A 56,359-nucleotide genomic window follows, 5' to 3' on the forward strand; every position below is an offset into this window, starting at 1 on the left:
TTCGGTGTGGCGCTGCTGTACGGCTTCAGCGCCGGTCTGGGCGACCGTCAGGCGGGCGTCGACTTCGCCACCCTCAACGCCGCCGTGGCCAACTCGACGGCCAGCCCGGTGCTGCTCTTCGCCGGTATGGCGCTGGTCGCCATCGGCCTGCTGTTCAAGGCCGCCGCCGCGCCGTTCCACGTCTGGACGCCCGACGTCTACCAGGGTGCCCCGACTCCGGTGACCGGTTTCATGGCGGCCTGCACGAAGGTCGCCGCGTTCGGTGCCCTGCTGCGGGTGTTCCACGTCGCCTTCGAGGGCGCACGCTGGGACTTCACTCCGGTGCTCGGCACGGTGGCGGTGCTCACCATGCTGGTCGGCGCGGTGCTCGCGGTCACCCAGACCGACATCAAGCGCCTGCTGGCGTACTCCTCCATCGCCAACGCCGGTTATCTGCTGGTCGGCGTGCTGGCTCCGGGCCGGGAGGGGCTGTCCGGCACGATGTTCTATCTGGTGGCGTACGGCTTCACCGTGCTGGCCGCGTTCGCCGTGGTGACCCTGGTCCGGGACGCCGACGGCGAGGCCACGCACCTGTCCCGTTGGGCCGGGCTGGGCCGCCGCTCGCCGGGGTACGCCTCGGTCTTCACCTTCATCCTGCTCGCCTTCGCGGGTATCCCGCTCACCAGCGGCTTCACCAGCAAGTTCGCCGTCTTCGCCCCGGCGCTCGACGGCGGTCAGGTGTGGCTGGTGATCGCCGGTGTGCTGACCAGCATGGTGCTCGCCTTCCCGTACCTGCGGGTCGTGGTGATGATGTGGCTCTCCGAGCCGGGTGACGCGACCCCGACCGTCACGGTGCCGGGGGCGATGACCTCGGCGGCGCTGGTGATCGGCGTACTCGCGACCCTGGTCCTCGGCGTCGCGCCGGGTGCGCTGCTCGACCTGACCACCGGCGCCGCGGACTTCATCCGGTAGCGGCGTCACCTTCCGTTTCGGGGGCCGGTCCACGGGTGTGGGCCGGCCCCCGCCGCGCCTCCCCGGTCCGCTGCAGGTAGAGCCCGTGTGGCATGGTGGAGGAGTGGTGATTAGGGGTGGCGAGCGTTCAGGTGTCACCGGCTCCGGTGGCCGCCGGAGCCGGCACGCGGGCCAGTTCGGCCCGCTCGGTCTGCATCTCGCCGACCCACACACCGAGGCGTCCGTGCTGGGCCTGCTGGAGACGATCGAGGTCGAGCTGCGGGCCAGTGTGGCCAGCGCCGATCCGTTCGTGACCGAGGCCGCCCGACACCTGGTGGAAGCGGGCGGAAAGCGTTTCCGGCCGCTTCTGGTGGCGCTGGGCGCACAGTTCGGCGAGCCCGCCCGGCCGGAGGTCGTCTCGGCCGCCGTGGTGGTGGAGTTGACCCACCTGGCCACGCTCTACCACGACGACGTGATGGACGAGGCCGCGGTGCGCCGGGGTGCGCCGAGCGCCAACTCCCGCTGGACGAACTCGGTCGCCATCCTGGTCGGTGACTACCTCTTCGCGCGGGCCGCGGACGTCGCCGCCGAGCTGGGTCCCGAGGCGGTACGCCTCCAGGCGCGTACCTTCGCCCGCCTGGTGCACGGCCAGATCGCCGAGACGGTGGGCCCCCGGGCCGACGCCGACCCGGTGCAGCACTACCTGGACGTGATCGCCGAGAAGACCGGTTCGCTGATCGCCACCAGCGCCCACTTCGGCGCGCTGTTCAGCGGCACCGGCCCGGAGCACGTGTCGGCGCTGGCCGGGTACGGCGAGACGATCGGTGTCGCGTTCCAGCTCTCCGACGACCTGTTGGACATCGCCAGCGAGTCGGAGGAGTCCGGCAAGACGCCCGGCACCGACCTGCGGGAGGGTGTGCCGACCCTGCCGGTGCTCTACGCCCTCGCCTCGGACGATTCGGACGCCGCCTCGGTCCGGCTGCGGGAGATCCTGGCGACCGGCCCGCTGACCGACGACGCCCTGCACACCGAGGCGCTCGGACTGCTCCGGGAGAGCCCCGCGCTCAAGCGGGCCCGGGAGACGGTCCGCAGCTACGCCGAGGACGCGCGGGCCCGGCTCGCGCCGCTGCCGGACGTGCCGGCGCGTCGCGCCCTCGAATCGCTCTGCGACCACATCGCCGACCGCACGAGCTGACCAGCACTCCCTGTTGTCCTCCGGGCGTGCGGTCAGGATGACGCGGGCCGGGCGGACAGCATCCGGGTGGCGGTGAGCATGAGTACGGCCGCGGTGAGCATGGCGGCGGCTGCGGTGAGCCACATCGCCGGGTAACCGGCGGCGGCGGCGAGCGGCCCGAGGGCCAGTGGGCCGACGCAGCCGCCCGCGTACACCCCGGTCTGGGTGATGGAGGTGGCGGCGGCCGGTGCCTGGGGGTGCAGCCGGACCACGGCGAAGTTCATCAGTCCCGGCCAGGACCAGCCCAGGCCGAAGCCGAGCAGGACACCGACCACCAGTGCCCCGGAGCCGGCCACCGCGAGCAGGCCCAGCCCCAGCGCGCCGACCGCCAGCAGGCCGGCGATCACGGTGACGTGTCCGCCGGTCCGCCGGTCGGCCAGCCAGCCGATGCCGATCCGCGCGGCGACGCAGACCGCGCTGCCGAGGGTCAGCATGAGTCCGGCGAGGGCGGGACCGTGTCCCCGGTCCACGGAGGCGTCCACCAGGAAGGTGCCCAGCGCGTTCGCCGCGCCGGCCGCGAGCGTCGCGGCCACGCCGATCACGACCAGCCCGACGGTCGCACTCCCGGCCGGCCGGTCCGACCGCTGGACTGGTTGCGGCCCGTGTGACGGTACGAGCGGCAGGGTGGCCAGCGCGGCACCGGCGGCCGCCACGAACGCCCAGCGCCAGCCGACGGTGAGCGCGAGCGTGGGGACCGCCGCGCCGGCCAGCAGGGTGGAGACCGGGATGGCCGCCTGCTTGACCCCGAACGACAGACCCTGTCGCCGGGTGGGTACGTGCCGGGCCAGCAGCAGGTTGCTGGAGAGTTGGCCCAGCGCGTTCGCGGTACCGGCGACGGCCAGCAGGACGAGCAGCATCGGGTACGAGCGGGCCAGCACCGCCACGGCGAGCAGTGAGCCGGCGGAGATCAGGATGCCGACCCGGGCGACCACGCCACCGCCCCAGCGTTCCACGAGTGCGCCGGAGGGAACCGAGGCGAGTGCGCCGACGCCGAAGTAGACGGCCACGGCGATGCCCAGCCCGGCCGGGTTGAAGCCCAACTCCTCGCGCATCTGCACGGCGAGGCCGCCGACCAGGAAGACCGGCAGGACACAGGCGATGGTGACGGCCACGGCGGTGGTGGCGGCCCGGACGGGGCGGGTGGCGGTCTCCGGGGCGCGGGACGGGGCGGTGTGGGTCATGGTGGGGCCAACCTACGCCTGCCGCATTCTGGCAACGGAAAGTGCGGTCAGTGTCACATCGGGTATCCGACGAACGGTGATCCTCCACCCGATCAGGCGTTTCGCGGCGGGCTCCTTTTTCATATGGTGTAAGTCCCCGGTGGCGGAGGTGGTTGTGCGTGACCCCCTGGCGGAACCTTCGGATCTGATCCGAAGCGTCTCCCGCGCACTTCGAGTGCTCGAGTCGGTCGGCCGTGCCCCGCGTGGGCTGACGGTGAAGCAGATCGCCCGGCGATGCGAGCTGACCGTGGCCACGACGTACCACCTGGTCCGCACACTGGCGTACGAGGGTTACGTGATCCGCCGGGAGGACGGCACGTACATCGTGGGGCTGGAGGTGGCCGACCGCTACCGCGAGCTGGTCGCCGCGTTCCGGGGCTCGCCCGCCGTGGGGGAGAACCTGCGTCGCGCGGCCATCGAGACCGGGTGGAGCCACTATCTCGGCCGCTTCGTGGGCGGCCAGGTCGCCATCACCGCCGTCGCGGAGGGGAACCGTTCGCCGTACCTGGAGGATCTCGTTCCCGGGTTCGACGAGGGGGCGCACGCGACCGCGCTGGGCAAGGCGCTGCTCGCCACGCTCACCGCCGAACAGCGGCACCGCTACCTGCGGGAGTACGGCATGCGGCCGTTCACCAGCGCGACCCTGACCACACCGGAGGCGTTCGAGGCCGACCTGGCGGCCGGCGAGCGGCGCGGGATGCAGCTCGAACTGGGCCAGTTCCGGCAGGGGGTGGCCTGCGCGGCCGTCCTGGTCACCCCCGACAAGGACATGGAACGACGGACGGTGCTGGCCTGCGCGCTGCCGGCCAGCGAGATGATGACCTCCGCCCGGGTGGTCCGCACGAAGCTGATCGCCACCGCCCGCGCGATCGCCGACTGCCTGGCCGCCGAGAACTGACCGGAGCCGACCGAGCCGCCGAGGGCTGACCCGCGAGGGTTGCCCGGCGCGAGACGGCCCCCTTCCTGGTGGGAAGAGGGCCGTCGGGAAGCGGCCGGCACGGAGCCGGGGCGGGGTCAGCTACCGACCGGTCCGCCGTCCAGCCGCCAGGTCACCACCACGCCCGGTTTGGCGTAGTCGCCGTCCGGCCAGGTGGAGGCCGGGTTGTCGACGGAGGCGCCGGTGACCTCGCCCGGGTGCTGGACGGCGACGAAGAGCGAGCGGTTGTCGCCGGTGATGAACGGCCCGCAGGTCTCCGCACCGCGCGGCACGGTGAGGAACTGCTTGAGGTGGCCCCGCTCCGGCCCGTCGGTCGGGGTGGCGAAGAGGCCGTCGTTGCTGCCCAGGGCGTTGCCGTCGGTGGAGATCCAGAGGTTGCCGGTGACGTCGAAGGCCACGTTGTCCGGGCAGGAGATCGGCGACACCTTGGTCTTGTCGTACCCGGAGAAGTAGGTCGACGGGTCCGCCGGGTCGCCGCAGACGATCGGCAGCGACCAGGTGAAGGTCTCGGCGGTGTTGTCGCCCCGGTGCTCGACCAGCTCCAGGATCTGCCCGTGCCTGTTGTTGCTGCGCGGGTTGGCCTCGTCCGGCCCGGGGTTGCTGCCGACACCCCGGTTGGTGTTGTTGGTCAACGCCACGTAGACCTTGCCGGTGAGCAGGCTCGGCTCGACGTCCTCCGGGCGGTCCATCTTGGTGGCGCCGACCTTGTCACCGGCGAAGCGGGTGAAGGTGAGCACCTCGGCGGCGGTCATCCCGTCCACGAAGGAACGGTTGCCGCTGACCAGCTTGATCCAACGGCCCCTGCCGTCGAAGGCGCCGTCCGAGGGCAGCCGGCCGGACCCGTCGATCTCGTCGGCGCTGGTCTGGTCGAGCCGGGCGACATAGAGCGTGCCGGACTCCAGCAGCGTCAGGTTGTGCTTGCGGGCGACCCAGGAGTCGCCCCTGATGAACTTGCGGTCCGAGACGAACTTGTACAGGTAGTCGAAGCGCTCGTCGTCGCCCATGTACGCGACCACGTGTCCGCTGCGGGCCACGATCACGTTCGCGCCCTCGTGCTTGAATCGGCCCAGCGCGGTGTGCTTGCGGGGGCGGCTGGCCGGGTCGTACGGGTCGATCTCCACGATCCAGCCGTGTCGGTTCGCCTCGTTCGGGTGCTTGGCCAGGTCGAACCGGTCGGCGGCGCGGTCCCATTTGCGGTTGCCGCTGGGGTAGCGGGTGGTGGTGTTGATGCCGTACCGGGCCAGTCGGGGCTTGTCGGCCGCCGGGGCGGCGTCACCGCCGACGAAGTACTGGTTGAAGTTCTCCTCACCGGAGAGCACGGTGCCCCACGGGGTCACCCCTCCGGCGCAGTTGTTCAACGTGCCGACCACCGTACGTCCCCTGGGGTCGGCGGCGGTCTTCACGAAGGCCGACCCGGCGGCCGGGCCGGTCAGCTCGAAGGTGCTGCTCAACGCGTCGACCCGCCGGTTGTACGGGCGGCGGCCCGAGGTGACCGCGCGCCACTGCCCGGTGCCGGCGACCCGCTCGATCTCCACCACCGACATGCCGTGCGCGGCCATCGACACCTTCACCTGCTCGGCGGTGAGCGCGTCGAGGCTGGTGAAGCCGGGGAACATCAGGTCCTCGTTGGTGTACTCGTGGTTGACCACGAGCAGGGCCCGCCGTCCGCCCTTGTCCAGCGGCAGCACACCGACGAAGTCGTTGTTGTAGCCGAACTGGCGGGCCTGCGCGGCGGCCGTCTGCCGGCGCAGGTCGAAGGCGGGCGCGCCGGGCAGCACCGGGTCACCCCAGCGGATCACCACCGCGTGGTCGTAGCCGTTCGGCACCACGAAGCTGTCCAGCGTGTTCGGCGGGATCGGCGAGAAGGTCAGCGCTCCGCTGCCGACGCCCCGGCCGCCCGGGGCGAAGGTGGTGGCCTCGGGCACCACCGGGGAGCCGGGTGCCGCAGCGGCGGCAGCGCCGCCGGCCAGTGCCCCGGCGCCACCGCCGAAGCCGAGCACCAGCGCACCGACCGCCCCGGCGCGGACCAGGCCCCGGCGGGAGACCTCGGCGTCGACCAGGTCGCCGAGGTAGGCGTTGTCGGAGGTGTTGGGCACCGGGTGGTCGCAGGCGTTGCCGCAGCGGTAGAGACAGGTCATGGCGTCGCGGCTGCCGTGGCGGGGAGTGCCCAGCAGCGGGAGCAGCCGGGGACGGTCGCTCATGGGAGGAGCCTCCTGAGGGTCACGCGCCGGTGCAGCTCACCGACGGGTACCCGCCGGACGCTAGGAGGGCGTGGTGAGCGGTGGTCGGCCTCGATGTGAACCGGCGATGAACTCCCCGTCGGGAATCCCAGGTCGCGCACACGGTGAACTGTTCGGCGTGACCGCACGTATCCCTGGTCGTAACGCCGCGCCCGCTCGGTCGAGAGCGAGGAGAGGACCATCAGCGACCACGACGCCCACCTGCTGCGCGCCCTGCACGACGAGCATGCCGAGGCGCTGTACGCGCACGCGTTGCGGCTGGTCAACGGCGACCGGCAGCGCGCCGAGGACCTGGTGCAGGAGACGCTGCTGCGGGCCTGGCGGCATCCGGAGTCGCTCGACCCCCGGCGCGGTTCGGTCCGCGCCTGGCTGTTCACCACCGCGCGCAACCTCGCCATCGACGCCTGGCGGCGCCGGTCGACCCGGGTCGGCGAGGTCTACACCGACGAACTGCCCGAGCCCAGCGAGGTCGTGGACGAGACGGAACGCGCCGTCGAGGCGTGGACCGTGGCGGAGGCGCTGAACCGGCTCAGCCCGTCCCACCGGGACGTCCTCGTCGAGTGCTTCTACCAGGGCCGTTCGGTGTCCGAGGCGGCCTCCCGGCTCGGCGTGCCGCCGGGCACCGTGAAGTCCCGTACCCACTACGCGCTGCGCTCACTACGGTTGGTGCTGGCGGAGATGGGGGTGACCGGATGAGCCGTTGCGACCACGCCTTCGACGATGGCGCGTACGTCCTGGGCGCCCTCTCACCCGCCGACCGGGCCGCGTACGAACGTCACCTCGTCGGCTGCCACGACTGCCAGCAGTCGGTCTCGGAGATCGCCGTGCTGCCCGGCCTGCTCGGTCGGCTGGACCCGTCGAGCCTGGAGCAGTTCCTCCCGCCGCCGGAGAACCCCCGGGTGCCCGAGCTGCTCAACGCCGCGCGGGACCGTCGGCGCCGGGAGCGGCAGGCCAACCGGCTTCGGTACGCGGTGACCGGTCTCGCGGCGGCGGCCTTCGCCCTGCTGGTCGGCTTCGGTGTGGCGACGATGCTGCCGACCGAGCAACCGGGCTCGCCGCCGCTGGCACAGGTGCGCCTGGTCGCGATGGAGCCGGTGAGCGGCACGGTGCCGGTGCACGCCGAGATCGGCCTGCGGCACACCGACTGGGGCACCGAGGTCACCATGCACTGCGGGTACGACGAGCACACCGGATACGGCAAGGCGCACGCCTTCCGGCTGGTGGCGTACGGGCCGGACGGTGCGGAGGAGCAGATCGGCTCGTGGCGTGCCGCGCCCGGCGACGATCTGCGGATCACCGGCGCGACCCGGTTCACCAACGCCGAACTGGTCCGGCTGGAACTCATCCGCGCCGACGGCACCCCCGTGCTGGCCTACGACGTCCGCTGAACCGCCGGTCGGCGTGCCGCGGACCGGTCGGCGTGGGAGTGGACCGGTCAGCGTGGGGCGGGCACGGCCGCCGCCGCCCCGATCTCGCTCTCCTGGCGGGAACGGCGGGTGCGTCGGGCGTGCCGGACCGCGTCGGCGGTGAAGACGATCAGCGCGAGCCAGACCAGCCCGAAGCCGACCAGGCGCGCGGGTGGCATCGGCTCGTGGAAGATCAGCACACCGCAGGCCAGTTGGAGGATCGGCGCCACGTACTGGAGCATGCCCAGCGCGGTCAGCGGCAGCCGGTTCGCGGCACCCGCGAAGAGGAGCAGCGGGATGGCGGTCAACGCGCCGGCCAGCACCAGCAGCAGCGCGTGCCCGACCGAGACCCGGCCGAAGGTGGCGTCGCCGGTGGTCGCGAGCCAGCCGAGGAACACCAGCGCCGGCACGGCCAGCACGGCGGACTCGACGAAGAGGCCCTCCGCCGGGGGCAGCCCCAGCCGCTTCTTCACCAGGCTGTATCCGCCGAACGTGAAGGCCAGCGTCAGGGCGAGGTACGGCAGCCGGCCGTAGTCGACGGTGAGCACCGCCACCGCCAGCGCACCGACCCCGAGCGCGGCCCACTGCGCCGGGCGCAGCCGCTCCCGCAGCACCAGCACACCGAGCAGGACCACCACCAGCGGGTTGATGAAGTAACCGAGGGCGGTCTCCACCACCCGGTCGGAGTTCACGCCGTAGATGTAGGTGAACCAATTCACCGCGATCAGGGTGGCGGCGGCACCGACCCCGGCCAGGGCGCGCGGCCGACGCAGCAGGGCCCGCAGGAACCCGATGTTGCGCATCACGGCGAGCAGTAGGGCGACGAACACCACCGACCAGATGACCCGGTGGGCCAGGATCTCCAGCGGACCGGTCGGGCGTAGCAGCTTGAAGTACAGCGGGAAGAACCCCCACAGCAGGTACGCGACCAGGCCGTAGAGGTATCCGAGGCGGAGCGGTGTCACGTGTTCACCGTAAGGGGCGGATCGCCCTGTGGATCCTTGCTGGTGAGCGGCGTCACCGTCGACTCACGCCGGTCGAACTCCATCCACCGGTCGGCGCGTACGACGGTGAAGCCGAGCTTCGCGTACACCCCGTGCGCGTCGTTGGTGGCGAGCAGGATCCGGCGTACGCCGATCTCGGCGAGATGGTCGCGGACGGCACCGGCCAACCAGGTGCCCAACCCGTGGCCGCGTTCGGCCCGGTCCACGTAGACGTCGCAGAGGTAGGCGAAGGTGGCCCGATCCGTGATCACCCGCGCGACGGCGACCTGTCGGCGGTCCGTCGGGCGGTACACGCCGAACCCGAGCGAACCGGCGAACGCCGCACCCACCGTCGCGCGGTCCCGCCCGAGCGCCCAGTACGCGTCGGTGGAGAGCCAGGTGTGCACCAGGTCCAGGTCGAGCAGGTCGGGCGAGGTGCTGATCGTGTAGCCGTCGTGGCGGGTCCGGGTGAACACCCTCGGGACCCTAGTCGGCCCGGCAGTTCGGTGCGGCCCACTTACCCGCCGTGGGTCGGGCGGTCACCGTCGGTGTCGAGGGTGACCGCCCGGCGGACGGTCGGTCGGGGCGGTCGACGAGGTCGAGTCGCCCCCGGGTCAGTCGCGGTCGAGGATGGCGCCGAGGATCCAGGTGACGATGCCGACGAAGAGGGCACCCAGCACCGCGGCGGGCCAGAAGCCGTCCACGTCGAAGGGCAGCCCCACCTGGTCGGCGATCCAGCCGGTGAGCAGGAACAGCAGACCGTTGACCACAAGTGCGATCAGACCGAGGGTGAGCAGGTAGAAGCCGCACCCGACGGTCTTGATGATCGGCTGGAGCACCCCGTTCACCACGCCGAAGATGACCGCGACGAGGACCAGCGTCAACACCGTCTCACCGAACGAGTCGGTGCTCAGGGAGATGCCGGGGATGACCACAGTGGCCAGCCAGAAGGCCACCGCCGTGGCGCCGACCCGGATCAGTAGACCTTTCAGAAAATCCATGGCGGGCATGGTGTCACGGCCGGCGTACCGGCGAAACCCACGTGATCAACTGCGCCCATGTCGGACGGCTGCCCCGATGAGCTGCGCTTCGATCGGCGTGACGGTCAACAGCGCCCAACGCAGGGCTCGCCGGTTGACCACCGCCACCATGTCGGGCCGAGCGCGCGCCAACCACTGCGCGGCGTCGCCGAGGCCCAACGCGCCACCCGCGACCGCCGAACCGGCCCGACTCAGCGGCGACAGCACCGCCAGGTCGGCGCGGGCCAGCGCGTCCGCGTCGGCCGAGGTCAGCTCGTCGCGGACCAGCATGATGGTCTGCCAGGGCGCGCCCGGACGCGGGCCCGGTGGCGGTGGCGGCGCGTCCCGCACCACGAGCACCGGGGACAGCGGGGTCGCGGGCGGACCCTCCGTCGGACCGTCCGGTGGCACCAGCGGGATCACCCGACCGGGTACGCCGACGCCGCGCACGAAGGGCTCCCAGGCGTGTGGCCGGGTGGTCTGGACCACCACCCGGGCGCCGAGCGCCATCGCCCGCACGGCCACCAACTGGGCGGTGGGCACCCCGCCGACGAGCATCACCCGGGTGCTCTCCGGCCGGAACAACCGGACCGTGACGGGTCCACCGTGCCGGTTGGTGCCGAGCATCAACCCGGCCGAACCGTACGACAGGGTCGGCTCCCCGTCGTCCGCGGCGGACGGTGTCGAGGGGCCCCGGCGACGGCTCAGCGGTCGCACCGCACCCGACCGAAGCGGCAGCGCCAGCGGAAGCGTGCCGGCGAAGCCGCACAGGTGGGTGCCGTCGTTGCGGACGAGCACCCCACCGGCGGCCCGCACGATCTGCTCCAGCGCGCGGCCGGCGGTGGACAGCTCGGCGGGCGTCGCCGCGCTCAGGCGGACCGTCAGCTCGCTCCGGCCCGGAGTCTCGGTGTCGGCCAGCAGCGACACCGTGGTGGCGGTCACCGGCAGTGCGGAGAGTCGGGGCACCAACCGGCGCAACGGCTCGGTCGACCAGCGTCGGAGCGTGAAGGTGCACTGCACCAGTCCACCGCACCGGACACCCTGCCAGGTCTCCCGCAACGGGCGTCCGTCGTGGTGCGCGAGGTCGGCGAGTATGCGCAGGGTCGCCTGCGGGCCGAGCGGACGAACGGTCAGTGGCCGCAGCCGCCGCACCATCCGGCGTACGGTACCGGCGAGCGCCCGTTGCAACGCCTCCTCGGGCCAGCCCGGCACGCGCACCACCCGGACGGCCAGCACCACGCGTTCCCCGCCGGCCAGTCGCCCGTCGGTGAGCTGCCGATACGAGGTGGACACCGGCCCGCCACCGGCCGCGACCGCCGGTGCCGCCGTGATGGTGAGCAGGAACTGCACGCGTACCGGTGGCAGGTCGGCCGTGCGGGTCGGCAGCAGCGCGGCGGGCGGGGGCAGCGCGCGGACGCCCGCACCGAGCAGGTCGGTGGCGTCGCCGACGTCCAACAGGGCCACCAGGCCACCCGGGTCGTCGACGGCGGCGGCCGGGGATCCGGCCAGCTCGACGGGGCGGACGACCGCGTCCGGGTCGACCAGGTCGAGCAGTGTCGTCGCGTGGTGGACCCGGCGACGGCGGATCAGATACCCGGACCCCAGCCGCAGCCACTCGTGCAACCACCGTCGACGTACCCGGACCCAGGCACCGGCCAGCAGCGCTCCGGCCGGCAGGGCGGCGGTCGCCGTCGGCAGCGCGCCCAGACCCGATGCGGCGACGAGCATCGCCACGGCCACCTGCGTGGTGACGATCTGGCCCACGCTCGGCCGGTACGCGCTCGGTCTCCACTGTGGTCGGTCCCGCCCGTCGCCGGTCAAGGGGTGGGCATCGGCGGCGCGGTGGGCGAGGGCGCCGGTGTCCGGCGCTGCGGCCCGTCGGTCGATCACACCCCGCGACGTCATCGAGGCCCATCGTAGTAGCCCGCCCGGCTGCCGCGTTGTCCACAGGGGAGCATGGCGGGGTAGCAGAAATGCGATGGTGTCGCTACTCTCAGCGACGAGTTCTCGTTGGTCCGTCCCGCGTCGCGCTCGCCCTCCGGCGGCGCGGGTGGTGTCGTCCATGGGCCAGCCACGATCGAGAGACGAGGTGACGTCGGGGTGTCCTCCCAGACCCAGGCAGAGGCCGCGGTGATGCAACAGACCGCGGCGAAGTTCGAGCAGACGGACCAGTCGTTGCAGTCGATGCTCAGTGGACTGCTGGCCCAGCTGGCGATTCTCCAGCAGGCCTGGCGCGGGGCGGGCGGCCGGTCGTTCGAGCAGGTGAAGCAGCAGTGGGCGCAGGATCAGGCGAACCTGCAGCGGGCCCTCCGGGAGACCGCAGGCGCGATCCGCACCGCAGGTGCGAAGTACGACGCATCGGACACCGAGGCGGCCGGCCGGGTGTCCGCCACCAACCGCGGCGGCATCCAGCTGCCGCTCTGAGGCCCGTTCATCAGGGCGACGGTCGAGCCGGGGCGGAGCCCGGGCGGCGATCCGGCACCACGCCGGCCGGCCGGTCCCTGTGCGACGGGCCTCGGGCCACGACCCAGGGGGAAGACTTCGGATGGAGAACGGTGTGCTGGTCGTCAACTTCGCCGCGCTGCAACAGGCAAGCGCGGACATCCAGCGGGCCCTGAACACGCTCGAATCGCAGCTCGGCCAACTGGAGCAGGATGCCGCTCCGCTGGTGTCGAGCTGGTCCGGCGAGGCGCAGCAGGCGTACGAGCAGCGGCAGGCCCGGTGGCGCAACGCCTCACAGGACCTCCAGATGATGCTGCGCGACATCAAGGTGGCGGTGGACGAGTCCGCGACCGACTATCTCGACACCGAGAAGCGCAACGCCGGCCTGTTCCAGTGACCGGAGGTGGGGTCGACCGCCGGGTGCGGTCGTCGGTCGGCCCCACCGTGACCGGCGATCGTTGAACGACTGCTCCGGTCAGCGTGGCTCGGCCGGACGCCACCGTCGCCGGACACCCTGCGGCACGAGGACGGCGGCCAGCACGACGACGGTCACCGCCAGCAGCCCGGCGGCGGTGAACAGGGCCGCCCGCTCCCGCACCGCAGCCCGCCGGGACTCCTGTGCCGCACGTGCCGGGTCCGGCCGCTCCGCGTCCAGCCCGCCCGCCGGTCGCGCGCGCGGCGTCGTGCCGACCTCCTCGGTGACCGCCCGGTACGGATTGAGCACCCCCACGCCGTACCCCCTGCCGGGAGCCGGGTCGGCGGTCGCGAGGATCCGGCGGGTCACCTCCGTAGCACTCAGGTCGGGGCGGTACTGGCGCACCAGCGCGGCGGTCGCGGCCACGAAGGGCGCGGCGTAACTGGTCCCCTCGGCCCGCTGGTGGCCGCGTCCGGGCGCGGCGATCAGCACGTCGGTGCCGGGGGCCACCAGGTCGACGTAGGGGCCGGTCTGGGAGAACCCGGCCCGTGTCCCGTCGGCACCGATCGCGCCGACCCCGATCACCGGCTCGTAGGCGGCGGGGTAGGGGCGCGGATCGCCCTCGCCGTGCAGGTTGCCGGCGGCGGCCACCACGACCACGTCCCGGGCCGCCGCGTAGGCGACCGCGGCACGGACCGGCGGCCGGTCGGCGTAGAGCACCACGGACAGGTTGATCACGTCGGCACCGTTGTCGACCGCCCAGCGGATCGCCGTGGCGAACTCCTCCGCAGCGACCGTGCGTCCCGCACCCTGACCGTCCACGACCTGCTGTTCGCTGACCCGGACCGGCAGGATCTTGGCGTTCGGCGCCAGACCGTGGAAGGCGACGCCGTCATGCGGTGCGGCGGCGATGACGCTTGCCACGCCGGTGCCGTGCCCGACGCAGTCCCGGGTGCCGTCGCCGCCGGGGTCGAGCAGGTCGAGACCGTCGAGCACCCGACCGGCGAGCTGCGGATGACGGCGGTCCACGCCCGAGTCGACCACCGCGACGGTCACCCCGGACCCGTCGGCCAGCGCTGACAGCCGTGCCGGGGCGTACCGGTCCTGCGGCCAGGGTGCCGCGGCGACCGGACGGGCCGGTGTCGGCGGCGCGGCGCAGCCCGGCGCGACCGCAGCCGCCGGGAGTTCGGCCGGTACGGGCCGCGTCGCCACGGCGGGCGTCGATGTCACCGGCCCGGCCAGCAGGGCGGCGGCCACGCCGGCCAGGAGCGGGCGCGGGACGTACCAAGACATCGGCCGCCTCCGTATCGTGTCGACACCGGAACGGGATGTTAGCGCCACCCGGCGAACCGGGCGGACCGGCGGCGGCCTGGCATTGTGATCTTGTGGACACCTTGTAGGTTGTAAGCGATACCTATGGCTGTGCCCGGGAGGAGGGGTGGCCGTGACCGACTGGGCGCCGGCCACCGAGGCCGAGGCGGCGATGCGGGACGCGCTGCGCGGCAACGACCAGCAGTCGTACTTCCGCATCCTGTCCCGGGTCGAGCTGCTGTTGCCGATCTCCGCCCAGCCCGTCCCGGGCCAGGTGCCAGCGGGTTGGGGCACCTGGACGACCGGTGGCCGCACCCACGTGTTGGCGTTCACCTCCGCCGAGGCGATGCGGTCCTGCCTCGGTGACCACGCCGGGCCCAGCCGACGCTCCGGGTACGCCGAGCTGGCCGCCGGCTGGCCCAACCACGAGTGGTGGCTGGCCGTCAATCCCGGCCTGCCGATCGAGGGCTACCTGCCCGCCTGGTACGTCTCCCAGTTGTCCCGGGGCGACGTCCGGCTGCCCGGGCGCACGGTCGGTGCACGGGCCCGGTTGGAACGGGTGGAGGCGCTGAACCGCTCGCGCGACGCCCGCGCCCAGAACACTCCGCCCGCCCCGGCGGTCACCCCACGGTCGTCCGGAATCGGCCCGGTACGCCCGGCCCCGCCCTCGCCGCAACCGGTGGCCCCGGCGGCCTTCCAGTTGCCCGAGTCGCCGGTGGCGGCGCCCGGCACGGTGGCCGGTCCGCACCAGCGGCCCGGTGGAGCCCCGCCGGGTCGATCCGACCTCGGGCGGAGCGCCCCCGCCCCGGACCGCGCCGCCGGTCAGGAAACCCTCGGCAGTCGACTGAGCGCGGTCGGTGGTGGACGGGTGGAAGAACCGGTCGGTCCGCCACCGGGTCGACCGGTGCCGGCGCAAGGCGAGGAGCCGACGGTGGCCGGTCCCGGCTGGCCGGGCACCCCGGGCCGAGCCGGCCCGCCGACCAACGGCCGTACCGCCGACACCGGCCAGGCGCCCCGCAAGTCCTTCTTCGAGCCGGCGAACTCCCGTACCAGCCAGCGCGCCGACCGGCTGACCGACCGGGCGACCCCGCCGTCCCGGCTGGCGGCCCGTGGTGCGCAGCCGTTCCCCCGACGCGGCACGGCCGGTGATCCGTCCGCCGAGGGGCAGACCCGCGCCTTCGACTTCGGCGGTGCCGAGTCGGGCGTCCGCCCCGAGCCCGGTGGCGAGCCGACCCAACAGGTGCCGTCGCCCGGTGGTGCGCCGCAGGAGCCGACCCGCCCACTGCGGGTGCCCCCGCCGAACGGCTGGACGGCACCGGGTGGTCACGCCGACAGCGGTGACCCCACCGAGGCCCTGCCCCCGCGTGCCCCCGCCGAGCCCACGGAGGAACTGTCGGCTGCGGAACCGGTCTCCGGCCCGCCCGCGCCCCGCCGTGGCTTCACCCCGATCGTGATCGAGGGCACCATCATCGAGGCCCGCGACCTCAGCTCGATCGACGACGTCCCGCCCCGGCCGTACGAGCCCGCCACTGCCCCGAGCGCCGAGCCGACACTGCGCGTTCCGCCGGTCGAGGCCGAGCCGACGGTACGGGTCCCGACGCCGACGGCGGAGCCGACCGCGCAGGTTCCGTTGGTGGAGGCCGAGCCGACCACATGGGTGCCCACGGTCGGGGCCGAGCCGACCGTTCGGGTGCCGTCCGACGAACCCACCGCCCGGGTTCCGTCGACCGAGCCGGAGACGACGGCGTGGGTGCCGACGGTGGAACCCGAGACGACGGCGTGGGTGCCGACAGTCGGGGCCGAGCCCACCGTCGAGGTGCCGTCTGCGGGGGCGGAGCCGACGGTGCGGGTTCCGATGCCGACGGCGGAGCCGACCGCGCAGGTTCCGTTGGTGGAGGCCGAGCCGACCACGTGGGTGCCCACGGTCGAGGCCGAGCCGACCGCGCCGGTCCCGTCGACCGAGCCGGAGACGACGGCGTGGGTGCCGACGGTGGAGCCCGAGACGACGGCGTGGGTGCCCACGGTGGCGGATCCGACCGGATGGATCCCCACGATGGCATCCGAGCCGACCGCCGACGTGCCGTCGGTCCAGGCCGAGCCGACCGCTGAGGTTCCGCCAATCGGGTCCGAGGCGACGGCCGAGGTGCCGTCGGTCGGGGCCGAGCCGACTGCTGACGTCCCGTTGGTCGGGCCCGAGCAGCAGACCGTCCTGCTCCGGGGGACGACGCCGGAGTCGGCGATCGCCACCGAGGTGATCACGCCGCCGGTGTCGCCCACGTCCCCGCAAGCCGGGGCGGACGTGTCTGGCGACGGGGCCGAGCCGACGGTGCAGACCATCCCGGCCGCCGTACCGGACACGGCATCCGCTGCCGCGCCACCGGCCGCCGGTGCCGACTTCACGCCGGCCAACGACGTCGAGGTGAACCTGCTGGAGGCGGCGGAGGCCGGCAGCACCGACACGTTCCTGTCCACGCTGCTGCTGGCCCGGGTCCTCATGCCGGTGGCGGCCGACTCCGTCGCGGGCACCCGACCGGGCGAACCCGGCTTCGTCTGGCCCACCGTGCAACTGGACGGCCAGACCTTCGTGGTGGCGTACACCTCGCCACAGCGGCTGGCCGATCACACCGATCCGGCCGCCGCCGAGACGCTCCAGGTCCGCTTCGTGCAACTGATCCGCTGCTGGCCGGACACGTCATGGTCGTTCGCGGTCAATCCCGGTACGCCGGTCGGGGCCAAGCTGCCCGGTGAACAGATCGTCGGGCTGGCCACCTGGGCCGCCGAGCTGGGGCTCGGTGACGAGCCGGAGCGGGAGACCGAGTCGGCGACCGAGCCGTCGATGTCGTCACGCAGCCCACGGGAGGCCGCACCGGTCGTCGACCCGGTGCGGCCGATCGTGATGCAGAAGGCGATCGCCCCCAGCCAGCTCGGCTACTACCTGGAACGCGGCTACGACCGGGTCTCCGGCTTCGTACACCGGGCCGGTGAGCTGGCCCATCTCGACACCCCGGCGAAACTGTACGAGGCGCTCGGCCTCAACCATCCCGAGTCGCCCTTCGCGGCCGACGCCGAGCAGATCTACGTGCTCAGGTGGCCGGCGTACCGGCCGAGCCTCTACCGGATCCCGTACGGCGGGCAGAGTGAGGCCGCCATGCGGGCGATGGAGGGCTGGGTGATCGAGCGTCCGCCGTTCCGGGGTAACGGGTTCGCCCCCGGCGAGAGTTCCGACGTGGTGGCCGAGTTCAAGGTGGACAGTGTCCGGCTGCCGCACGGCACCCAACTGTTGCGGATCGGCGCGGACGGCACCGAACGGCTGGTCGCCGTGCTCGACACCGACACGCTCGCCTGGCGGCAGGTGGGTGAGCGGTGATGCGCGACGGCTACGTGGCCCGCTGGCGGGGCCGGGAGTACCAGGCCAGCCCGGACGGCAGCGACATCCGGCTCTACCGGCCGGAGGCCGCCGACGGCTTCGAGGAGGTCCGCGCCGGCCGCCACGTCCGCGTCGTCCCGGCTGCCGAGGTCGAGGAGTTGGCGTACGTCCGGACGACCTGCACCTGGCAGGGACAGCCGTTCATCGTGCTGGCCGTGCACGACGGATGGCTGCGGGTCGAGTACACCGGTGGCCGGTGGCCGGTCGCCCAGGCGATGCGGTTGGAAGCCTTCGACTTCGGGGTCTACCAGGGCTGGGCGCCGGTCGGCGAGGTCACCGACGTCCGCGAACAGCGGATCTGAGCACCGGTCAGGACTTCGTCCAGCGCAGCACCTCGCCCAGCACCAGCTCCGGTGTCTCCAGGTGCGGGAAGTGCCCCACGTCGTCCAGCAGCCGCCACTCGTACGCCGCGCTGACGTAGCGGCCCGACCCCTGCGCGGTGCGCGGCAACGAGGCCACGTCGAGCGCGCCGTGCAGTTGCAGGGTGGGCGTGACCAGGGGGCGCTGCATGAGCTTGACGAACCGGTACCCGTGCAGCCGCAGCACCGACCGGAACGCCCAGCGGTAACCCTCCAGGGCGCAGAACGCGGCCTGCGGGATGCGCATCGCCTCCCGGTAGCGATGGGCGTACCCGGCGAACTCCGGGCCGTTCACCCACCGGGGGCCACCCCAGCGGCGCAGGATCTCCTCCACCGCCCGGGCGTCGTCCCGGGTGAGGACGTGCTCGTAGCGCGGAATCTGGAACCGCAGCGCGGGCGTGGAGGCGGCGAACTGGCCACGCGGGTCGGCGAAGATCCCGGCGCGCAGCCGCAGCGGGTGCGGTGCGCCGAGCACCACCAGCCGACGGACCAGGTTGGGGTGGAACGAGGCCACCGTCCAACCGATCATCCCGCCGGCACCGGCGCCGACCACGGTCGCCGACCGTTCACCCAGTGCGCGGATCAGCCCGGCCACGTCGGCGGCGAGGGTGTAGCCGTCGTACCCCCGGGGTGGTTTGTCGCTGGCGCCGTAGCCGCGCAGGTCGACGGCGACGGCGCGGAAACCGGCGTCGGCGACCGCCGGCAGCATCTGCTGCCAGGCCCACCAGTGCTCGGGAAAGCCGTGCAGGAAGAGCACCATCGGACCGGTGCCCGCCTCCACGACGTGGAACCGGCTGCCGTTGGCGCCGACGAACCGGTGCGTCCACGGCCCCTCGGTGAGGACGCAGGATTCGTCGACGGCGTCGCCACGCTGCTCGGTCATGACCGACAGCCTATGACCCCGCCGCCGGTGCCCCGGCCGGGCCGACCGGGGCACTGGCCCGGCAGGGGCGACGCCCCGGGCAGATGGCCTGCCCGGGGCGTCGTCGCGTCAGGTCGGTGGCTCAGGAGAACCGGACCTTGGTGTAGATGCCGTCCTGCTCCAGCACCCGGATCTTGGTGCCGGTGGCCGGGAGCTTGACGCCGTGGTTGGGCAGCTCCGGGAACCAGTACTGCTTGGTGTCGTCGAACAGCGGCTGCGCCGCCTGGCCCCGGATGTACTGGGGCTGGCTGTTGAGGTGCAGCGTGAACGAGTCGGCCTTCTTGAGGCTGAACGGCGCGTCGTAGACCTGGATCCGGGCCCGCCAGGGCTGACCGGTCAGGTTGTAGATCGGCCGGGGCCGGGAGTCGATGATCAGGTTCCGGCCCTCGCCCGGGTGCGCGAACGTGTCGTTGTCCGACCACCGGGTGTTCCAGTACGAGATCAGCAGACCCTCCTGGTACGCGTAGTGGTCCACGAAGTCCGGCTTGGTGTTGGCGTACCCGAAGAAGTACGGGCCGGTCTTGAGGTACTTGTCGTACGAGATGTACTGCCGGGTCCCGGCGATGTAGTAGTTCGGGAAGCTCCGGGTGTACGTCTCCTCGACCACCTCGAACCCGCCGGCCAGCGTCCAGCCGGTGGCACCGTCCTCGGCACCGTCGACGAAGACCGTCTGCCCGTCGGCGGTCAGGGTGATCGCGTCACCGAAGAACCCACCCTCGGCGACCGCGCCGTCCGTCTGGTAGCGCAGCCGGAATCCGACGGTGTTGCCGGCCACCGAGTCCAGCGGGACCTGAACGTCGACCCACTCGTCGTCGGTGCTGCCGTCCAGCGCGTACCGGCCGGGGGAGATCTCCTTGAACGGCCGACCGTCGGCGGTGCCGGGCTGCGGCGTCCAGGTCTGACCACCGTCGGTCGAGGTCTCGAAGAACAGGTAGTCGTAGTCCGCCTCGATGCTGTAGCGGCCCTTCAGCGAGACGCTTGCCGACGACGCCCCACTCAGGTCGAACGTCCTGGTCAGGGTGCTGTTCAGGTCGTCGGCGTTGCCGGAGAAGAACTGCTTGTCGCCCTCGAACGGCGCGCCGTTCTCGAACGTGTACTCCCGTTCGGGCAGCACCACCACGGCGGCCTGGGCCTCCTTGGTGTTGTATTCCTGCGGGCCGAGCACCAGCGTGCGCTTCTGCCCGGCCACGATCACCTCGTAGTCGAGCCAGCCGAGCTGGAGCTTGTTCCACGCACCGAGGTCACCGCCGCGCTCGCCGATGCCACCGTCGTTCTTGGCGCCGAGGCGGCTCTGGGCCATCAGGGTCCAGTGCTCGTTGTTGTTGTCGCCACCGCTGATGACGTTGTAGTCGTCCGGGAGGCCCAGGTCGTGCGCGTACTCGTGGTAGAAGACGCTGCGACCGCCGTTCTCCGGCTGGATCGTGTAGTCGCCGATCCAGATCCCGGTGTCGCCGATCTGGGTGCCGCCGGCCGGGAAGTTCGGCGGGCCGGTGCGCCCCTGGTCGGAGGCGTACGCGTACCAGCGGTGGCTCCAGATCGCGTCCTCGCCGTAGATCGGGTCACCGTCGGCCATGTCGCCACCGGCGTGCACGATCTGGAAGTGGTCGATGTAGCCGTCCGGCTCGTTGAAGTCGCCGTCACCGTCGTGGTCGTACCGGTCCCACTGGTCCATCGCCCGCACGTCGGCGGCGATCTCCTCGTCGGTCCGCCCGGCCGCCTTCTGGTCGGCGACCCACTGGTTGGCGGCGTCGCGCACCAGCGCCCAGACGTTGTTGCAGACGATCCCGTCGCACGGGTAGCCACTGGACCGACCGTACCGGGCCTGGTTGAAGTTGACCTTCACCCAGTCGGTGACCACACCGTCCACGCTGTAGCGCCCGGAGGACTGGGCCTCGTAGTACTGCTTCACCGACTCGTCGCCGGGGCCGGTGCCGAAGTAGAGCTTCCTGAAGTGGTCGGCGTCGTAGTCCGGCTGCCAGACGGTGGAGTTGTCCACCCGGCGGTCCGGCTGCGGGATCTCGTTGTGCATCGGCCCGTCGAACCGCGTCGGGCCGGGGGTGTCGGGGTCGGTGTCCTGGTCGGGGTAGTCCGGGTGCCGCTCGTTGCCGAACTCGGCGAGGATCACGAAGATCCGGTCGGTCTTCTCCCGCGACAGTTCGACGTACTGCTTCTCGGTCGGGCCCTTGCCGCCCTTGGTGGTCTTGGCGTTGCGGCCGGCCTTGCCACCCTTGGTGGCCCGCTCGCCGACCTTGACCACCGTGCTGCCGTTGATCCGCTCCGCCTCGGCCCGCCCCGAGAGAACCTCGCTCAGGCCCTGCTCACGCAGGGCGCGACGCTTGTCCTCCAGCGGGTTCGGCAGGTCGTGTTCGGCGTGGGCGGGCTCCGCGATCGACTGGGCGGCCGGGGCCGTGGCAGGCGCCGCGGCGGCGGAAGCGCCGACGGTAAGCCCTGTCGCGGTCAGCGAGAGCCCGAGTAGACCCACTGCGACTTTCCGCACGTGGTACCTCCGGATTGAGGGAACCGGCCCGTCGGGGGTTGTGGACCGGCGAAATAGGCCCCTACGGATGGGGCCACTGGTGAACATAGGCACTCGTGGGGCTCAAGGGGAAGGGGTGTGCGTCGATTTTGTGGCAGCGGGTTGTTGGCAGGCGTTGTCACTGTCACAGCCCTCGGCGACGGCGACCCGACGTCCGCGCAGGTCCGGACAGACATCGACGGGTGGCGGTCCGCGTCGGACCGCCACCCGTCGAGTGGTACGCCTATCCGTCAGTCCTCGTCGGACCTACCCCCGCCCATGCCGGAGGCGATCAGGTCCATCACCGACGAGTCCTGCAACGTGGTCACGTCACCGAGCGAGCGGTTCTCCGCCACGTCCCGCAGCAACCGGCGCATGATCTTGCCGGAGCGGGTCTTCGGCAGCTCCGGCACCAACATGATCTGACGCGGCTTGGCGATCGGGCCGAGCGTCTTCGCCACGTGGTTGCGCAACTCGGCGATGAGCTGCTCGCCGGCCTCACCGGCGATGTCGGTGCTGCCGCGCGGGATCGCGAACGCCACGATCGCCTGCCCGGTGGTCGGGTCGGTGGCGCCGACCACCGCCGCCTCCGCCACCGACGGGTGCGACACCAGCGCCGACTCCACCTCCGTGGTGGAGATGTTGTGCCCGGAGACCAGCATGACGTCGTCCACCCGGCCGAGCAGCCAGAGGTGCCCGTCGTCGTCCTTCTTCGCCCCGTCACCGGCGAAGTAGACCCACGGGTCGTCGGCGTTGCCGCTCACCCCCGCACCGAACCGGGACCAGTACGTCTCGATGAACCGGTTGTCGTCGCCCCAGATGGTGCGCAGCATCGACGGCCACGGCTCCCGCAGCACCAGGTAGCCGCCACCGCCGTCGGGCACCGACTGACCCTGGTCGTCCACCACGTCGGCGCTGACCCCCGGCAGCGGCGTCATCGCCGAACCCGGCTTCGCGGCGGTCACCCCGGGCAGCGGCGAGATCATCATGCTGCCGGTCTCGGTCTGCCACCAGGTGTCCACGATCGGCAGTTCGCCCCGCCCGACGTGCTGCCTGTACCACATCCAGGCCTCGGGGTTGATCGGTTCGCCGACGCTGCCGAGCAGGCGGAGCGTGGAGAGGCTGTACTCCGCGGGGATCTCGTCGCCCCACTTCATCATGGTGCGGATCAACGTCGGTGCCGTGTAGAGGATCGTCACGCCGTACTTGTCGACGATCTCCCAGAAGCGGCCCTTGTGCGGGGTGTCCGGGGTGCCCTCGTACATGACCTGGCTGACGCCGTTGGAGAGCGGCCCGTACACGATGTAGGAGTGGCCGGTCACCCAGCCGATGTCCGCCGTGCACCAGTAGACGTCGCTCTCCGGCTTCAGGTCGAAGACCGCGTGCGAGGTGTACGAGGTCTGGGTCAGGTACCCGCCGGTGGTGTGCAGGATGCCCTTCGGACGGGCCGTGGTGCCGCTGGTGTAGAGGATGAACAGCGGGTGCTCGGCGTCGAACGGCTGCGCGGCGTGCTCGGTCGACGCCTGCTCCACCGTCTCGTGCCACCAGTGGTCCCGCTCCGACCAGCCGACCTGCTCGCCGGTACGCCGTACCACCAGCACGTGCTCCACCGACGGGCAGTTCGCCACCGCGTCGTCCACGGTCGGCTTGAGCGCCGACGGCTTGCCCCGGCGGTAACCGCCGTCGGCGGTGATCACGACCTTGGCGGTGGCGTCCTGGATCCGGTTGGTCAGCGACTCGGCGGAGAAGCCACCGAAGACCACGCTGTGCGTCGCGCCGATCCGGGCGCAGGCCAGCATCGCGACCGCCGCCTCCGGGATCATCGGCAGATAGATCGCCACCCGGTCACCCGCGACCACCCCGAGGTCGGTGAGGGCGTTCGCCGCCTGGCACGTCATCCGGTGCAGGTCGGCGTAGGTGATGGTCCGGGTGTCGCCCGGTTCGCCCTCCCAGTGGATCGCCACCTTGTCACCCCGGCCCGCCTCCACGTGCCGGTCCAGACAGTTGTACGCCACGTTGAGCTGCCCGCCGACGAACCACTTGGCGAACGGCGGGTTCGACCAGTCCAGCACCTGGTCCCACGGCTTCGCCCAGGTCAGCCGCCCGGCCTGGCGCTCCCAGAAGGCCAGCCGGTCGTTCTCGGCCTCGACGTACGCGTCCGCGGTGACGTTGGCGGCGGCGGCGAGTTCGGCCGGCGGCGGGAACTGGCGCGTCTCGTTCAGCAGATTGGCCAATGCCTCGCTCATGCGGTGACTCCTCGTCGCTCGGGGGTGACCTGCCTCTCTTCCGGGCAGGTTAGCCGGGGCGGGCGCGCCAGGCGACCGATCTCGTCCGCCCTCGTCGCCCAACGGCTCCTCCCACGCGCCGAGATGTAAGGAAGGGCACCTTATTAACGCCTCGTGCATAGGAAGGGCCCCTTCCTAACACCTGCGGCACGGCGTCGACGCACCTGCGGCACGGCGTGCACGCCGACTCGTGCGCGGCGCGGACAGCCGGGTCGATAGCGTGACGGGGTGACCGCCGACCCGCTCGCACCGCTGCTCGACCTCGCCGACGTCGCCGACGTCGCCGCGCGCGCCCGCGCCCGCTTCGACCAGGCACTCGGCCACCGCGCGCTGCGCCGCCACGGCGGTCAGGTCGCGGCCGAGGTCGGCCTGCGGTCCGCGGTGGCCAGCGCCGGCCTGGAAGGCCGCCCCCACGACCGCGAGGCGGTTCGCGCCGGCACCGTCACCGAACCGGTCCTCCAGGGCGCCCTGCGCGTCGCCGGAGCGCTCCCCGGGCTGACCGACCTCTGGCCCCGAGCGCCCCGACAGGCCCTCGCGAAGCTGCACGTACTCGCCGCCCGCGACATCGTCGACCAGCCCGACCTGGGCCGCCCGGTCGACGACCCGGTGGTGGCCGCCCGCCTCGACGCCCTGGCCGGGCTGGTGGCCGGCGGCACCAGGGTCACTCCGCTGGTACTGGCCGCCGTGGTGCACGGGGAACTGCTCAACCTGCGCCCGTTCGCCGGCCCGTCCGGCGTGGTCGCCCGGGGCGCGGCCCGTCTGGTGCTGCTGGCCAGCGGCGTCGACCCGCGCGGCCTGCTGCCGGTCGACGTCGGGCACCGGGAACGCGAACCGGAGTACGTCGGAGCAGCCGGCGCCTTCGCCACCGGGACGCCGGACGGGCTCCGGTCGTGGCTGCGTCACTACATGTCCGCCGTCGAGGTGGGCGCCGATCAGCTCACCGCCGTCGGCGACGAGGTCCTGGCCGCCGCGTGAGGAGTGCCCGCCGAACGCCCCGACGACCGGCGCCGGCCAGGTCACCTGCTCCATGAGGATCGACCGTCCCGCCGACGCGGGTGCAGGGAAGCTCAGGCGGGACCGGCGATGACCGAGCCTGATCCGGCGGCGACCACCGGGCGGAGCTGCGGCGAGGATCAGGCCGAGCTGCCGGCGCGGGTCCGGCGATGCCGGCCGTACCAGGCGATGCCGATCGCCACCCCGACACCCACGCCGAGCGCAGCCGCGGCCACCGGGACGCCCGGCCGCTCCCGCAGCCGCCGACCCAGCGGGATCGGGTGTCGGAACTCCAGCACCGGCCAGGCGTTCTCCACCGCGAGCTTGCGGAGCTGCCGGTCCGGGTTGACCACGCTGGGATGACCCACGCACTCCAACAACGGCCGATCCGTGTACGAGTCGGAGTAGGCGTACGAGTCGGCCAGGTCGTACCCGCGCGCCTCGGCCAACTCGCTGACCGCCTCGACCTTGCTCGGACCGGCCGCGTAGAACTCGACCTCGCCGCTGTACCGCCCGTCCACCACACCCATCCGGGTGGCGATCACGTCGGTGACCCCGAGCAGCGCGCCGATCGGGCGGACCATCTCCTCGCCGGAGGCGGAGACCAGCACCACGTCCCGCCCGGCCGCCTGATGCTCCTCGATGAGGGCGGCGGCCTCCGCGTACACGTAGGGGTTGATCAGCTCGTGCAGTGTCTCCGCGACGAGCTGGCGGACCTGCTCCACCGACCACCCCTTGCACAGAGTGGCGAGATAGTCCCTGGTTCTGGCCATGGTCTGCTCGTCGGTGCCGCCCAGCCGGAACATCAGCTGCGCGTACGCCGACTTGACCACGTCACGCCGGGTGATCAGGCCGTCCCGGTAGAACGGCCGACCGAACGCCAGGGCGCTCGACTTGGCGATGACGGTCTTGTCCAGATCGAAGAAAGCGGCACTTCGGCCCACGGCGCGAAAGTCTAGCCCGATGGTCTATGGTCGTCGGATGCCCGGGGGTCAAGGACCGTGCGGACCTGCGGGTCGGCCTCCCCGCCGCCTCCGAAGGGTGACTGCAGTCACACTCTGCGAAAAGGAATCTGCGGGGAGTGGAGGCTACACCACTCGACGTACACAGGTCCGCTCAGGCAGACTTGTTCGTAGGCCGAGTATTCACATCTCGTACCACCGGCAGACTCTCGGCGGTTGCACCCCCCGTGACCGCTGAGCGGGTTCGGCTCGACCCCCCCGGAGCCGAACCTCCGACGACCCCCGTCTCCCCCCGACGGGGGTCGTCCCTTTCCCGTGGGAACGCTCCGCCCCAGTTCACAGGTCGTCCCCGATCTCGTCATCGGCCTCGTCCGGCGTGGTTTCTCCCGTCGGAGGCAGCAGAGAGGCAGCAGGGCCGTCGAAGGCCGCCAGGACCCGGGCAGCGTAGTCGTCCGGCGTGTGGGTGTAGCGGTTGAGCGTGGTCGACGCCTGCTCGTGGCCCATGACGCGCTGCACGAGGTTGATCGGCACGCCGTCGGTGACCAGCCAGGTGGCGTAGGCGTGCCGCAGATCGTGGAACCGCATCCCGCCAGCAGCTTTGGCCGCGACGCAGGCGACGGCTTCCCGCTCGGTGGTGAATTCGGCCGACCACTCGACGCCTTCCCGATCGGGCCAGACGGCCCGGTACCGATGCGGACCGGCGTCGACGACCTGACCGAGCAGGCCGGCGCGGACCAGCGAGGGCAGCCAGACCCGACGGCGGAAGTTCGACCGGCGCAACGGTCGGCCGACCCGGTCCCGGAAGACCAGCGTGCGCGGGTCCGGGTTGTCGGCGGCGGCGTGCAACTGACGCAGCGCGTCGACGAGGAAACCGGGCAGCGGCACGGTCCGCACTCCGGCGCGACTCTTCGGGTACGGACGTAGCACGATCCCTCCGTGCGTCTCCTCGGCGACCTGGACGACGCGCAGCGATGCCCGGTCGAGGTCTACTGACGACCAGGTGAGCCCGGCGCACTCGCCCCAGCGGAGCCCGGCCCCGGCGGCGGTGCAGACGATGGCCCGGTGACGGGGCGGGACGGCCGGCAGCAGCTTGCCGAAGAAGTTCTCCCGGCTGATCGTGATCGGCTTGACGTCCCGCGTTCGGTCCCGGGGCAGCTTGACGCCCTCGGCGGGGTTGACCGCGATCAGCCGCGCCTGCACAGCGGTTCGCAGGATCATCGACAGCAGTTGGTAGCACTTGCCCACGGTGGCGGGAGCGAGGTCGCGGCCGAGCCCGGTCACCCACTCCTGCACCGACATGAAGTCGACCTTCCCGAGCGGCCAGTCACCCCACTTGGGCAGGACATGAGCCCGAAGCAGGGACACGGTCCGTTCCGTGGTGCGCGCTTCGACCGAGCGGGTGGCGAGCCACTGCTGAGCGAAGTCACCGACGCGGGTACGGCCGGCGTGCGGGTTGACGTAGGTGCCCCGGTTGAGGCTGCCTTCCATCTCCACCAGGTAGGCGCTGGCCTCCCGCTTCGTGCGGAAACTCTTCGACTTCTGCTGACCTGCGGGGTCACGCCAGCAGGCGCGGAAGGTCCCGGCCGGAGTCTTGCGGACAAAGCCCATCAACGCCCCCGACCGTGCTCGGTGCCGGTGGCGGCGGGTTGCTCGGTGACGCCGTCGAGCCAGGCATGGAACCGGGTACGGGGGATCAGCCAGCGGCCCCCGAGGCGGGTCGCCGGGATGGTGCCGGCGCGGACGAGGGCGTACGTGCTGCCGAGCGATAGACCCAGCAGCTTGGCGACCTCCCGAACGGTGTAGGTAACCGGCGCGACGACGACCGCCCCGGAACGAGGGACGAGCCGAACGACCGGAGCCGGGCGGGCGGTGGTGCTCATGACGAGTGACCTCCTCAGGTCTGTCGGGTCAGGCGACAGCCAGCACAGTGCCGGCCGGGGTGGTGCCGAGTTCGTGGGCGAGTTCCTCGCGGCCGGCGGCTTGTCGCTCTCTGGCCATGGCGGCGGCAGTGTTGGCGAGGAGCGCGTCACCGGTGGTGTGCCAGCCGACCCCGGCGAAGGTGAGGGTGCCGACGATCAGGGTGGTGTCGTCGTCGACGAGCGGGCCGCCGACGGCCGGGTGTCCGTGTTCCTCGCGCTGCCGGTGGGCACGGCGGGTATCGCGCAGGAGTTGGAAGGTGACGGAGTACCGCCGGGCCTTGGTGAGGAAGTGGCCGCCGAAGCCGAGCATGTGCGCCCACCGGCGCAGTCGGGCGTACGGGTTGGCGGTGGCCGGTTTCGTCGATTCGGTGTCAAGGGCGGATTGACGTCGGGCGACGCAGACCGGGCAGGCGGCGTAGCGGGTGTGGGTGCCGCAGTCGGGGCACTCCCAGCGCGGGACGAAGCCGGGTCGGGGCCGGTGGTCGCGGGGCCGCTGGGACAGCGGTACGGGGGTGCCGGTAGGTCGGCCGAGTCGCCAGCAGGCGTCGATGAGGCGGGCGGTGTGGTCGCCGTCGGGGTCGGCGTGGTCCCCGATGGTGTCGGCGGTGAGGCGGGTGGAGCGGTGCCCGGTTACCTCGGTGCTCTTGGTGGCGTACTTAGCAAGGTAGCCGGCGACCATGCTGTCGGTGACCTCACCGTGGCCGGTGAGGGTGATGGGCCGGATGTCGAGCTGCTCGCCCCAGGCGATCGGCCAGCCGGCGGGGTGGTCGGGGTGCTCGGGGGTGGTGAAGGCGACCTGGGCGGCGGCGTGCCGGAGCGCGTCGACGAGGTCGTCAACGGTGAACGCGTCCGGCGGTGGGACGACGGCGGCCGGGTCGCCGGGGTCGACACCGTCCAGGCGAACGAGGGCGTGGAAGTGGACCGCGCCGCGTGCTTGGAACTCTGCCGCTTTGCCGTGCGACAGCCGAACCGGTGGGACCGTGCGGATGTTGCCTGAGGCGGTGGTGACCTGCACGCGCGGGATGCCGCGGCGACGGGCGAGCTTGGCCAGGTGCCGTTCCGCGGCTTGTTTGGTGCGGTGCCACAGCTCGCCGGAGAACAGGTTCCAGACGACCTGGTGGTCATGGTCGTAGCAGTCCAGGCACAGCGGCTGACCGAGCGCGGCGTCACCGGGCTCGTGTCGTGCCCAGCAGACGGCGGGGCGGCCGTGTGGGCAGTGGCCGGCGGTGGGGTCGTCGGCGCGGCGAGCGTGGCAGGGGTCGGGGCGGCAGTCGCAGCGCTTGCGGTCCCGACAGGTGTGCTTGCGGACCGCGCGGACGTGGACCGGCCCGAAGGATGGAGCGGTGAAGGTGGGGAACACGGCCGGGTGTTGGGTGACGGTGTCGGGGACACCCTTGCCGCCGACGAGACCGGCGTGTAGGAGCTGGTACGCGTCGCGTTGGTAGGTGCGGGCGCAGGAGGGGCAGACGGTGGCCCGCCGGTTGCCGCAGGCGGTGTAGATGACCGCGTCGGGCATACCGTCGGTGTGCCGCTGCTCGACGACGCGCCCGGTGCCAGGCTCGACCGTGAGGAGCTGGCCGGCGAGCCGGATCGGTCGGGTACAGCCACCGGCGGCGCGGACATGTTCGATCCAGCCGAAGTAGTCCGGTCGGGTGGCGCGGGCGAAGGCAGCCCCGGCGGCGGTGTAGTCGTAGACGATGGTGTCGGCGTTCGAGCCCACCCCCCGGGCCGAAGCGCGGGGAGTGAGGTCCAGCGTCGAGGCCATCAGACCGCGATCCCGTTCGGGGTGCGGGTGGTGATGGTGCGTTCGGTGACGATGACCCGGCAGGCGCCGCACTGGCGCTTGGCCGGCTCGTGCCGACGGCACGGGATCAGGACGGTCTGTCCACCGCAGCGGACGGTGACCGGAGCCCGGCAGGGTCCGCCGGGAATGACGTCGACGATGGTGCGCCGGATGTCGTACGGGTGCCCCTCTGGGTGGACGGGGCAGGTGTGGACGACCTGTTCGATGTCGACGAGGTAGATGGTCATCGGGCACCACCGCTCAGGGTGGTCAGGAGTTGCCCGGCGGTGGCCGGGGCGATGTCGAGCCGGTCGGCCAGCTCGGCGGCGGTGATGGGTGACCCGGTGTTCTGCTCGTGCTGTGCTGCGGCGAACCTGGCCATGGGCAGGAGGTGGGTCGGAACCTCGACCGGCTCCGGCTCGGTGGCCGGGATGGTGGGCTGGATGGCCGGACGGGGTTGCGGGTCGGTGGCGATGGCGGCCGGCGGTACCGGTTCGGTGGTGACCTGCTCGGCCACCTCAGCCCGGATCGGTTCGGCCGGTTCGACAACCGGCGTGGTCGGGTTGTCGCCCTTGACGGGCGCGAGGACGAGTTTTACCAGAGCCATGAAGGCCAGTGCCGGTACTGCCGAGAGCAGCCAACCGGAGATGCCCGGCTTGGCGACCGCGAGTTGTGCGGCCAGGGAGAGGCCGGCGGCGGCGATGAGCAGGAACAACGGGTAGCCGATGGGCGCACCGACCCGGCGTCGACGCCGAATGGTCAGCAGGCAGGCGATGGGGACGAGTTCGGAGATGACGGCGTTGGCCCAGCCGAACCACTCGCCCGTTCCCGCCGGGGAGTTGTCGAGGGTCCAGTCCTTGACGTGGGTGAACGAGGCGGCACCGGCGAATCCGGCGACGGTGAGCAGGATGAGGACCAGGACGACACCTTCGATTCGGGTGCCGGTGGTGGGCTGACGGTTCATCGCACACCGCCCATGTAGGCCATGGCGATGCCGATGAGCAGGATGACGGCGAAGGTGATCAGGACACCCATCAGTGGCCTCCGTGGCAGTCGAGGCAGCAGCCGTAGCGGTGCGGGATGTAGTAGGGCCGGACCAGGCCGCAGACGGCGCAGGTACGGCGGGCGCGCAGCGCCTTGCCGATGGCCTCCCGCTGGGCGGGGGTGGCGGTGCGCTTGGGCTTGGCCAGGTCGAGGCGGTAGAGGTAGGCGACGCGCTTCCCGCGCCGCCAGAAGATCTGGGCGACGGGGTCATGCCCGCCGGGACGCAGACCGGCAGCCCGAAGCTGCCGCAGGGTGGCGAGCCCGCTGGGTGCCATCCGATACGGGTAGGTGGGAAAGCCGAAGCGAGTGCCGGTCGGGTCGTAGAAGTTGGTCACGACCGGTCTCCCCAGCGTTGCTGGGCGGCTTGGCGGGAGATGCCGAGGCGTTGGCCGATTTCGGCCCAGGAGTAGCCGAAGGCGCGGAGTCCGACGACGGCGTCGGTGATGGCCTCGTCGATGACGGCGGAGAGGGCGACCAGGTCGCGTAGGGCTTCGACGTCACCGGTGGCGACGCGGCGACCGTGGGCGCGGATGATGCGGCGTGCGAAGGCCGCGAATTCGTCGTTCTCGACGATGTCCCGGCGCTTCTGTCGCGGGACGTTCGGCGTCAAGGTGGGCTTGACGGTGGGCATCAGTTCTCGCCCCCGTCGGTGTGGAGGGAGTCCCAGTCGTCGGCGGCGGACTCAAGGGCCGTGATGACCTGCTCAGCAGTACGGCCGGGGTCGTCGTTCCAGGAATAGGGGGAGGTGTGTTCGTCGATGAGGAAGCCGTCGTCGTCGACGGCGCAGATGGGCTCGTAGTCGTCGAGGTGGGTGGTGAAGACACCCACGGCGGTGCGGAACGCGACCTGGGTGCCGAAGTCGAGGCTGTAGAAGTGGTCGACGCGGTGGCCGGCGACGGCCATGCCGATCGCTCCGACAGCGCAGGCCGGCGGCGTAGGGCAGCCGGCGGGCGCGGTGGTGGGGTAATAGGTGCCCTGGTGCCAGCCGTGCCGGCGCAGGTAGAGGGCAGCCATCCGGAGCAGGTCAGCAGGAGTGACCGTTCCGGTGGTAGGTGGGTTCTGGGTAGCCTTCATGGCAGCCACGTCCTTTCAGGAGGGCTTGGTGGGAGGTCGGCGGAACCGGTCTGCTTTCCAGGGCTTGAGCCGGTTCCGTCGGCCGATTAGCTGGCGCGCAGCCGCAGGTAGCGGCGGAAGCGGGTCGGATCGCCGGGCAGCTGTACGGGTGCCGAGGCGAAGACGAGGAGCCCACGATCGGTGGCCAGCGCCATGAGCGTGGCGAGTTCCTCGGGCGTACCGACCACGTGCCGGTCGACGTACTGGGTGGTCGGTGCCGGGGTACGACGGGTGCGGATGAGCTCTCGCAGGGTCATGCGGCGGTTCCCCAATCGAGTCGAGATCCGGTCGGTGCGGACGGGCGGGTGGGACGACGGGTCCAGGCGGCGTAGTCGGCGATGCCGGCGATCTGGGCGTCGGTCAGGTAGGCGACCTTGATGCGGCGCGGGATGCCGCCTTCGGCGATGAGGTACGCCGCGCCCTGGTTGGTCGGGGCGATGTCGGTGGCGGAGTAGCCCTGCTCGGCCCAGCCGTGACCGAGGACGATGTTCGAGCTGTTGGGAGTGGTGCAGCGGAACGCGGCGCGGTAGCCGAACAGGTCCCGCAGGCTGGTGGGGATGATGTCGAACGACGGTCGCTGGGTGGCGGCGACGACGGGGATTCCGGCGGCTCGACCCCGGGCGACCAGGTCCCGCAGGAGGGCGACGAACTCTTCCTGTTCCTGCTTGCCGCCGATGGTGGCGGAGTAGAAGGCGATCTCGTCGACCAGGACGGTGATGACGGAGAGTCCGTCGAGCGCGGTGACCTTGCGACGTCCGTGGGCGCGCAGCCAGGCGTAACGGTTGTTCATCACCTGCTGTAGGCGTCGGAGGACGTCGAGCGCGGCGGTGATGTCAGGGCCGATAAAGGCGTCGGCGCAGTCTTCCCACTGGCCGAGTTCGACGAGCTTGCCGTCGAGCAGGACAAGACGGGAGTCCGCCGAGAGAGCAGCGTGGGCCGCGATGGTGTTGAGTAGGCCGGACTTACCTCCGCCGGGTTCACCGCCAGCGAGGAGGTTGCGGTAGGCCAGGGTGATGTAGACGGGCTGGCCGAACTCGTCGATGCCGACGAAGATTGGGTCGAACATCGACAGGCCAGGCCCCACCGGAATACCGGCGGTCGGGGCGGATGCCGTAGCCATGGGTGCCTTCCTTGGGCGTTGATGGGCGCGGGAAGCCACACGAAGGAGCCCGCAGGGCTCCCCGCGTCCGGGATGGATTGCAGGGTCAGATCCAGTCGGAGACGTCGTCGGCGTCCGACGACGGCGCAGGGGCCGGCTTGCTGCCGTTGGCCGACGTGGCGGCCGACTTCTTGGGCTGGATGGGCAGGGTGACCGTGGGTGCCTGGACGTCGGGCAGGTCCAGGGCGGTGGGGATGACCGGCGTCGGTCGGTCGGTGGCCGGAGCGTCGGGAGTGATGACGTCGGCCAGCGGGGACGTGACGGTTGCGGTGAGCACCTCACGGCGCTTGACGTCGAACCGCAGGTACGCGGCGTTTCCGTCGGAGGCGCGCTCGACCAGGACGGACGAGGCGTGGCAGGTGACGGCGATCTTGTCGAGGCGGCCTTCCAGGTCCGCCAGGGACAGGCCGGGCCGCAGGTAGACCCAGACCCGTTCGCCGACCGGGGTCGGCTTGGCCCAGAGGATCAGCGGGAGTGACCCCGACTGGTTGGCGATGATGAACTGCGCGAAGCAGACCCGCAGCCGGTGGCGTACGGCAAGGCACCACACCCAGGCGACGACCTGGCGTCGAACGGTGGGAACGGCGGCCGGAACGCCGAGGACGACCGCGACGACGGCCAGGGTGACGATGGTCGGGGTGTGAGTGGCGAGCTGCACCCACGCCGTCAGCAGCACGACGGCAAGGACGATTTCGGGGGTCCACCACCACAGCAGCCGCAGGACCGGCCAGATGCGGACCAGGAGCCAGGCCAGCGCGCCGCACGGGACGCCGATGGCCGCACCGATGAACAGCGCGATGATGGGGTGTACGTAGGAAGCGGCCACCACGGCACCGAGTACGCCGATGATGACCGCAGTGAGGATGAACGCCATTCGGGCGTTCCGGGCCGAGGACCGGTGAACCTTGGCCTCGATTACTGTCACGGTTCCGGTTGACTTCCGGCCGAACGAGCGGCGAGGGCTAGACTTGGACACGACACGTCCTCCCAAGCGATTGGGCTGGATGGGTTGGAGAGCACGGGGTCGGCAGGTGTAGGAGCCAGTACCGGCCCCGGGCTCGAAATCACTCAGGCCGCGTAGCGACCCTTGCGCCTACAAGCAGGCGATGAGCAGCGCGGATACCCACAGGCAAGCCGCGTGCAGAGACTGATCCGCCAGGTACATGCCGCAGATCGGGGCCTGCCGGTCGGCGAAATCCCGGCTACCGGTGAGGATGAGCAACCACCGCACCGGCCAACGCCGGTCGAGGAATGCGTGTGAGACGGCGGAGAAGCCGACTCCAGCGATGAGCCCGACGACGGTGACGGGCAGACCAAGCGCGACGATGGCGACGGTCAACATGACCACCACCACGAGGTGATAGGCCACGACGTGGCCCAACAGGTGACGCCAGCCGTCCCAGCCGGGAGCGGCCTTGTGGGCGGCTTGCTTGTCGGACTGGCCGAAGACGTGGTCGGCCACCTGGTGGCCGGCGTAGAGAGTCGCCGCGACAACGGCGAAGACGATGGCGGAAACGAGCACGACAACCACTCCCAACGATTGTGGGTGAACGGGTTGGAATGGCAGGCGAGGTCGGCAGGTGTAGGAGCCAGTACCGACCCCGCGCCATATCGAGAGGGCAACCACGGGTTGCCAGGGCCGGGAGAATAGGAGCCAGAAACGCTCCCGGACCGAAGATGGATCAGTTCAGCGGACCATCAGGCCGCTTCGTGCATCAGACACCAGAGGCTCACACAGCGCGGTGAGCGAAGAACTACTTAGCCGCCGAGTTACCAGCCTTCGGCTTCAGCGAGATGGCGCGGAACGCGACGCCGTTACGCCCGTTGGTCGCCCACGGGATGGCCTCCAACTGCTCGACAGCGACGAGCTGTCCCACCATCACGCTCGGCTTCTCACCCGCCGTGGTGATGGTGATGATCTCGCCGCCGGTCTCGTCGAGTACGAAGACCTGGGTGGACCACATGAGCCGGCCGGTGTTCTTCTCCGACCGCTGATTGCCGTTCTGGTCGTTCTTCGGCTCGGGGTCCTTCGTCACCTGGACCTGCTTGCTCTGGGTGTCCACGTACAGCTTCACAACAGACCTCCTGTGTCTCGGGCCAGAAATTGAGCTTGTCCCCGGTGGACTCTTGCTCGTGGCCTCTGAGGTCAAGACTCCCGAATCTGCGAGGACGCCCCATCCCGAGGGCTGGACGACTATGGGACGTCTCGACTATCGTCTAGTTGTCCCTAGTCGTCCCTTGAGGAGGGTCGGATGCCGAACGACCGGCTACGCGATGCCATCCTGCGCAACGGCCTGACGCCTGCCGTTGTGGCCGAGCGGATCGGGGTGGACCCGAAGACCGTCGAACGGTGGATCACGCAGGACCGGACGCCGTATCCCCGGCACCGGCACGCGATCGCGGCCATGGTGCGCGAAGACGTGCCGTACCTGTGGCCGGACGCCGTGACCCCGGAGAAGGCGTCGAAGATCGGGCAGAGCGAGATGGTCCAGCTCTACTCCCGGCGGTCCGCCGTGCCGTACGACCTGTGGCGACGAATGATCGAGCGAGCCGAGAAGCGGATCGACGTCCTCGCCTACGCTGGCCTCTTCCTGTTGGAGCAGGACCCGAGGCTTGTCGACATCCTGCGTCAAAAGGGCGTTGACGGTGTCGCGGTGACTATCCTGCTTGGCGACCCGACCAGCGCCGCGATCGAACGGAGAAGCGTCGAGGAGGGTGCGCCCGGCGTGATGGCCGCGAAGATTCGTCAGGTGCAGCAGTCCTACAAGCGGCTCGACGATGCGCCCGGGGTGAAGGTGCTCTACCACGACACGACGCTGTACAACTCGATCTACCGATTCGATGACGAGATGCTGGTGAACATGCACGTACTCGGGTTCCCGGCACCACACGCGCCCGTGATGCACCTACGGCGGCTTAACGGTGGTGACCTGTTCGGCACCTACGCCGACAGCTTCGACCGAGTCTTGTCCGCCTCGAAGCCGCTGCCGCTCGGTGAGGTGGCAGCCTAGAGCCATGGCGAGAACTGAGCACTACCACGATCCGAACGCGCCGGAAGCCAACAGTATCGTCGTGGCCGTCTCCGTCTTCGTCCGCGACGAGCATGCCCGGGTGCTGCTCATCCAGCGCACCGACAACGGCCTGTGGTCACTGCCCGGCGGCGGCCAGGAGATCGGCGAATCGGTCGCCGAGACGGCGACCCGAGAAACCCGCGAAGAGACCGGCATCACCGTCGAGGTGACCGGCATGGTCGGCGTCTACTCCGACCCAGACCACGTCATCGCGTACTCAGACGGAGAGGTCCGGCAGCAGTTCTCGCTCTGCTTCCGAGCCGTACCCGTCGACGGCACTCCGACCCCCAGCGATGAATCAAGCGACGTCCGGTGGGTGGCCCGCGACGAGTTCGAAGCACTCGACATCCATCCGTCGACCCTGCTCCGCATCACCCACGGATACGAGGACCGCGCCGAGCCCTACATCGGCTGAGGGACGCTGCCGACAAGCCGTTGTTGAGTCCGCCGCACAGCGGCGACCATCTCTGGTTCCGCCCGGCCGATGAACCGGGTCACCAGGTGCTCCGGCCCGTACCGCGACCGAATCTCGGCCAGCCGCTCTAACACCTCGAAGTCCTGCCCGTCCGGCCCGGTCGTCATGTCCGAGAAGCAGAGGGCATCCGTCACCGGCGTCTCTTCCCGGGGGAACTCGGCGCCTAGGACGTCACCAAGCCCACGCTCTTCGGCTTCCAGCCAGGCGCACGAGTGGTGAGCCACCAGGGCGGCAATCCGCTCGTTGAACCGCTCGCGCTGTAGCCAGCGGCCACCGTCGAGCGAGTGAAAGCCGGTGTCGACCAGGTCGGGGCTGTAGCCCACGTCATGCAGCCACGCGGACGCTACGAGCACCGCACGATCCTCGACCGGTACGGCAGCGCTGACCCGGTCCGCCTTGGCGGCCACCGCCTGGACGTGACTCCATCGACGAGGTAGCGGAGTCTCCAGCAGGTGCCGCGCAACTTCCCGAGCGGTGTCGACGAGGTCGGCCATGCCGCCAGGGTACGGAGCGCACACGGCCCGCACCATCCCGTGTTCGCTGGTCGACGAGACGAGACAAGACCGGCCGGCTGCCCGGCGGTGTGGTTCAAACTTTCTGTACGTCTTCAAGGCGGCCCTGAACGGGCCGCACGCGCCGCCGCCAGGGCGCGTGCCCGTCGCTGCGCTGGCGCTCCGACTCCGGTCACGCAACACGCCCGGCGGCTGGCGCGGAAGGCGGGTAGCCCGGTGGGCCGCCGCATGACAACAGCAGCGTTGACCGGATTGTGCTGGGCCGGCAGCCGGCCGGGCCGCGCGGCCACGAACCCGCGCGGCGCAGGGAAGCGGACGCCGGCCGCGTCGGCGAGCTGGACGGTCGCAGGGTTGCGGCTACTGCGCCTCCGGCGGGGGCGCTCGGGCTCCAGGATGGCCGGGGCTCCGTCGGCGGGTCGCGGTCCGTGGGTGGTTGCGGTAGGCCATCCCGTCTGCCATCGACCCGGGCAAGCCGAGCAGACCACCGCCCGACCCACCAGCGTCCGTACGAGTCGTCAAGGTCCGCTTGACGTGGCGGGCCGGGCGGCGGCCCGCTCCGCAGACGGGCGGGTCGACGGCAGACGGGATGACACGTGCCTTGGGTGTTTGGCCCAGGGCTGTCGGTCGCGCCTGGAGGAACGCGCCGCCGGGCGTTCGTCAGCCCGGGTACGGGGAGTCCAGAACCAAGGGGAGTGCTGGACTCCCGCGTTCATTGGACTGATTGACTTAGGTGCGAGTCATCGAAAGCTTGACGCTCTTGTCCTTCTCTGGCAGCGTCAGGTGCGCTGAAGGCTGTGGAGTGCGACAACGAGTCGGTGGCTGCCGAGGAAATCCGAAGGACGTTCGGTAACGGCGGCGGAATCGAGTACTCAAACAATGTGTACCCTCTCTACTTCGCCATCTGGATGAATGACTCGGATGCTTCCGCCCCCGCGCTTGCAAAGTTCTTGAACTAGCAGATAAACCTGGAGTGCGCGGTTCACGGTATCTGTCTTCGAATCTCCAGACTCCCTGCTGGCCCTATCAAGCGCATCACTGGCGCGAGGCGTCAGGTTTACGGTAAGGCGCACTAGCTGACCTCCTGTGCCTGCACTCCCGGGTGGGAGATTGTCGGCCTTAGGCGTGTCACGGCGAGGCGCCGGGGGGGAGGACACTGGCGGGCCGTCCTCGTGGGGGTGCGTGCGGGTGCGTTCTTCAGTGCCTGCTGAACGATCCAGTACGCTCGTCCTCACTGGCATTGTAAGTTCATCCCCTCTCATACCCTTTCCTCATTCGGATCATGGCTGGCAACCGCAAAGATCACTTTGTGGACCGCCAGTCTAGGGCGGTATGTTGCGAGGATGCACGGAGCGTAACACTGCGATCACCTCCACGGATTGGATCGTACGGCATGCGCGCGCCGGTAGTATGCATCTTTGCAGTATGGCTTGCCTACCCCGAAACTGCCATCCCGCCGTGGGGTGGGGGATAAACTAGACAGTTCCACTGTCGAAAGTACAGCGCGAGGGCCGGTCGGCACATCCCCTGGACGGACGACGTGCGCATGATCACCGTACGATCGTACGCGTATATCGCGTACCCGAGTGGTGGTCGGGTACGCCTTGCGGTGTACTCTCGGCGAAATTCGTGGGCACACCAGGGCGACCCGAGGGGCGACCAAGGTGGGCGAGCTGAGCGTGACCTCAAGAAAAGGGGTTGAACATGCCGACACCGCCGAGGCAGCCGGAGCAGGTCGAGTTGAACCTGACGGCGGAACCCGGAGAAGGCGCCCCGGGGGACCGGGCTGACCCGGTCTTCCGGCGGGACGTGGTCAATATCAAGATCTGGCTCAGTAAGGTTGCAGGCTTGGGGGTTGAGCTCGCCATCGAAGAGTCGGAGGCTAACGGGCAGACCTCGGCCGTGGTTCAGTACGCGATCATCATGTTGCTGACGTTGGGTGGGGTCGCTCTCTTCTGGGTCATAAGCCACCACTTGGTGCTCAGCGTCATCGTTGGCGCCGTCATGATGGTGGCCGGGATCGTCTTCGTACGCACCCACTCGCGCAAGCGGGCGAACTGAGCTGACTACTAACGGCGCCTCGACCGGCCCCGGGGTTCACCCGGGGCCGTCTAGTTGAGCTGGGGCAGCAGGAAGGCAGCAGACGCGGCGATCTAGACCGACAGCGCAGAGGAGTAGATGACAGACGACGCCTGCGCAGTTGCGGCAGCCAGCAGCGGCCGACACAAATCGTCATGGTTAGTCCGCATCCCCCCGACGGGGGTCGTCCCTTTTGCGGGAGCGCTTTCGCGGCTAGCCGATCACGGCGCGGGCCGGCGTACGGACCGGCTCGAAACAGGCCAGGGCCCGGCCTCGTCGGTCGGTGACGACCCAGGGATGCCCGACGTACGTGTGCTGCCGGTACGACGTGTTCGGTGGCAGGACTCGGTACTGCCTGCGGTTGCCCTGGTGGTCCAGCCAGTGCACGGTCACCGTGCGGTCGGTGGAGTTGACGAACTCGATGCTGGTCTCGGGACCGCCGCCGACCGAGCGCAGCCACCGCTCGTGTCCGCCGGGCAGCGGGGCGAGTCGCTGGGGTTGCGGCTCGGGTGGCCGCGTGGTCGGTGCGGGGCTCGCCGGGCGGCTGGGTGCGGACGTCGGTCGGGCGCTGGGCGTACCCGGGGTGCGGGGTGGATCGGTCCGTGGGGCCGACGTCGACGTCGACCGGGTCGGCGCGGACGGCGTGGCAGGTGGCAGTGGGCGGGTGGAGGAGACCCCGCCGACGGAGGACGAGGCCGACGGCGTGGCCGTGCCGTCCGGGGAGGGGCGCTGCGAGGTGCCGGCCGGGACCGGTGGCTGCGGCGCGACCCAGCCGGAGGGCCGCTCCTCAGCGGCGGTCGGCGGCGCTTCCGGCGTAGGCCAGAGCAGGGTGAGCAGCAGGCCCAGTACGCCGGTGGCGACCCCGGCCAGCAGGAGCCGGTGGCTCACCCGGCCGGTGTCGTGGTGTGCCGGCTCGGCGGGGACGACGACGGGTCGGGACGAGACGGTCTGCGGCGTCCGCGGATCGCCGTCGCGGGTGACCGGTGCGGCCGGCAACGCGAGCCGTGTCGGGTACGCGGGCAGTTCCGGCCGGGTCGGTGGCGCGGGGTGGGAGCGCGGATCGAACAGCCAGGGGCCGACTCGGAGCCTTGGCTCGACGCGGGGTTGCTCGTGATCTGGCGACTGCTTCATGACCTCGATCCAGCGAGGGATGCCGTTCCGCCGACGGCGCAGACCGTCGATTATGCGTGCTCTCCATGACGTCCCGCTATGGCCGATCGAAGGCGATTTGGACGCGATACCCGATCGTCCACTTAGCAGATCGACTTCGATCGCGGGCGTTGTCCACAGGAGACCTGGTTGTCCACAGGGCGGCCGTACGGGGCGGCGTCGGGGGTGGTCCTGACGGAAGGGTTCGGCACAGCGAACCCCTGCCGACCGTTGGAGGCCACGATGCCCGCCCGTACCTCCGTCCCGCCGTACCCGCCTCCGCCGCTGGTCGTGACCGGGGACGGTGACCTGCTCGACGACCTGCTGCGGCTCGCCGCCGCCGGAGGCGTCGAGGTGGAGGTCGCCGCCGACCCGGCGGCGGCCCGGACCCGCTGGCGGTCCGCCCCGCTGGTGGTGGTCGGCACTGATCAGGCGCAGCCCTGCCTGCGGGCCCGGCTGCCGCGACGTGCGCGGCTGGTCCTGGTCGGCCGGGACGGCGACGTCGAGTCGAGCTGGCAGGTCGCGGACCTGCTCGGTGCCGAGCACGTCGCGGTGCTACCGGCGGCCGAGCCGTGGCTGGTCGACCGGTTCGCCGAGAGCGGTGCCGGGGACGCGCCCGGTGGCCGGGTGGTCGCCGTGCTCGGTGGTCGAGGTGGGGCCGGGGCCAGCATCCTGGCCGGTGGGCTCGCGGTCACCGCCGCCCGCACCCGGCTGCGTACCCTGCTGCTCGACGCCGATCCGCTCGGCGGCGGCCTCGACCTGGTGCTGGGCTGGGAGCAGTTGGAGGGTCTCCGCTGGCCGGCGCTGACCGGGGCGGACGGCCGGGTGGACGCTCCCGCCCTGGTGCGGGCGTTGCCGAGTCGAGGCGACCTGGTGGTCCTCTCCTGGGATCGTGGGGACCTGGTCGCGGTGCCGGCCGAGGCGATGGCGGCCACGCTGGACGCGGCCCGACGCGGTCGCGACTTCGTGGTGGTCGACCTGCCCCGGTATCTCGACGACGCGGCGGTGACCGCGCTCCAGGCAGCCGACCGGGTCTTCGTGGTCGTGCCTGCGGAGTTGCGGGCCACCGCTGCGGCGGCGCGGGTGGTGGCGGTGGCCGGTCCGCACTGCCACGACCTGTCGGTCGTCGTGCGTGGCCCGGCTCCCGGCCGTTTACGGGCGACCGAGCTGGCCAAGGCACTCGGATTGCCGCTCGCCGGCAGCCTGCGGCCCGAACCGGGTCTGTGTCGGGGCCTGGAGCGGGGCGAGGCCCCGGCGGCCACCGGGCGCGGCCCGCTGGCCGACCTCTGCCAGCGGATCGTCACCGACCTGACCGGCCGGAGCGCCACGGCGGGTGCGGCGTGAGCGGGGAGAGTCTCGCCGCTCGGGTACGACAGCGGATCGCCGCCGCCACCACACCGGTCACCCCGGCCGCGATCGTCAATGCGGTACGCGCCGAGCCCGATGCCGCCGTACTCGGGGACACCGCCCTGCTGCGGATGGCCGACCAGGTCCGCGACGACCTGGTGGGCGCCGGTCCGCTCGCCCCGTTGCTGGTGGACCCGGAGGTGACGGACGTACTCGTCAACGGCGTACGGGTGTGGGTGGACCGGGGTCAGGGGCTGCACCAGGTCCCGGTGCCGGTGGGCACCGTGGACGACGTACGTCGGCTGGCGCAGCGGCTGGCTGCCGGAGCCGGTCGTCGCCTCGACGACGGTGCGCCGTGCGTCGACGCCCGACTGTCCGACGGCACCCGGATGCACGCTGTCCTGCCGCCGGTGGCGACCGACGGGCCGTACCTGTCGTTGCGTACCTTCCGGCAGCGGCCGTTCACCCTGGACGAGTTGGTCGAGCAGGGTGCGGTGGCCCGGCCGGTCGCACCGGTGCTCGCCGCCGTGGTGGCGGCCCGCCTCGCGTACCTGGTGATCGGCGGGACCGGCTCCGGCAAGACGACCTTGTTGAACACCCTGCTCTCGCTGGTGCCGGGCACCGAGCGGATCGTGCTCGTCGAGGACGCCGCCGAGCTTCGGCCGGTGCACCCGCACGTGGTGGGGTTGCAGGCCCGTACGGCGAACGTGGAGGGCTCCGGCGCGGTCGGTCTGAGTGAGCTGGTCCGGCAGGCGCTGCGGATGCGACCCGATCGGCTGGTCGTCGGCGAGTGCCGGGGCGGTGAGGTGGTGGATCTGCTCGCCGCGCTCAACACGGGTCACGACGGCGGCGCGGGAACGCTGCACGCCAACACCCCGTCGGACGTGCCAGCCCGGCTGGAGGCGTTGGGGTTGCTCGGCGGGCTGCCCCGCCCGGCACTGCACGCCCAGGTGGCGGCTGCCCTACAGGTGGTGTTCCAGATTCGCCGTACGTCCCAGGGGCGGCTGCTGGAGTCGGTCTGCCTGCTTCTGCCGGAGGGGCCGGAACGGCTGGTCACGGCGGTACCCGCCTGGATTCGGGGTCGCGGTCTCGGGTTCGCGGCGCGAGCCCTCGGCACAATGATCAAGAATCGGGACGTCGCGGTGCCGCCGATCCTGTCCGAGCCGTGGCCCGGATCGGCGGGCCCGGCATGAGCGGCGGATACCTGTGGGCGGCGGGATTGCTGCTCGGGCTGGGTGTGGTCGCGATCCGGCCGGTCCGTGCCCGGGTCTTCCCGAGCCGATCGCGCGACGGACGCGCCGACGATCCGTTGATCGACTGGGTGGCCACGCTGCGGTCGGTGGGCGAACCGGCCCAGCTCAGCCGGCAGTCCTGCGTGGCCCCGCCACCAGCCACCCTGCGCCCGACGCCGACGCGTCCTCCGCCGACAGCGTGTCCCCCGACAGCGCATCCGGCCTCGACGCGTTCCGGCCCACCGACTCGCACGACGGCGTCCGCACCGCCCGGGCGCGGTGACGGGCGTCGACCGATCCGCGCCGACCTCCCGACATCATTACCGCCGACCAGGCGACCGGGCGGGACGCCGCTCGTGACGACCGTCGGAGCGGACCACTGTCCGGTCGACGCGGCGACGAACCGGGATGACGGGCCCCCGGACACAGTGGACGCGCCTGCCACGCTCCGGTCGAGCACTGCTGACGAGCGACCGGATCATCAGGCGCGACGCAGCCCGAGCGCCCGACTGGCCGGGATGCCGCAGAGGAAGGCACTCCTGCTGATCGTGGCGCTCGGCGCGACGGTGGGCGGCCTGCTCGGTGGCCCGGTGGCGGCGGTCGCGCTGGCCGGGTACGGGGCCGTGGGCGTACGGGCACTGCTGCGCCGCCGCGCCACGACCCAGGTGGCACAGGCGCAGCGGGAGCGGCTGGACCAGCTCTGTGCCCTCGCCGCCGACCTCCGGGCCGGGCTGCCCGTTCCGGTGGCGGTGGCGGCGCTGCGCTCCGGCGGCCCGGGACGGATCGGTGCCGCCTCAGCGCAGGTGGCGAGCCTCGACCAGGGTACGAGCGTCGCTCAGGGAGGTGCCGGCGGCCGGGTACCGAGGGGAGCCGACGTACTCGCCGATCGACCGGGGCAGTTGGCCGAGGCAGCGGTGCGGCTGGCCGACCGGACGGGCGCTCCGCTGGCCGAGCTGGTCGAGCGGATCGAGGCCGACGCCCGGTCGACGGACCGGGGGCTGGGCGCGGCGGCGGCCCAGGCTGCCGGAGCCCGCGCCACCGCCTGGCTGCTGGCCGCGCTTCCGGTGGGCGGCATCGCTCTCGGCTACGGCATCGGGGTCGACCCGCTGACGGTGCTGCTGCACACCCCGATCGGTGGTGCCTGCGCGGTCGCGGCCGTCGTGCTCCAGGCCATCGGACTGCTCTGGGCAGACCGCCTCGGCGCCACACCTGCCGGAGCCGCCTGATGCCCCGCCCGGTCGCCACCGACCTGGCCGGGGGCACGCACGCCCTGGCCGGCGGCCTGCGTGATCAGGCCTTCGGCGGGCTCGATCTGGCCGCTGTCAGGCGTGTCCCGGCCGTCGACCTGCTCGACCTGGCCGGTAGCACGTTGGCGGCGGCGGTGCTGGTCGGTGTCGTGCTGATCGCCGTGCTCCTGGTCGGCCGCCACCGACCTCGGCGGCGGCTGCGTCGGTTGGCCGGCGCGAGCCCGTCGACTGCCACTCAGCGTCGCAAGGGCGCCAACGGCCTGAGCGAACCGGTGGAAGCTGTGGGCCCGTCGGGCGGGCAGGTCACGGCCGGGCGACCGGATTCCGGTGCCGCATCGGGCCGTCGGGTGGACCGGGTGCGACTTGCCGCCGGGCTCGCGGGGACGGCCGTGGGCGTCCTGCTCGGGGGGTGGCCCGGTCTCGTGGCGGTACTACCCACCGCGCTCCTGCTCGACCGGCTGCTCCGGCGGATCGAGCCACCGGCGGACCGGAATCGGCGCCTGCGGGCCGTCGCCGATCTCCCGCTCGCCGCCGACCTGCTCGCCGCCGCGCTCCGGGCGGGCGCTCCGGTGGAGCGTTCGGTGCTCGCGGTGGCGGACGCGTTGGGTGGTCCGCTCGCCGACCAGCTCGGCCGGGTCGGTCGCACGCTGCAACTCGGTGGCGGGCCGCAGGAAGCCTGGGCGCACCTGGCGACGGTGCCGGGTGCCCAGCGGATCGGTGCCGCGGCGATTCGTTCGGCCAGCAGCGGGGCTGCGCTGGCCGGTGCACTCACCCGGCTCGCGGACGACCTGCGCGCCGACCGGGCCATCGCGATCGAGGCGGCGGCGCGCCGCGCGGGCGTGCTGATCGTGCTGCCCCTCGGCCTCTGCTTCCTCCCCGCCTTCATTCTCGCCGGTCTGGTGCCGGTGATCGTCGCCGTGCTCGGCGACGTGCTGTGAACACATCGAGAAGGGACGAACACGTGCGCAGAATCCTCGCCCGCCTTCGCGGGGACGCCGGGATGAACACCGCCGAGTACGCCGTCGGCACGCTCGCCGCGGTGGCCTTCGGAGGTGTCCTGCTGAAGGTGTTGACCTCGGACAGCGTGCAGTCCGCGTTGACCGCCGTCATCGACCGGGCCCTGAAGTGACCGGGCGCCGGCCGGCCGGTCGTGACCGGGGTTCCTTCACCGCCGAGATGGCGGCCGGTCTGCCGGCGCTGGTGCTGCTCCTGCTCGTCGGGCTGACCGCCGTCAACGCGGTCAGCACCAGGGCGGCCTGCCTGGACGCGGCCCGGGAGGCGGCGCTCGCCGCCTCCCGGGGCGAGCCGGGTGACAGCGCCGCTCACCGGTACGCACCTCCGGGTGCCGAGGTGGCCGTCGTGGTGGACGACGAGACGGTCCGGGTGACCGTGCGTGCCCCGGTGCGTGCCCTCGGCACCGACCTGCCCGCGATCGTCGTCGTGGCCACGGCGGTGGCGGCCGTCGAGCCCGGCATCCCGGAGCCGAGGCCGTGACCTCCGTCCAGCCCCCGGACCACCCCGCCGGGGCCGCGGCTCGGTGTCGGCGGCGAGTCGGCGGGCGTGACCGGGGTGGGGCCACGGTCTGCCTGCTGGCGGTCGGGCTGATCTTCGTGCTCAGTGGGACCTTCGGCGCGGGGGTCGGCGCCGCACGGGTGGCACGTCAGCAGGCGCGGGTCGCGGCCGACTTCGGGGCGCTCGCCGGAGCGGGTCGTGCGCTGCACGACGAGTCGCAGGCGTGTGCCCGTGCCGCCGAACTCGTCGCCGCCAACGGCGCGAGGCTCGTCCGGTGCCAGGTCGACGGGATCGACGTGGTGGTCACCGCAGCGGTGTCGGTGCGTCCGCTGCCCGGGATCTCGCGGGTCGCCACGGCCACCTCCCGGGCCGGCCCGGTGCGCGGGTGAGCAGGTTCGCACGGGCGTGGAACACATCGGGAGCGAGCCGGCCGGGAGCCGGCTCGCCACCGGCGGGCGGCGAGCCGATTCCCTGACGCCGCGCGACGCCGAGGCCGAGCAGCGACGCCGTGCAACGACGTCGACGCCGCCGCCGGAAACGAGGTCGGTGGCCGACGGTCGGCGACGCGAACGCCGACGTCGTCGAGGTCAGCGACCCTGAAGCGCGTCGAGTGCGATCGCCATGGCGATCACCAGGCGGCGGTCGATCTGCGGGTGCTGGATCTCGACGACGTAGCGGTCACGCAGGCCCCACTTCTTCACCACCGAGAAGACCGGCTGACCGTCGGCGACGAAGTCGAAGTGGTACGGCAGCCACGACAGCGACTCGGCGAACCGGCGCAGCACCGCCACCGGCATGCTGCGCTCCTGACCGACGATGTTCGGCAGACCGGACTGCTCGACGTGCCAGGTCGAGCGGAGCAGCGACTGCGCGAAGTCCTTGCGGAACAGTCCGATCGGGGTGCCGGCGTGGTCGGTGACGTCGTACGTGGCGCCGAGGTCGATGCGCTGGCGGGCCTTGAACCCGAGCAGCGGCTGCTGCTTGGAGTCGTCGGCGTAGATGGTCACCTGCTCCTTGAAGGCGAGCCGCTTCTGCTGGGCGAAGGCCAGCAGACCGCCCTCGGAGCCGTCCGGCGCGACGCTGTGCACCTCGTACTGGTTGACCATGAAACGTAACCGCTGACGGATGTGGAACTGGTGCTGTGCCTGCAAGCTATCGAGCTGCATGAGAATCTCCTCGATCGTGGTGCGCCGGAGTGTCGCACAGCTCGGCAAGCGACCCGGCGCTGAGTGTCGGGTCAGCGGACACCGTCGACAGCCGCCCGGTGGGACCAGGTGGTGAGGAGTTGGTGGATGGTACGCAGTCGCTCGTTGATCTGGTCCAGGCGCTCGGCCTGGGCCAGGGTGGCGAGCGCCGTACCGAGGGCGATCTGCTGGTCGATGTCGAGTTTCTCCTGGTCGATGGTGTAGAGCAGCTCGACGGTCTCGGCGATGGTGTCGGCCACGGCTCCTCCTCCAGGTACGGCGGCGACGACGGAATGATGGTCACGGCGCTCGATGGAAGCGCTCCCATCCATCAATGCCCGGATCGACCGGATCTCATGCCTGCCCGCTCATTCCGACAGGTTCGCCAGCACCACGTCCAGCACCCTGATCGCGTCCGGCTTCGACAACGGGTTGTTGCCGTTGCCGCATTTCGGCGACTGGACGCAGGAGGGGCAGCCGTGGTCGCAGCCGCATTCGGCGATCGCGTCCCGGGTGGCGCGCAGCCAGGACGACGCCATGCCGTACGCCCGCTCGGCGAAGCCCGCGCCGCCGGGGTGGCCGTCGTAGACGAAGACGGTCGGGGCCTCGGTGTCCGGGTGCACCGCCGTGGACAACCCGCCGATGTCCCACCGGTCACAGGTGGCGACCAGCGGCAGCAGACCGATCGCGGCGTGTTCGGCGGCGTGCAGCCCGCCCGGCACGTCGGCCGGGTCCACTCCGGCCGCCGCCAGCGAATCGGGGGAGAGGGTGAACCAGACCGCGACGGTACGCAGTTCCCGCGCCGGCAGGTCCAGCGGTCGGGTGTCGATCACCTCGCCGGTGGCGATCCGCCTCCGCTGGTACGACACCACCTGGCTGGTGACGTCCACTTCGCCGAGGAACAGCCCGACCGGTCCGGCGTCGACGTACGAGCGCACCGACACCACCGACAGTGAGGTGACGTCCCGCGCGTGGGTGGACCAGTCCGGCTCCTCGGGGTGCACCAGCGCGCACCCGTCGTCGAGGTCGAGCGTGTCGACCACGTACGACACGCCCTGGTGCAGGTAGACCGCGCCGGAGTGCAGCAGGAAGTGCGCCGAACCGCCGTCGACGGTGCCGAGCAGTCGGCCGGTCGCCGCCTCCACCACGCAGACCGGCGCGCCGCCCTCGCCGCGCAGGTCGACCTGGGGACGTTCCCGGTGCCGCCAGTACCAGCCGGTCGGCCGCTGCCGCAGCGCACCCGCCTCGACCAGCGCCGCGACCGTCTCCTTCGCGCCGTCACCGAACAACGCCAGGTCGGCGTCGGTGAGCGGGGCCTCGGCCGCCGCGCAGGCCAACTGCGGCCCGAGCACGTACGCGTTCGCCGGGTCGAGCACGGTGGCCTCCACCGGTGCCCCGAACACCGCCTCCGGATGGTGCACCAGGTAGGTGTCGAGCGGGTCGTCCCGGGCGATCAGCACGGCGAGCGCCTCCTGGCCGGATCGCCCGGCCCGTCCGGCCTGCTGCCACAGCGACGCCCGGGTACCCGGGTATCCGCAGATCAGCACCGCGTCCAGCCCGATCAGGTCGACGCCAAGCTCCAGGGCGTTGGTCGAGGCGAGCCCGAGCAGGTCACCGTGCAGCAGCGCGCGCTCCAGTTCCCGGCGTTCCTCACGCAGGTAGCCACCCCGGTATGCGGCGACCCGGTCACCCAGCCCGGGGACCGCCTCGTCGAGGCTGCGCCGGGTGCTGGTGGCGACCACCTCGGCACCTCGGCGGGACCGGACGAACGCCAGGGTGCGTACTCCGGCGGCGACGGTGTCGGCGAGCAGGTCGGCGGTCTCCCGCAACGCCGACCGCCGCACCTGGGTGAGATCGGCCGCCTCGGGAGGCCCGCTGAAGGGCGGCCCACCGGAAGACGAACTGCCGGGAGACGAGCTGCCGGACCGCGAGCCACGGGGTGCGGAGTCGCCGGGTGCCGGGCGGGGGGAGGGGATCGCGGCCGGGTCGGGTGGAAGCAACGGTGGCTCCCAGAGCGCGAAGGTCACCCCGGCCCTCGGCGAGGTGTCCTCGGTGATCGCGGTCACCGGCAGGCCGGTCAGTCGACCGGCTGCGGCGGCAGGGTCGCCGGAGGTGGCCGAGGCGAGCACGAACGTCGGGCCGGGGTCGCCGGTGGCGGGGCGGTAGCGGGCGCACTGCCGCCGTAACCGCCGCAGCACGTGGGCCACGTGCGAGCCGAACACGCCCCGGTAGACGTGGCACTCGTCGACCACCACGTACGCCAACCGGCGCAGGAACCCCGACCACTGGGCGTGACCGGGCAGGATGCCGTGGTGCAGCATGTCCGGGTTGGTCAGCACGAACCGGGAGTGCCGACGGATCCACTCCCGTTCGGCACGCGGGGTGTCACCGTCGTAGCAGGACGGTCGTACGCCCTCGATCTCCAGGGTGGCGACGGCGCGTAACTGGTCGGCGGCGAGCGCCTTGGTGGGAGCCAGGTAGAGCACCGTGGCGCGCGGGTCGGCGAGCAGGGTGGCCAGCGCGGGCAGTTGGTACGCCAGCGACTTGCCGGACGCGGTGCCGGTGGCCACCACGACGTGCCGGTGGTCGTACGCGATCTCGGCCGCCTCGGCCTGGTGCCGCCAGGGTGCCGTCACCCCGCGCCGGGCGTACGCGGCACGCAGGTCCTCGGGTGCCCAGGTCGGCCACGGCACCGCGATCCCGGAGCGGGGCGGCACCCGCTCGACGTGGGTGATCGGGTCGGTGGCGTGTCGCTGGCGCAGCCGACGCAGCAGATCGCCCGGCGGCGGTCGTTCCGGGCCGCTGCCGGCGGAGACGGGCGTTGCCGGGGTCACGTTCTGCACTCTCGCACTGGTGTTCGGAAATGGGAAATCGTCGCGTCTGCAGGTCGGAACCGGGTCCGTGAGTCGTCAGGTGCCGTCGGGGGTAATGGTTAGATGCCAGAGAGCTTACGGCTGCGCGAGGGAGGACCGATGGAGCTGTCACTGGCGACCCGCACCGTGGGGGAGCACACGGTGCTCGAGGTCGGCGGTGAGGTGGATGTCTACACCGCCCCCCGGCTGCGCGAGCGGCTGCTGGAGTTGATCGACGCCGGAGCCCGGCACGTGGTGGTCGATCTCGGCCGGGTCGACTTCCTCGACTCCACCGGCCTGGGCGTGCTGGTCGGCGCGCTCAAGCGCCTGCGGACCGCCGACGGCACCTTCTCGCTGGTCTGCGACAAGGAACCGCTGCTCAAGATCTTCCGGATCACCGCGCTGGACCAGGTCTTCCCACTGCATCCCACGGTCGAAGCGGCGACCGGTACCGGCGCGTGATGGCAACGGTCCGGCTCTCCTTCTCTCCGGCGCCGGTGCACGTGCGTACCGCCCGCCTGGTCGGCGTGGCGGTTGCCCGGCGGGCCGGCGTCCGCGAGGACCTGCTCGACGAGGTACGCCTGGCCATCGGTGAGGCGTGCACCCGCGCGGTCGCCCTGCACCGCCAGTACGGCGTGCCGGATCCGGTGCTGGTCGAGATGTCCGACTCCGGGTCGTACGCGGTGCGGGTGGTGGACCGGGCGCCGATCGAGGCGAGCATCGGTCTCGCCGCGCTCGACGCCGACCAGTTGGCCAACGAGTCCCTCGACGAGGACGACCTCACCACCGGCGTCGGGTTCGCCCTGCTCGCCGGTTTCGTCGAGGACCTCCAGGTGCGGCCGGTCGACGAGGGTGTCGGCACCGAGGTGCGGATGGTCTGGCCGGTCGGTCGCTGACCGGTCGGCACCCGCCGACCACCGACACGTCACCACATCGCGCTGAACCGCCTCGGATCGGCGCCGCGGAATGCGGCATTCGTGTCGCGGTGGCATCGAATCATCGGGCTCGTATTCCCTGGCCTGGGAATGCGAGCCCGTTCCCATGGACCCGTTCCTATATCAGATTTCGTTTCATAACACAGCGACGAAGATCATCGGCCGATGGTGCCACCTCGGTGTGACCTCGAACACTGCGGAGGGCTACAGTACCCGGGTTGTCAGCAAGTGATCCACCGGGCAGCCAGCGCAGATGGGCGTCCGTCGCCGGTTTCGCCGGGGTGGGTGGCGCGCACTTGCGAATTCGCATACAGGCACCGGCCGGTGCGTCTCCACCGGCCGGTGCGTTGTTCGGCACAGGAGGACACAGATGTCCGACACCTTGGCCGCCGAGGGCGGCGGGATCTCCCTAACCGGAGCCAATGTCACGTACGTCGTCATCGCCGCGGTGATCGCGTTGGTCGCGCTCGCCTTCGCCGCCGCGTTGACGAAGACCGTGCTGGCCGCGGGCAAGGGCACCACCAACATGCAGGAGATCTCCGGGGCCGTGCAGGAGGGCGCCTCGGCCTACCTGATCCGGCAGTTCCGGACTCTGGCGATCTTCGTGGTGATCGCCGTGGTCCTGCTGTTCCTGCTGCCGGTGCACGACACCGACGGCAGCGAGACCGCGGTGAAGCTCGGGCGTTCCCTCTTCTTCGTGGTCGGCGCGCTGTTCAGCGCCTTCATCGGTGGCGCCGGCATGTGGCTGGCGACCCGGGCCAACCTGCGCGTGGCCGCCGCCGCCCGGGAACGCGAAGGCGGCCGGGAAGCGGCCATGAAGATCGCCTTCCGGACCGGTGGCGTGGTCGGCTTCCTCACCGTCGGCCTCGGCCTCTTCGGTGCCGCGCTGGTCGTGCTGATCTTCCGGGGCGACGCGCCGACCGTGCTGGAGGGCTTCGGCTTCGGTGCCGCCCTGCTGGCCATGTTCATGCGGGTCGGCGGCGGCATCTTCACCAAGGCGGCCGACGTCGGCGCCGACCTGGTCGGCAAGGTCGAGCAGGGCATCCCCGAGGACGACCCGCGCAACGCCGCGACCATCGCCGACAACGTGGGCGACAACGTCGGTGACTGCGCCGGCATGGCCGCCGACCTGTTCGAGTCGTACGCGGTCACCCTGGTCGCCGCGCTGATCCTGGGCCGCGCCGCGTTCGGTACCGACGGCCTGGTGCTTCCGCTGATCATCTCCACGATCGGTGTGCTCGTCGCCATCATCGGCGTCTTCATCACCCGGCTGCGCGCCTCCGACCGCAACGGTCTGACCGCGATCAACCGGGCCTTCTACCTCTCCGCGGTGATCTCGGCGGTGCTGGTCGCGATCGCCACTGTCTTCTACCTCCAGCCGACCTGGGCCGCGCAGCTCGGCGACAACTGGCGGGAGAGCCTCGGCGTCGAGGGCGGCGACCCGCCGTTCGGCCCGCGTGGCGTGGTGATCGGCGCGGTCGTCATCGGCATCGTGCTGGCCGCCGCGATCCAGGCACTGACCGGCTACTTCACCGAGACCGACCGGCGGCCGGTGCAGGACATCGGCAAGAGCTCGCAGACCGGCCCGGCCACCGTCATCCTCGCCGGCATCAGCGTCGGCCTGGAATCGGCGGTCTACTCGGCGCTGCTCATCGCCGCCGGTGTCTTCGGCGCCTTCCTGTTGGGCGGCGGTTCGATCACGCTCTCGCTGTTCGCCGTGGCGCTGGCCGGCACCGGTCTGCTGACCACCGTCGGCGTGATCGTCGCGATGGACACCTTCGGGCCGATCTCCGACAACGCCCAGGGCGTGGCCGAGATGTCCGGTGACATCGACGAGCACGGCGCCCGGACGCTGACCGAGCTGGACGCCGTCGGCAACACCACGAAGGCGATCACCAAGGGCATCGCGATCGCCACCGCCGTGCTGGCCGCGACCGCGCTGTTCGGCTCGTACACCGACACGCTGCGCATCGCGTACGCCGACGCCGGGGTGACCGACGTCAGCGCCGAGATCCTCAACGCGCTGAACGTGGCCAACCCGCAGAACCTGGTCGGTTTGATCATCGGTGCGGCCGTGGTGTTCCTCTTCTCCGGCCTGGCCATCAACGCGGTCTCCCGCTCGGCCGGTGCCGTGGTGATGGAGGTCCGTCGGCAGTTCCGCGAGCTGCCCGGGATCATGGACCGGACCCAGCGGCCGGAGTACGGCAAGGTGGTCGACATCTGCACCCGGGACGCGCAGCGTGAGCTGCTGACGCCGGGTCTGCTGGCGATCCTGGCACCGATCGCGGTCGGGTTCGGCCTCGGGCCCGGCGCGCTGGCGTCGTACCTGGCCGGTGCGATCGGGGCGGGCACGCTGATGGCGGTCTTCCTGGCCAACTCCGGCGGTGCCTGGGACAACAGCAAGAAGATGGTCGAGGACGGCGCGTACGGCGGCAAGGGCTCCGACGCGCACGCCGCGACCGTCATCGGCGACACCGTCGGCGACCCGTTCAAGGACACCGCCGGTCCGGCCATCAACCCGCTGCTCAAGGTGATGAACCTGGTCTCGCTGCTGATCGCGCCGGCCGTGGTGGCCTGGAGCATCGGCGACGACCGCAACGTCGGCCTGCGGGTCGGCATCGCGGTGGTGGCGACCTTGATCATCGTCGCGGCGGTGGTGTTCAGCAAGCGCAAGAGCGTGGCGATGGACGAGGGCAACGACAGCGGCGGCGCCGGCACCGCCGACCCACGTCCGGAGGAGATCAAGGCCTGACGCCCGTCGGCACCCGCGGTCCCCGGTCGGTTCGTCGTCGACCGGGGACCGCTCGCCCGTACGCCCCGTACACCTGACCGGTGCCGACGGCGAGGAGAAGCCGTACCCTGCAACGCATGCGTACCTGCCGGGCGGCGACCGCCGGAAAGCTCACGGTGGTCCTGGCTACGCTGATTCTGCTGGCCGCCTGCGGCTCCAGCGGTCCGAGCCCTCGGGCGTGGGCGGCGTCGGTGTGCACCGCGCTGAGTCCCTGGCGGGCCGAGATCAGCAAGTTGACCAGCAGCACCAACGAGCAGATGACCGCCCAGACCACCCCCGCGCAGGCCAAGGAGAACCTGGTCCGCCTCTTCGCCGGGGCCGAGGAGGCCAGCGAGACCGCGCGGCTCAAGGTCGAGCAGGCCGGCGTGCCCAAGGTCGAGCAGGGCGAGGAGGTCTCCGCCGGCTTCCGGGCCGCGCTCGCCTCGATGCGGGACGCCTACGGCCGGGCCCGCACCACCATCGACGGGCTCGGCATCGGCGAGGCCGGTGCCTTCTACGACGGCGTCCGGTCGACCGTCGAGACCCTCCAGCAGGAGTACGACGCCAGCGCGCTGGACACCAGCCGGCTCAACTCGGAGGAGTTGAAGCGCGCCTTCGACGAGGTACCTGAATGCCGTTGAGCGGTTCCGGAGAGACACCGGCGGCCACACCGCTGCCGGTGACCTTCCCGGTGCCCGACCCGTCCGGTCCGGCGCCACGACGACGTGGTGAGGCGACCGGACGACCGGCGGTGCCCGAGCGGGGCGTCACCGACGAACGGCAACTGGTCTTCTTCGGCGCGGAGACCGGGGAACCCTCCGTCGCCGACCTGGCCGGGCTGCTCGCCGGGCCGGGCGAGGTGCACCGGATGGGCGGGACCGCTCGCCTGTCGGTGCAGGTGGACGCCGCCTGGCGGGTGCACGTGCTCGTCACCGAGCTGGGCCGTCGGGGCGTACGGGCGGCCTGGGAGACGACCGGGGACCGGCGGTATGCGGTGCGGACGGCGTACACCCGGACGATCGTGCCGCTGGCGGTGGCCTGGCTGCGCGGCCCGACCCAGCACCCGCCCCCGGGTTTCCAACTCGACGGCCGTCGGCTCCGGCTCTGGCTGGCCGCCGCCGGGGTGGCCGAAACGCCCGACTTCGTGCTTCATCTCGGCGGCACCGACCCAGGCCGGTGGGCGGCGGTCGGCGCAGCGTTGCACGCGGTCGGACTGACCGGTGACCTGCTGGTGCCGGAGGCGGGCGGACCGGCGTACCGGATCACCGGTCGACGCCGGACGGCGCGGCTCGCGGAGCTGGTCGGCGAGCGTCCCGACGCGGCTCCGCCCGGCACCTGGCCGACCCGCGACTGATCCACCGCCGGCTGTCCGATCGGAGACAGCCGGGCGTCGGGGAACACAGGGAGAATCGGCCGGGTTGCACCTCCACCGAGGGGCTGCCCTGATCACAGTGACCCGTTCCACACCCTACTCAGGGTGTACGGTGACGCCGTCCGGCGCGACCACAGATCGTCCCGGGCGAATTGCCGCCCGCGAAACCCGAAACGCGGACGGCGCGTTACGTTGGACATCCGGACCGCTGGGTATCGGTGGGTCGAGTGCGCCCGGAACCGGGCGCTGGCGCGGCCATGAGCAGGGAAGAGGTCGAAGCAGACGTGCCGAGCAACGCTGGAACCACCCGTCTGGTCATCGTCGAGTCCCCGGCGAAGGCCAAGACGATCTCGGGCTACCTCGGCCCGGGGTACGTCGTGGAGGCCAGCTTCGGGCATGTCCGCGACCTGCCGCGTAACGCCGCCGACGTGCCGGCCCGGTACAAGGGCGAGTCGTGGGCCCGGCTCGGCGTCGACGTCGACAACGGCTTCCACGCCCTCTACGTCGTCTCCGCCGACCGCAAGCAGCAGATCAGCAAGCTGACCAAGCTGGCCAAGGAGGTCGACGAGATCTTCCTGGCGACGGATGAGGACCGCGAGGGCGAGGCGATCGCCTGGCACCTGGTGGAGACGCTCAAGCCGAAGGTGCCGGTCCGGCGGATGGTCTTCCACGAGATCACCAAGCCGGCGATCCAGGCGGCGGTGGCCAACCCCCGGGAGATCGACCGCGACCTGGTCGACGCCCAGGAGGCCCGGCGCATCCTCGACCGCCTCTACGGCTACGAGGTCTCCCCGGTGCTGTGGAAGAAGGTCATGCCGAGGCTCTCGGCAGGCCGGGTGCAGTCCGTGGCGACCCGGATCGTGGTCGAGCGGGAGCGGCAGCGGATGGCCTTCCGCACCGCCGAGTACTGGGACATCCTGGCCACGCTCGCCGTGACGAACGCCGGGGAGGGGCCGCGCACCTTCAACGCCACCCTGGTCGCGCTCAACGGCGACCGGATCGCCACCGGCAAGGACTTCGAGCCCACCACCGGCCGGGTCAAGCCCGGTGCCGGCGTGGTGCACCTCGACGAGAGCGGCGCGCGGGGGCTCGCGGCCCGCCTCGACGGGCGGCCGTTCACCGTCACCCGGGTCGAGGAGAAGCCGTACCGTCGTCGCCCGTACGCGCCCTTCATCACCTCCACGCTCCAGCAGGAGGCGGCCCGCAAGCTGCGGTTCTCGTCGCAGCAGACGATGCGTACCGCGCAGCGGCTCTACGAGAACGGCTACATCACCTACATGCGTACCGACTCGGTGAGCCTGTCGGACACCGCCATCGCGGCGGCCCGCCGACAGATCGTCGAGCTGTACGGCGAGCGCAGCGTGCCGCCGGAGCCGCGCCGTTACACCGGCAAGGTGAAGAACGCGCAGGAGGCGCACGAGGCGATCCGCCCCGCCGGGGACAACTTCCGGACCCCGGGCGAGGTGGCCAAGGAGCTGTCGGCCGAGGAGTTCAAGCTCTACGAGCTGATCTGGCGGCGCACCATCGCCTCGCAGATGACCGACGCGGTCGGCTCCAGCGTCTCGGTCCGGATCCGGGCCACCACCACCGGTGGCGAGGAGGCCGACTTCGGCGCCACCGGCAAGACCATCACCGACCCGGGCTTCCTGCGCGCGTACGTCGAGTCCAGCGACGACGAGAACGCCGAGGCCGAGGACGCCGAGCGCCGGCTGCCCAACCTGGTCAAGGACCAGCCGCTGACCGCCGACCAGTTGGCGGCACAGGGCCACCACACCCAGCCGCCCGCCCGCTACACCGAGGCGTCGCTGGTCAAGGCACTGGAGGAGCTGGGCATCGGCCGCCCCTCCACGTACGCGTCGATCATGCAGACGATCCAGGACCGTGGGTACGTGGTGAAGCGCGGCCAGGCGATGATCCCGTCGTTCCTCGCGTTCGCGGTGATCGGGCTGATGGAGCGGCACTACCCGCGCCTGATCGACTATGACTTCACGGCCAGCATGGAGAACG

Annotated in this window: 54 protein-coding genes and 1 pseudogene (2 of these 55 cut by a window edge); 26 read left to right on the forward strand and 29 right to left on the reverse strand. The window is 71.5% G+C overall.

The genetic code is table 11. The features are described 5' to 3' along the window. On the forward strand, positions 1-951 hold the 3' portion of the coding sequence (gene nuoN, locus ACIBMZ_RS09340; RefSeq protein ID WP_396692102.1) for an NADH-quinone oxidoreductase subunit NuoN. It extends 600 nt beyond the left edge of the window; the window shows 951 of its 1,551 coding nt (coding positions 601-1,551); the start codon falls outside the window, past its left edge; the stop codon is at positions 949-951. Positions 952-1,054: 103 nt separating this feature from the next. Next, complete coding sequence (locus tag ACIBMZ_RS09345; RefSeq protein ID WP_396692103.1) at positions 1,055-2,125, forward strand: polyprenyl synthetase family protein; 1,071 nt, start codon at positions 1,055-1,057, stop codon at positions 2,123-2,125. Between the two features lie 32 nt (positions 2,126-2,157). Here ACIBMZ_RS09345 and ACIBMZ_RS09350 read toward each other — a convergent pair whose 3' ends face one another. Continuing rightward, positions 2,158-3,345: an MFS transporter gene (locus ACIBMZ_RS09350; protein WP_396692104.1), complete on the reverse strand. Its 1,188-nt coding sequence runs from the start codon at positions 3,343-3,345 to the stop codon at positions 2,158-2,160. Positions 3,346-3,499: 154 nt separating this feature from the next. On the opposite strand from ACIBMZ_RS09350, the gene ACIBMZ_RS09355 reads away from it, so the two are divergent. Beyond that, on the forward strand, positions 3,500-4,282 hold the full coding sequence (locus ACIBMZ_RS09355) for an IclR family transcriptional regulator (RefSeq protein WP_396692105.1): 783 nt from the start codon (positions 3,500-3,502) through the stop codon (positions 4,280-4,282). 116 nt (positions 4,283-4,398) lie between these two features. Here ACIBMZ_RS09355 and ACIBMZ_RS09360 read toward each other — a convergent pair whose 3' ends face one another. Then, positions 4,399-6,522 carry a PhoX family protein gene (locus ACIBMZ_RS09360; protein ID WP_396692106.1) on the reverse strand — a complete coding sequence of 708 codons (2,124 nt, stop codon included), beginning with the start codon at positions 6,520-6,522 and terminating at the stop codon, positions 4,399-4,401. A 240-nt stretch (positions 6,523-6,762) separates the two neighbouring features. On the opposite strand from ACIBMZ_RS09360, the gene ACIBMZ_RS09365 reads away from it, so the two are divergent. Further along, positions 6,763-7,257, forward strand: a complete 495-nt coding sequence (locus ACIBMZ_RS09365; protein WP_233527450.1) for a sigma-70 family RNA polymerase sigma factor — start codon at positions 6,763-6,765, stop codon at positions 7,255-7,257. Continuing rightward, complete coding sequence (locus tag ACIBMZ_RS09370) at positions 7,254-7,949, forward strand: anti-sigma factor family protein (RefSeq protein ID WP_396692107.1); 696 nt, start codon at positions 7,254-7,256, stop codon at positions 7,947-7,949. The genes ACIBMZ_RS09365 and ACIBMZ_RS09370 overlap by 4 nt, the downstream gene beginning before the upstream one ends. Before the next feature lie 47 nt (positions 7,950-7,996). On the opposite strand, the gene rarD is transcribed toward ACIBMZ_RS09370, so the two are convergent. The 4 genes from rarD to ACIBMZ_RS09390 all read right to left on the reverse strand — a co-directional run bounded on the left by rarD (position 7,997) and on the right by ACIBMZ_RS09390 (position 11,874). Continuing rightward, on the reverse strand, positions 7,997-8,932 hold the full coding sequence (gene rarD / locus ACIBMZ_RS09375) for an EamA family transporter RarD (protein ID WP_396692108.1): 936 nt from the start codon (positions 8,930-8,932) through the stop codon (positions 7,997-7,999). Further along, on the reverse strand, positions 8,929-9,426 hold the full coding sequence (locus ACIBMZ_RS09380; RefSeq protein WP_396692109.1) for a GNAT family N-acetyltransferase: 498 nt from the start codon (positions 9,424-9,426) through the stop codon (positions 8,929-8,931). Before ACIBMZ_RS09380 ends, rarD begins: the two co-directional genes overlap by 4 nt. A 138-nt stretch (positions 9,427-9,564) precedes the next feature. Next, entirely contained in the window at positions 9,565-9,951 is a 387-nt protein-coding gene (locus tag ACIBMZ_RS09385; RefSeq protein WP_396692110.1) for a phage holin family protein, read from the reverse strand. A 45-nt stretch (positions 9,952-9,996) separates the two neighbouring features. Then, on the reverse strand, positions 9,997-11,874 hold the full coding sequence (locus ACIBMZ_RS09390) for a type VII secretion protein EccE (protein WP_396692111.1): 1,878 nt from the start codon (positions 11,872-11,874) through the stop codon (positions 9,997-9,999). 195 nt (positions 11,875-12,069) lie between these two features. Here ACIBMZ_RS09390 and ACIBMZ_RS09395 point away from each other — a divergent pair, with 195 nt between their 5' ends. Together ACIBMZ_RS09395 and ACIBMZ_RS09400 are read left to right on the forward strand one after the other, a co-directional pair. Next, positions 12,070-12,393, forward strand: coding sequence for a WXG100 family type VII secretion target (locus ACIBMZ_RS09395; protein ID WP_396692112.1), 324 nt, complete (start codon positions 12,070-12,072; stop codon positions 12,391-12,393). A gap of 121 nt (positions 12,394-12,514) precedes the next feature. Continuing rightward, a complete protein-coding gene (locus ACIBMZ_RS09400) occupies positions 12,515-12,808 on the forward strand; it encodes a WXG100 family type VII secretion target (protein WP_396692113.1) in 294 nt (97 codons plus the stop codon). A 78-nt stretch (positions 12,809-12,886) separates the two neighbouring features. On the opposite strand, the gene mycP is transcribed toward ACIBMZ_RS09400, so the two are convergent. Continuing rightward, on the reverse strand, positions 12,887-14,119 hold the full coding sequence (gene mycP / locus ACIBMZ_RS09405) for a type VII secretion-associated serine protease mycosin (RefSeq protein WP_396692114.1): 1,233 nt from the start codon (positions 14,117-14,119) through the stop codon (positions 12,887-12,889). A gap of 151 nt (positions 14,120-14,270) precedes the next feature. Here mycP and ACIBMZ_RS09410 point away from each other — a divergent pair, with 151 nt between their 5' ends. Continuing rightward, positions 14,271-17,504 carry an SseB family protein gene (locus ACIBMZ_RS09410; protein WP_396692115.1) on the forward strand — a complete coding sequence of 1,078 codons (3,234 nt, stop codon included), beginning with the start codon at positions 14,271-14,273 and terminating at the stop codon, positions 17,502-17,504. Then, the gene (locus ACIBMZ_RS09415; RefSeq protein ID WP_396692116.1) at positions 17,501-17,866 is read left to right on the forward strand and encodes a hypothetical protein; all 366 of its coding nucleotides are present in this window, start codon (positions 17,501-17,503) and stop codon (positions 17,864-17,866) included. The genes ACIBMZ_RS09410 and ACIBMZ_RS09415 overlap by 4 nt, the downstream gene beginning before the upstream one ends. 7 nt (positions 17,867-17,873) lie before the next feature. Here ACIBMZ_RS09415 and ACIBMZ_RS09420 read toward each other — a convergent pair whose 3' ends face one another. From ACIBMZ_RS09420 to acs, 3 genes are all read right to left on the reverse strand, one after another. Continuing rightward, on the reverse strand, positions 17,874-18,806 hold the full coding sequence (locus ACIBMZ_RS09420) for an alpha/beta fold hydrolase (protein ID WP_396692117.1): 933 nt from the start codon (positions 18,804-18,806) through the stop codon (positions 17,874-17,876). Between the two features lie 121 nt (positions 18,807-18,927). Further along, positions 18,928-21,327: an immune inhibitor A domain-containing protein gene (locus ACIBMZ_RS09425; protein WP_396692714.1), complete on the reverse strand. Its 2,400-nt coding sequence runs from the start codon at positions 21,325-21,327 to the stop codon at positions 18,928-18,930. Between the two features lie 284 nt (positions 21,328-21,611). Then, positions 21,612-23,606 carry an acetate--CoA ligase gene (gene acs / locus ACIBMZ_RS09430; RefSeq protein ID WP_396692118.1) on the reverse strand — a complete coding sequence of 665 codons (1,995 nt, stop codon included), beginning with the start codon at positions 23,604-23,606 and terminating at the stop codon, positions 21,612-21,614. 267 nt (positions 23,607-23,873) lie between these two features. Here acs and ACIBMZ_RS09435 point away from each other — a divergent pair, with 267 nt between their 5' ends. After that, the gene (locus ACIBMZ_RS09435) at positions 23,874-24,620 is read left to right on the forward strand and encodes an oxidoreductase (protein WP_396692119.1); all 747 of its coding nucleotides are present in this window, start codon (positions 23,874-23,876) and stop codon (positions 24,618-24,620) included. Between the two features lie 158 nt (positions 24,621-24,778). Here the strand turns inward: ACIBMZ_RS09435 and ACIBMZ_RS09440 are convergent, their stop codons facing one another. From ACIBMZ_RS09440 to ACIBMZ_RS09505, 14 genes are all read right to left on the reverse strand, one after another. Then, positions 24,779-25,582, reverse strand: a complete 804-nt coding sequence (locus ACIBMZ_RS09440) for an HAD family hydrolase (RefSeq protein WP_396692120.1) — start codon at positions 25,580-25,582, stop codon at positions 24,779-24,781. Positions 25,583-25,936: 354 nt separating this feature from the next. Further along, positions 25,937-27,208: a tyrosine-type recombinase/integrase gene (locus ACIBMZ_RS09445; protein ID WP_396692715.1), complete on the reverse strand. Its 1,272-nt coding sequence runs from the start codon at positions 27,206-27,208 to the stop codon at positions 25,937-25,939. Continuing rightward, a complete protein-coding gene (locus tag ACIBMZ_RS09450; protein WP_396692121.1) occupies positions 27,208-27,480 on the reverse strand; it encodes a helix-turn-helix domain-containing protein in 273 nt (90 codons plus the stop codon). The genes ACIBMZ_RS09445 and ACIBMZ_RS09450 overlap by 1 nt, the downstream gene beginning before the upstream one ends. A gap of 28 nt (positions 27,481-27,508) precedes the next feature. After that, complete coding sequence (locus tag ACIBMZ_RS09455; protein WP_396692122.1) at positions 27,509-29,284, reverse strand: replication initiator; 1,776 nt, start codon at positions 29,282-29,284, stop codon at positions 27,509-27,511. Beyond that, complete coding sequence (locus ACIBMZ_RS09460) at positions 29,284-29,550, reverse strand: hypothetical protein (RefSeq protein ID WP_396692123.1); 267 nt, start codon at positions 29,548-29,550, stop codon at positions 29,284-29,286. Before ACIBMZ_RS09460 ends, ACIBMZ_RS09455 begins: the two co-directional genes overlap by 1 nt. Further along, positions 29,547-30,266, reverse strand: coding sequence for a hypothetical protein (locus ACIBMZ_RS09465; RefSeq protein WP_396692124.1), 720 nt, complete (start codon positions 30,264-30,266; stop codon positions 29,547-29,549). Before ACIBMZ_RS09465 ends, ACIBMZ_RS09460 begins: the two co-directional genes overlap by 4 nt. A 70-nt stretch (positions 30,267-30,336) precedes the next feature. Continuing rightward, positions 30,337-30,681 (reverse strand): RRQRL motif-containing zinc-binding protein, encoded by a 345-nt coding sequence (locus ACIBMZ_RS09470; RefSeq protein WP_303393475.1) that lies wholly within the window; start codon positions 30,679-30,681, stop codon positions 30,337-30,339. Next, positions 30,678-30,977 (reverse strand): hypothetical protein, encoded by a 300-nt coding sequence (locus ACIBMZ_RS09475; protein ID WP_111244781.1) that lies wholly within the window; start codon positions 30,975-30,977, stop codon positions 30,678-30,680. The genes ACIBMZ_RS09470 and ACIBMZ_RS09475 overlap by 4 nt, the downstream gene beginning before the upstream one ends. Beyond that, on the reverse strand, positions 30,977-31,420 hold the full coding sequence (locus tag ACIBMZ_RS09480) for a DUF6197 family protein (protein WP_396692125.1): 444 nt from the start codon (positions 31,418-31,420) through the stop codon (positions 30,977-30,979). The genes ACIBMZ_RS09475 and ACIBMZ_RS09480 overlap by 1 nt, the downstream gene beginning before the upstream one ends. An 86-nt stretch (positions 31,421-31,506) precedes the next feature. Continuing rightward, on the reverse strand, positions 31,507-31,716 hold the full coding sequence (locus ACIBMZ_RS09485) for a hypothetical protein (RefSeq protein WP_396692126.1): 210 nt from the start codon (positions 31,714-31,716) through the stop codon (positions 31,507-31,509). Continuing rightward, complete coding sequence (locus tag ACIBMZ_RS09490; RefSeq protein WP_111244784.1) at positions 31,713-32,579, reverse strand: FtsK/SpoIIIE domain-containing protein; 867 nt, start codon at positions 32,577-32,579, stop codon at positions 31,713-31,715. Before ACIBMZ_RS09490 ends, ACIBMZ_RS09485 begins: the two co-directional genes overlap by 4 nt. Positions 32,580-32,664: 85 nt before the next feature. Beyond that, positions 32,665-33,543, reverse strand: a complete 879-nt coding sequence (locus ACIBMZ_RS09495) for a hypothetical protein (RefSeq protein ID WP_396692127.1) — start codon at positions 33,541-33,543, stop codon at positions 32,665-32,667. Positions 33,544-33,711: 168 nt separating this feature from the next. After that, positions 33,712-34,149 carry a DUF3307 domain-containing protein gene (locus tag ACIBMZ_RS09500; protein ID WP_396692128.1) on the reverse strand — a complete coding sequence of 146 codons (438 nt, stop codon included), beginning with the start codon at positions 34,147-34,149 and terminating at the stop codon, positions 33,712-33,714. A 223-nt stretch (positions 34,150-34,372) separates the two neighbouring features. Continuing rightward, positions 34,373-34,693 carry a hypothetical protein gene (locus tag ACIBMZ_RS09505; RefSeq protein ID WP_111244787.1) on the reverse strand — a complete coding sequence of 107 codons (321 nt, stop codon included), beginning with the start codon at positions 34,691-34,693 and terminating at the stop codon, positions 34,373-34,375. 177 nt (positions 34,694-34,870) lie between these two features. Here ACIBMZ_RS09505 and ACIBMZ_RS09510 point away from each other — a divergent pair, with 177 nt between their 5' ends. Together ACIBMZ_RS09510 and ACIBMZ_RS09515 are read left to right on the forward strand one after the other, a co-directional pair. Then, positions 34,871-35,629 carry an XRE family transcriptional regulator gene (locus ACIBMZ_RS09510; RefSeq protein ID WP_396692129.1) on the forward strand — a complete coding sequence of 253 codons (759 nt, stop codon included), beginning with the start codon at positions 34,871-34,873 and terminating at the stop codon, positions 35,627-35,629. A 4-nt stretch (positions 35,630-35,633) separates the two neighbouring features. Further along, complete coding sequence (locus ACIBMZ_RS09515) at positions 35,634-36,104, forward strand: NUDIX domain-containing protein (RefSeq protein ID WP_396692130.1); 471 nt, start codon at positions 35,634-35,636, stop codon at positions 36,102-36,104. Here the strand turns inward: ACIBMZ_RS09515 and ACIBMZ_RS09520 are convergent. Next, positions 36,092-36,658: an HD domain-containing protein gene (locus tag ACIBMZ_RS09520; protein WP_396692131.1), complete on the reverse strand. Its 567-nt coding sequence runs from the start codon at positions 36,656-36,658 to the stop codon at positions 36,092-36,094. The genes ACIBMZ_RS09515 and ACIBMZ_RS09520 overlap by 13 nt on opposite strands. Before the next feature lie 1,719 nt (positions 36,659-38,377). Here ACIBMZ_RS09520 and ACIBMZ_RS09525 point away from each other — a divergent pair. Then, a complete protein-coding gene (locus ACIBMZ_RS09525) occupies positions 38,378-38,734 on the forward strand; it encodes a hypothetical protein (RefSeq protein ID WP_396692132.1) in 357 nt (118 codons plus the stop codon). 231 nt (positions 38,735-38,965) lie between these two features. On the opposite strand, the gene ACIBMZ_RS09530 is transcribed toward ACIBMZ_RS09525, so the two are convergent. Then, positions 38,966-39,883: a hypothetical protein gene (locus tag ACIBMZ_RS09530; protein WP_396692133.1), complete on the reverse strand. Its 918-nt coding sequence runs from the start codon at positions 39,881-39,883 to the stop codon at positions 38,966-38,968. A gap of 309 nt (positions 39,884-40,192) precedes the next feature. On the opposite strand from ACIBMZ_RS09530, the gene ssd reads away from it, so the two are divergent. From ssd to ACIBMZ_RS09565, 7 genes and pseudogenes are all read left to right on the forward strand, one after another. Further along, entirely contained in the window at positions 40,193-41,245 is a 1,053-nt protein-coding gene (gene ssd, locus ACIBMZ_RS09535) for a septum site-determining protein Ssd (RefSeq protein WP_396692717.1), read from the forward strand. Further along, a complete protein-coding gene (locus ACIBMZ_RS09540; RefSeq protein WP_396692134.1) occupies positions 41,242-42,441 on the forward strand; it encodes a TadA family conjugal transfer-associated ATPase in 1,200 nt (399 codons plus the stop codon). Before ssd ends, ACIBMZ_RS09540 begins: the two co-directional genes overlap by 4 nt. Positions 42,442-42,989: 548 nt before the next feature. Then, positions 42,990-43,706 (forward strand): annotated as a pseudogene (locus ACIBMZ_RS09545) (type II secretion system F family protein); the annotation flags it as partial. Positions 43,707-44,074: 368 nt separating this feature from the next. Further along, the gene (locus tag ACIBMZ_RS09550; RefSeq protein ID WP_396692719.1) at positions 44,075-44,665 is read left to right on the forward strand and encodes a type II secretion system F family protein; all 591 of its coding nucleotides are present in this window, start codon (positions 44,075-44,077) and stop codon (positions 44,663-44,665) included. A 62-nt stretch (positions 44,666-44,727) separates the two neighbouring features. After that, positions 44,728-44,856, forward strand: coding sequence for a DUF4244 domain-containing protein (locus tag ACIBMZ_RS09555; RefSeq protein WP_155217386.1), 129 nt, complete (start codon positions 44,728-44,730; stop codon positions 44,854-44,856). Between the two features lie 47 nt (positions 44,857-44,903). Next, positions 44,904-45,221, forward strand: a complete 318-nt coding sequence (locus ACIBMZ_RS09560; protein WP_396692721.1) for a TadE family type IV pilus minor pilin — start codon at positions 44,904-44,906, stop codon at positions 45,219-45,221. Then, a complete protein-coding gene (locus ACIBMZ_RS09565) occupies positions 45,218-45,628 on the forward strand; it encodes an Rv3654c family TadE-like protein (protein ID WP_396692135.1) in 411 nt (136 codons plus the stop codon). The genes ACIBMZ_RS09560 and ACIBMZ_RS09565 overlap by 4 nt, the downstream gene beginning before the upstream one ends. A 198-nt stretch (positions 45,629-45,826) precedes the next feature. On the opposite strand, the gene ACIBMZ_RS09570 is transcribed toward ACIBMZ_RS09565, so the two are convergent. The 3 genes from ACIBMZ_RS09570 to ACIBMZ_RS09580 all read right to left on the reverse strand — a co-directional run bounded on the left by ACIBMZ_RS09570 (position 45,827) and on the right by ACIBMZ_RS09580 (position 49,257). After that, on the reverse strand, positions 45,827-46,405 hold the full coding sequence (locus tag ACIBMZ_RS09570; protein ID WP_396692136.1) for a hypothetical protein: 579 nt from the start codon (positions 46,403-46,405) through the stop codon (positions 45,827-45,829). Positions 46,406-46,476: 71 nt separating this feature from the next. After that, on the reverse strand, positions 46,477-46,683 hold the full coding sequence (locus ACIBMZ_RS09575; protein WP_350700579.1) for a hypothetical protein: 207 nt from the start codon (positions 46,681-46,683) through the stop codon (positions 46,477-46,479). Between the two features lie 108 nt (positions 46,684-46,791). Next, entirely contained in the window at positions 46,792-49,257 is a 2,466-nt protein-coding gene (locus ACIBMZ_RS09580) for a DEAD/DEAH box helicase (RefSeq protein ID WP_396692137.1), read from the reverse strand. Positions 49,258-49,395: 138 nt separating this feature from the next. Between ACIBMZ_RS09580 and ACIBMZ_RS09585 the strand changes: the two genes are divergently transcribed. From ACIBMZ_RS09585 to topA, 6 genes are all read left to right on the forward strand, one after another. Continuing rightward, a complete protein-coding gene (locus ACIBMZ_RS09585; RefSeq protein ID WP_396692138.1) occupies positions 49,396-49,737 on the forward strand; it encodes an STAS domain-containing protein in 342 nt (113 codons plus the stop codon). Next, the gene (locus tag ACIBMZ_RS09590) at positions 49,734-50,171 is read left to right on the forward strand and encodes an ATP-binding protein (protein ID WP_350700575.1); all 438 of its coding nucleotides are present in this window, start codon (positions 49,734-49,736) and stop codon (positions 50,169-50,171) included. Before ACIBMZ_RS09585 ends, ACIBMZ_RS09590 begins: the two co-directional genes overlap by 4 nt. A gap of 409 nt (positions 50,172-50,580) precedes the next feature. Next, a complete protein-coding gene (locus tag ACIBMZ_RS09595; RefSeq protein ID WP_396692139.1) occupies positions 50,581-52,962 on the forward strand; it encodes a sodium-translocating pyrophosphatase in 2,382 nt (793 codons plus the stop codon). Between the two features lie 116 nt (positions 52,963-53,078). After that, on the forward strand, positions 53,079-53,621 hold the full coding sequence (locus ACIBMZ_RS09600; RefSeq protein WP_396692140.1) for a hypothetical protein: 543 nt from the start codon (positions 53,079-53,081) through the stop codon (positions 53,619-53,621). Then, positions 53,612-54,334, forward strand: coding sequence for a hypothetical protein (locus ACIBMZ_RS09605; RefSeq protein ID WP_396692141.1), 723 nt, complete (start codon positions 53,612-53,614; stop codon positions 54,332-54,334). The genes ACIBMZ_RS09600 and ACIBMZ_RS09605 overlap by 10 nt, the downstream gene beginning before the upstream one ends. Before the next feature lie 302 nt (positions 54,335-54,636). Then, a protein-coding gene (gene topA / locus ACIBMZ_RS09610; RefSeq protein ID WP_396692723.1) for a type I DNA topoisomerase crosses the window boundary here: on the forward strand, positions 54,637-56,359 show its 5' portion. Its footprint extends 1,130 nt past the window's final position; only the first 1,723 of its 2,853 coding nucleotides appear in the window; it begins with the start codon at positions 54,637-54,639; its stop codon lies off the right edge, out of view.

It is taken from the genome of Micromonospora sp. NPDC049900 (assembly GCF_044461025.1).
In the GTDB taxonomy this organism is placed as follows: Bacteria; Actinomycetota; Actinomycetes; order Mycobacteriales; family Micromonosporaceae; genus Micromonospora.

What these genes read in the sequence shown, in the direction of transcription:
- ACIBMZ_RS09600 (WP_396692140.1), top strand. Translation starts at nt 53,079, where the DNA reads ATGCGTACCTGCCGGGCGGCGACCGCCGGAAAGCTCACGGTGGTCCTG.
- ACIBMZ_RS09485 (WP_396692126.1), bottom strand. Translation starts at nt 31,716, where the DNA reads ATGACCCTGCGAGAGCTCATCCGCACCCGTCGTACCCCGGCACCGACC.
- ACIBMZ_RS09350 (WP_396692104.1), bottom strand. Translation starts at nt 3,345, where the DNA reads ATGACCCACACCGCCCCGTCCCGCGCCCCGGAGACCGCCACCCGCCCC.
- mycP (WP_396692114.1), bottom strand. Translation starts at nt 14,119, where the DNA reads ATGTCTTGGTACGTCCCGCGCCCGCTCCTGGCCGGCGTGGCCGCCGCC.
- ACIBMZ_RS09530 (WP_396692133.1), bottom strand. Translation starts at nt 39,883, where the DNA reads ATGAAGCAGTCGCCAGATCACGAGCAACCCCGCGTCGAGCCAAGGCTC.
- ACIBMZ_RS09360 (WP_396692106.1), bottom strand. Translation starts at nt 6,522, where the DNA reads ATGAGCGACCGTCCCCGGCTGCTCCCGCTGCTGGGCACTCCCCGCCAC.
- ACIBMZ_RS09455 (WP_396692122.1), bottom strand. Translation starts at nt 29,284, where the DNA reads ATGGCCTCGACGCTGGACCTCACTCCCCGCGCTTCGGCCCGGGGGGTG.
- ACIBMZ_RS09465 (WP_396692124.1), bottom strand. Translation starts at nt 30,266, where the DNA reads ATGAACCGTCAGCCCACCACCGGCACCCGAATCGAAGGTGTCGTCCTG.
- ACIBMZ_RS09445 (WP_396692715.1), bottom strand. Translation starts at nt 27,208, where the DNA reads ATGGGCTTTGTCCGCAAGACTCCGGCCGGGACCTTCCGCGCCTGCTGG.
- ACIBMZ_RS09595 (WP_396692139.1), top strand. Translation starts at nt 50,581, where the DNA reads ATGTCCGACACCTTGGCCGCCGAGGGCGGCGGGATCTCCCTAACCGGA.
- ACIBMZ_RS09525 (WP_396692132.1), top strand. Translation starts at nt 38,378, where the DNA reads ATGCCGACACCGCCGAGGCAGCCGGAGCAGGTCGAGTTGAACCTGACG.
- ACIBMZ_RS09460 (WP_396692123.1), bottom strand. Translation starts at nt 29,550, where the DNA reads ATGACCATCTACCTCGTCGACATCGAACAGGTCGTCCACACCTGCCCC.
- ACIBMZ_RS09585 (WP_396692138.1), top strand. Translation starts at nt 49,396, where the DNA reads ATGGAGCTGTCACTGGCGACCCGCACCGTGGGGGAGCACACGGTGCTC.
- ACIBMZ_RS09555 (WP_155217386.1), top strand. Translation starts at nt 44,728, where the DNA reads ATGAACACCGCCGAGTACGCCGTCGGCACGCTCGCCGCGGTGGCCTTC.
- ACIBMZ_RS09475 (WP_111244781.1), bottom strand. Translation starts at nt 30,977, where the DNA reads ATGCCCACCGTCAAGCCCACCTTGACGCCGAACGTCCCGCGACAGAAG.
- ACIBMZ_RS09510 (WP_396692129.1), top strand. Translation starts at nt 34,871, where the DNA reads ATGCCGAACGACCGGCTACGCGATGCCATCCTGCGCAACGGCCTGACG.
- acs (WP_396692118.1), bottom strand. Translation starts at nt 23,606, where the DNA reads ATGAGCGAGGCATTGGCCAATCTGCTGAACGAGACGCGCCAGTTCCCG.
- ACIBMZ_RS09515 (WP_396692130.1), top strand. Translation starts at nt 35,634, where the DNA reads ATGGCGAGAACTGAGCACTACCACGATCCGAACGCGCCGGAAGCCAAC.
- ACIBMZ_RS09390 (WP_396692111.1), bottom strand. Translation starts at nt 11,874, where the DNA reads ATGACGTCGCGGGGTGTGATCGACCGACGGGCCGCAGCGCCGGACACC.
- ACIBMZ_RS09480 (WP_396692125.1), bottom strand. Translation starts at nt 31,420, where the DNA reads ATGAAGGCTACCCAGAACCCACCTACCACCGGAACGGTCACTCCTGCT.
- ACIBMZ_RS09520 (WP_396692131.1), bottom strand. Translation starts at nt 36,658, where the DNA reads ATGGCCGACCTCGTCGACACCGCTCGGGAAGTTGCGCGGCACCTGCTG.
- ACIBMZ_RS09385 (WP_396692110.1), bottom strand. Translation starts at nt 9,951, where the DNA reads ATGGATTTTCTGAAAGGTCTACTGATCCGGGTCGGCGCCACGGCGGTG.
- ACIBMZ_RS09420 (WP_396692117.1), bottom strand. Translation starts at nt 18,806, where the DNA reads ATGACCGAGCAGCGTGGCGACGCCGTCGACGAATCCTGCGTCCTCACC.
- ACIBMZ_RS09370 (WP_396692107.1), top strand. Translation starts at nt 7,254, where the DNA reads ATGAGCCGTTGCGACCACGCCTTCGACGATGGCGCGTACGTCCTGGGC.
- ACIBMZ_RS09450 (WP_396692121.1), bottom strand. Translation starts at nt 27,480, where the DNA reads ATGAGCACCACCGCCCGCCCGGCTCCGGTCGTTCGGCTCGTCCCTCGT.
- ACIBMZ_RS09400 (WP_396692113.1), top strand. Translation starts at nt 12,515, where the DNA reads ATGGAGAACGGTGTGCTGGTCGTCAACTTCGCCGCGCTGCAACAGGCA.
- ACIBMZ_RS09560 (WP_396692721.1), top strand. Translation starts at nt 44,904, where the DNA reads ATGGCGGCCGGTCTGCCGGCGCTGGTGCTGCTCCTGCTCGTCGGGCTG.
- ACIBMZ_RS09490 (WP_111244784.1), bottom strand. Translation starts at nt 32,579, where the DNA reads ATGGCTACGGCATCCGCCCCGACCGCCGGTATTCCGGTGGGGCCTGGC.
- ACIBMZ_RS09605 (WP_396692141.1), top strand. Translation starts at nt 53,612, where the DNA reads ATGCCGTTGAGCGGTTCCGGAGAGACACCGGCGGCCACACCGCTGCCG.
- ACIBMZ_RS09570 (WP_396692136.1), bottom strand. Translation starts at nt 46,405, where the DNA reads ATGCAGCTCGATAGCTTGCAGGCACAGCACCAGTTCCACATCCGTCAG.